Origin of the sequence: Pseudoalteromonas sp. Isolate6 (assembly GCF_022398435.1) — a bacterium.
In the GTDB taxonomy this organism is placed as follows: Bacteria; Pseudomonadota; Gammaproteobacteria; order Enterobacterales; family Alteromonadaceae; genus Pseudoalteromonas; species Pseudoalteromonas galatheae.
On record NZ_JAKEVK010000016.1, the window covers coordinates 1 to 48,139 of the forward strand.

Sequence of the window (48,139 nt, forward strand, 5' to 3'; positions counted from 1 at the left end):
AAACAAATAGACTGTTCTCAACGCATAAATCGCTAACACCAATGGAGGTAACACACCATGCAGTTAGATCACTTTTTGTTTAGGGCACATGACATGGCAAAGATGGCAACCTTTTTTGAGCAGGTGCTTAGGCTTAAAGAAGGCTTACGTCCACCTTTTCCATTTCCAGGAAAATGGTTCTATGGCGACCAACAGCAACCTTTCATTCATCTGGTTGAACAATCACCACATACCCAAGCACAGGCTGAATACCTTGGCTCTGTGCAAAACACAAGCGTGGGTACTAGCAACATAGATCATATTGCATTTCGTGGTGACGATTACCCTGGGTTAATCACCCGATTAGAGCGTTTTGGCGTTCGCTACGTGGAACGAGATGTCCCCGTTAGCAATGAGCACCAAGTTTTTATCTTTGCACCTGAATCTCTAAAAATTGAAGTGCTATTTCCACGCCACATCAACTCACTTGTCCAATAATTAGGAGAATACTATGTCTGATCCATTATTATTTACGCAGAAAAAACTCGGTAATTTAATCTTACCAAACCGCATTTTGATGGCACCAATGACCCGCTCTCGAACAACACAACCGGGAGATATTCCAAACCAGTTGATGGCAAAGTACTACGCCCAACGCGCTTCGGCAGGGCTTATCATTAGTGAAGCCACACAAATCTCTTGTCAGGGCAAAGGATATTCATTTACTCCCGGAATTTATACTGCTTCGCAGGTTGCTGGATGGAAAGAAATCACCCATGCAGTCCAGCAAAAAGGTGGCCGTATCTTCTGTCAGCTTTGGCATGTCGGTCGTATGTCTCACTCCACTTTTCATGAAGATGGCCAACCCGTCGCCCCCTCAGCACTCGCGCCCGACGCGCAAGTGTGGGTGGTCAATGAGAAAGGAGTGGGTGAAATGGTCGATTGCCCAACACCACGCGCACTGGCAACCCAAGAAGTACAGAGCATAGTCGAAGATTATGTCCATGCGGCTGAGAATGCCATGATCGCAGGGTTTAATGGCGTCGAGATCCACGCTGGTAATGGCTACTTAATTGACCAATTTTTACGCCGCAGTTCTAATCTACGTCATGATCAATATGGTGGCTCGAAGGAAAACCGAATTCGCTTTGCGGTTGAAGTTATCACCGCGATTAGCCAAGCAATTGGGGCTGAAAAAGTAGGGATCCGATTAGCACCTTTTATTACTCAACGTGGCATGCAAGACGAAGAGGCCATTGATACTATCTTGCTCGCCGCGGAGCACTTTAACCGCTTAGGCATTGCCTATGTGCACTTAGCCGAAGCGGACTGGGATGATGCGCCAGTCGTGACGGAGAGCTTTAGGCAAGCACTAAGAAGAAAATTCCACGGCGCCATTATTGTGGCGGGAAATTACGAGCCAGAGCAAGCCGAAGCCCTTATTGAACAAGGCCTAGTCGACTTTGTGGCTTTTGGTCGCAAATTTATCTCCAACCCAGATCTCGTATACCGTCTGACTCATCAATTACCTTTGAGTCCAATCAACCCTGATGCGCCTTTGTTTGGTGGTAGCGAGCAGGGCTACACCGACTATGCAGATTTTCAACAATTAAGAGCAAAAGGTGCAATATGAAGCCATTATTACTGAATTTTTCCCTAGCCTCCATGGCATTACTTGGTGCAACCAATGCAATTTCAGCACCTGAGTTTACATTAGAAAGCCCAGATCTTGTTGCCGAAAAATCTATTCGGCCATTTCAATACTGGGATCAATTTGGCTGCGAGGGTAACAGCACACGGCCAACCTTAGTTTGGTCAAATGCACCTAAACAAACCAAGAGCTTTGCGGTGACGTTTTACGATCAAGACGCGCCAACCGGCAGTGGATTTTGGCACTGGCAAGTCTATAACCTGCCCAAAGACACAACTAGGCTTGCAGAAACTTTACCAAGCCAAGCCGTTGAAGGTAATACGGATTTAGGAAAGCCTGGGTACTTTGGCCCGTGCCCGCCTATTGGTCGCAAACATAAATACACCTTTACCGTGCATGCACTAGATGTAGACACACTCCCCGTGCCAACTGGTGCAACGGCACCACTTACTGGATTTTTTATCCACCAGCATAGCTTAGCGCAGGCAACACTTTCTGTGTATGCCGGCCCAAGAGCCGCTGGAGAATAACCATGTGTACTACATTGACCACAAGTGTTCGAGCACTACTAACAGCAATCGCCCTGCTTACAGGCACAGCCCACGGCGTCGAAGTAGAATCTGGTCATTACTGGCCTGATGATGCTCAATTGGTGATCTCTATCTCCATGCAGTTTGAAGCAACCGCGCAAGACCCAAGCGATCCAGGGCCATTTCCTCAGCAAGAAGCGGGCTACCCCGACACCATCGCTCCTACTTGGTATCAGTACGGTATGAATGAAGGGATCCCAAGATTGCTCAAGCTTTGGGACAAGCATAACATCAAAGTGACGTCCCACATGGTAGGAAAAGCTGCTGAGCTTAACCCTAAACTTGCCAAAATGGTGGCAGAAAAAGGGCATGAAATTTCAGGCCATGGACAAAGCTGGACACCACAATATTCAATGACCCCCGAAGAAGAACGGGCGTCTTATATTCACAGTGCAAACGTGCTTGAAAAGATCACGGGACAAAGACCAAAAGGCTTTAATGCATTTTGGATGCGCCACTCTGAGCAAACATTAACTATTTTGCAGTCCCTTGGCTTTGTCTACCATATTGATGATTTATCTCGGGATGAGCCTTCGTTTACTCCCGTGAATGGCAAGCCTTTCGTAGTTGTCCCCTACACCTTTAGAAACAACGATATAGTGCGCTACGGTGGCAGCTCTGCAATGACAGCAAAAGCCTATTTACAAGAGTTAAAGGACGAGTTTGATGTGCTTTATGAAGAAGGAAAATCCCAGCGCCGGATGATGTCTATTAGTGCACACGACAGGCTCGCAGGCAGCCCTGCTCGCGTAAAAGCACTTGACGACTTTATTCGTTACGCTAAATCGCATCCAAAGGTTAAGTTTATGCGCAAAATAGACATAGCGAAATGGACCCTAAAGCAGCAAGACGTACCAATCAACCCAAAACGTGTGTTTTAACAAATAATAACGCTGCAATTCATAGGCTCTTTTGACGAGCCTATTTTCTTCTGCACACTTACAAATACAATCGTGCTTCCCAAAACCACAATTTTTATTTTCGAAAACGCAAAAAGCACTCCTTCCCTGCAAACAGATAAGAGCAAAAACTCAATAATTTCAATAAATTAAAATTTGGCATGCGACTTGTTATCTACTGAGTATTACAATCTTCATTCCACTAGAGATATCAACATGGATATACAAGTCGAACATAAAAAGCGCAACAAGATTAACTGGTTGTGGGCTATTGGCGGAACTGTTTTCGCCGTAGTTATTATATGGCTGCTAATACAACCCTCAGCGCAGGCATCTTTGCCTATGGCAAAAACATGGATTGCGGAGGTCCAGCAAGGGGATTTAGAGGTCAGTGTATCTGGATATGGTCAGCTTAAATCGAGAACGCCGCGTTTGATAAGTGCCGCAAGCGATGCCACGGTTGAAGAAATTTTGCTGCGCCCAGGTGCACAAGTTAACCCCGACAGCATCATCATGAGGTTACAAGATGCAAATTTGGCCCAATCTCTAAAAGATGCCAAACGCAGTTTGGCGCAATCACAAGACCAATATCTACAGCTCGATATCAATCAACAACGAGAATTGCTGTCTCATCAAGCGGATTTAGAAATTCTGAGATCTGAGTTAGAAAGTGCCGAGCTGGAGGTTACCGCTCAAGGAGAATTGGTTGAAGATGGAGTTGTTTCTAAACTCGACTACCAACGCGCGGTACTTACCCATCGTCAGTTGAAACGCCGCATTAATATAGAGCAGCAGCGAATAGCGCAATTACAGACCTTACACAAAGCCAATCTACAGCTTGCGCAGTCGAATATTGATGCCAGTAATGAAGCATTTTTATTGGTACAAGATAGGGTAAATAAGCTCACGGTACGGGCTGGGATCAAAGGGGTCTTGCAGCAACTTCATGTGGAGCTTGGACAAAGCGTGTCTCTTGGCACTCAATTGGTGTTGGTTGGCAGCACTACCGATTTATATGCGCAACTGCAGATCCCACAAGCCTATGCTCAGCAAATAAAGTTGGCTCAGCAGGTGAGCATCAATACTCGTAACGACTTAATTGAAGGCCAAGTGTCGCGCATTAATCCAATGGTACAAAATGGCAATATTGAAGTTGAGGTGACACTGCCTAAAAGCCTGCCCGCGAGTGCTCGTCCCAAACTAAATATTGAGGGGAAAGTCTCTATCGACAAATTGAGTTCCGCACTGTTCATCGACAAACCCGTCGGTGCAAAACCTTATAGTCAAGCAACCTTATATCTTGTTGATAAAGAAAAACAACAAGCCCGTGCAATTCAAGTACACTATGGCGCAGAAACGTCACAGCACATTCAGCTGCTCAGTGGCGCTTCGACAAATCAGCAGTTTATTTTGTCGGATATGGCATCTTATGCCAATACACCCGTAGTGACTTTGAGCAAATAACAAACCAAAGGAAGAACAATGAATAATAAACATGTTATTGAACTTAAAAACATCACTAAAAAGTTTGTCCTCGGCGGAATGGAAACACTGGCACTGCGTGGCGTGAATCTGAATGTGACTCAAGGCGAATATCTGTCAATTTCAGGTCCATCGGGCTGCGGCAAGTCAACACTTTTAAACATTCTTGGTTTATTAGACAGCCCAAGTACCGGTACCTACACAATTGCGGGTAACGATGTCAGTAACCTTGACGTCAACCAAAGAGCCACACTAAGAAATAAACATATTGGTTTTGTATTTCAGTCATTTAACCTTATCGATGAGTTGAACGTCTTTGACAATGTCGCCTTACCCATCAAGTACAGTAGCACTGCACTCTCAAATACTGCGTTAAAAGAACGGGTAATGACTTGCTTAGAGTTAGTACAAATGACCCATAGAGCAGAGCATAAGCCCAATCAACTTTCTGGCGGGCAGCAACAACGTATCGCCATTGCCAGAGCGCTCGCCAATCAGCCAGATATTTTGCTTATTGATGAACCTACAGGAAACTTGGACTCAAAAAATGGCGATGCCGTAATGAAAATGCTGAGCGACCTAAACGCCCAAGGCACAACCATGTGTATGGTTACTCACGACCCTAGGTATGCAGACATGGCAAAACGTAAACTATTCTTGTTAGATGGGGTGATGGTAGATGAAATGAATTTGGAGATGGTGGGATGATAAAAGAGGAATTTAAGCTCGCACTGTCAAACCTTAGGAAGCTTCCGGGATTTAGTCTTACCGTGCTTTTCACCCTAGCATTAACCTTAGCAGCACTGACGGTGGTGATTAATATCAATCATAGACTGATCACACAACCGCTTCCCTACCCTGATGCAGACAAGCTGTGGGTGACCGATCAAAGCGAAACCATTAATGGAGAAACCCAATATGGATTCCAACTGCTCTCTACCCAGTTTCGACTATATCAAGATAAGCAATTTATCGACAAAATGGCGATGATGCACTTGGTATCATCTCGTTTTATGGACATTAAGGATATGCCCACGGTAGACATTATTCGAGTGACTCCCGAATTCTTTGAGTTGTTGGGTACTCCATTGCACCTTGGTCGCGCGCTAAAAAAAGATGAAGGTGTCAGCGACGAACAAAAAGTCTTGGTACTGAGTTACCAGTCTTGGATAACGCATTTTAATGCCAACCCAGATGTCGTTGGTAGCTACACGAGCATCAATCGTGAGCGCTATCAAATTATCGGAGTAACGGGAGAAGCGTTTGAAGTGCCTGAAATCTTTGGTGGCTTCCCCGTTAGCGGTTTTAGTAGCTTTCCGGAGCCTGTCACCACTACATCGCATTGGAATAGTATCAGTAGTGAATTTAACGGCATCGCTCGGCTTAAAGCGGGTGTAAACATAGAGCAGATGAATCATGCGCTGGGCGAGCAAATTAACACGCTTTACCAATCCCGTGAGAACGTAGCGCCCGACACGCGAATTGGCGCTAAGTTTACACCACTGCGCGACAAAATCGTTGCACGAAGTGATGAACTAGCAATTACCTTATTATTTTCAGCTGCAGTTTTGGTGCTCATTGCCCTGACTAATGTGGTTAATTTATTTCTCTCAAGAGCTGCGCAAAAACAGCGCACCATAGCAATTCAAGCGGCACTGGGGGCAAAGCCTACTCACATTTTTGTCAGTATGTTTTGTGAAAGCGTGCTGTTAGTGGGCGCAGCCACTATACTCGGATTATTGCTTGCCGAGTGGTTGAATGTTTGGTTAGCAAACGACTTGAGCTATTTATTTAGTCGCATGCAGAGCTTAACTCTGGACTGGCCGACCATCGTGGTTGCTTGTGCACTGAGTCTGATAATATCGCTTCTCATCGCCTGGTTTACCAGTAAACAAGTAAACTATCATGCACTGACAGATGCGCTACACAGCAGCGGTAAAGGCACTGGCGCGCAAATTTCCAAGCGTACTCGTCAAGTGTTGGTGGCATTACAAGTGTGCTTTGCCAGTATTTTACTCTTTCTTGCAGCCAACAAATTAATTCCCGCATACGCGCAAATGACTCATCCCACAGGGTTTAATACTGAGCATTTGTACTATGTCCGTATTGATGGCAGTGCCACAGAAATAGATAGCTTTGAGCTAGGCAAACAAATCAAACAGCTTTTAGCCAATCAAGCAAGCATCGCATCGGTCTCAGCAAGTTACACTTCACCGCTACAAATGGGGTGGCAAAACTATTTGTATGATCAAAATATTGCGCTGATCGGTATCGTCAGTTTGTCCTTTTACGACGAGGACGGTTTCACTGCGCTTTCACTGCCACTTGAACAAGGAAGCCGATTTACACCGATCATGGCATCAGGCTCAGACAACAATGAAATAATTCTCTCGGCCTCACTCGCTAAGCGTTTGTACAAAGATGAAAATCCAATCGGTCAAACCCTCTATGCAGACAGAGAAGAGCCAAGAAAAGTGGTTGGGGTTGTAAGTGATATTTACGTGCCTACAGGCAACCGAGGCTATACCTTAGAGCGCTATTACTTGCCTGTCACTGAAGGCAGCACATCTTTTATTATCAAAGGGAATTCTGCACTGTCAAAAGTCCAATTAACTCATGCTCTCAAGGCCATTCATCCGAGTCTAAACTTTGCTTTCTTTGAGCCTGTAGATGACATGCTCACCCAGAGGTTAAGACAAACTTGGCTGCAAGCAATGTTGACTGTTGCCCTATTAGCCCTTACCTTAAGCCTAGCTGGTGCTGGGATCTACGGCGTGCTCAACTACAGTGTACAAATGCGTCGCTATGAGCTTGGTATTCACATGTCATTGGGTGCACATACACACAAACTGATATCACAAGTGCTCAAGCAAAGTCTAACACCTGTAATGATTGGCCTTGGAGTGAGTGCATTAGCCATTGCAATCGGGTATGGAATTTTGACAAAGATAAGCACAGATACTATTTCCGTGAGCTGGTTCGCCGTAACCGTGACAATCCCTATCATGCTGCTGATCGCGCTCATCGCAAGCTATTTACCTGTGCAAAGAGTGATAAGCCAAGATCCCATTAAAGCGCTAAGAAACGAATAAGTTAATAATAACAACAGGAATGCGTAGGCAAAGCGTGGCGTTTAATCTCACTTTGCCTACAACACACTATGCAAGGTTCAATTTTAATTGTTGATGACAAGGCCGATATCCGCCTTAGCTTACAGTTTTTACTAAAAAACCACGGTTTTACCATTTTCCAAAGTAGTAGTCTTGATTGTGCCGCTAAGCAGCTCAATGCGAACGACATTGATATTGTACTGCTAGACATGAACTATGAATTCGATACAACATCCGGCGATGAAGGCCTCTCTTTTTTGAGTCAATATGCAAGCCAAAGTAGCGCAACATTTATTGCGATGACCGCTTGGTCTAGCGTCGAACTCGCCGTCGAAGCCATGCAGTGCGGCGCCAAAGACTTTTTTGCCAAGCCTTGGGACAACCACGCCGTGGTAACGATGGTGAAAAAGCATTTAGGGCTAAAGCAAATCGCTGCAAAACAACAACCTGCTTCCTCCCAACAAACCATAGCTAAAATAGCGTCAAATGTAGAGCCAGCTGAAGCGTTACTCTGGTTAAGCCCCACGATGCAAACACTAAAAAGCCAACTTGACCGTATTGCAAAAACCAAAGCGAATATATTGCTTAGAGGGGAAAATGGGACAGGAAAATCACAGATTGCCAACTATATCCACCAGCAAAGCAACATCAAAGGCAACTTTGTGAGCACCAATATGGCTGCCATTCCAGAGTCATTGTTTGAAAGTGAAATGTTTGGCCATGTGAAAGGTGCGTTTACTGACGCTAAACAGGATAGACAAGGCCGTTTCTCAATGGCTGAGCAAGGGACTTTATTTTTAGATGAGGTAGGCACTCTCACTGAGTCTCAACAAGCGAAGCTACTACGAGTATTAGAAACAGGGGAATATGAAGCCGTTGGCTCAAGCAAAACGCAGCATGCAAGCTGTCGAATTATTAGTGCAACTAATGCAGATTTAGAATCGCAACAACAAGCAGGTCAATTTCGTAGTGATCTATATTTCAGACTAAATACAATGGAGTTTGAGATCCCACCACTGCGCTTGCGTCGCACTGAGATAATTCCGCTGGCCGACTTTTTTATTCAAAAGCACGCAACGGCCTATGAATTAGACGTAAAACCCTTGTCTCACGCAGCGCAAACAAGACTACAAAGTTACGCATTCCCAGGTAATATCCGTGAACTTAGCCATATGATGGAACGTGCGATTTTGCTGTGTGATGGCACTGAAATTGAACAAAGCGCGCTTTCTTTTAAATCTGTAGCAACCACAGAGCAGAGCGAGCCTGAAATGATGACGCTAGATCAAGCCGAGCAAAAGTTGATTAAAATGGCGCTGTGCCAATGCCATGATAATGTGGAAGATGCTGCGGTTTTACTTGGGATCAGTAAAAGTGCCCTATATCGTCGCCTTGATAAATTCGATATCAAAATGCGGTGAGCTTGCCTATGAAAAAGCCTAACTTTGAACAGACTATCGAGATTTTTTGCCTGATTATTTGGCTTCTGTTCGCCGTACTCAGCGCTTTTTTTATGGTCACCCTTGAGGTCTCAACACTCAGTGTTATCACCTACTTTTTCCTTGTCCTTTGTCCGCTCGCACTGCTGTTGTATCATTTTAAACAGCGCCTGATACAACCTTTTTATCACCTATCAACCACCATAGAGGCTATCAAAAACGAAGAGTATGGGCAGCGCTTTTACACCTCTGAAAGCTCAGGCATTCTTCACAGTTTGCAGCAAGAAACACAGCAATTATGTCAGCAGCTGCAATCATTCAAATCAGAGCGAGACCACCAAGCCATATTACTATTTAGACTCATTGAACAACTGCCCAGCCCCATCGCAATTTTCGATAACAATACTGCATTGGTGCATGCCAATGAAGCCTTCTCAAATTGGATAGGGAAACCATGGCAAAGCCAGCGTTTATTAAAAGCGCATAAGTTTAGCCTTGAGTATCATAGTGGACATTGGCGCTTTAACCACTCCACCTTAAGTGATGAGTGGCAGCTTCGCTATAGCGAGCTTACCATTGCAGGTATGCAGGCGCACTTAGTGATCCTGACCGATGTGCAAGCAGTTGTCAGTCAAGCTCAGCGCGACGCTTGGCAAAAAATGATCAGAGTGCTCAGCCACGAAATTCATAATTCCCTCTCGCCAATTAAGTCACTGGCTCAAACCTTGATAGAAATTCCTACCACGCAAGAGAATCAAGCCGATTTTGAACAGGCGCTTGGCGTAATTGTGCAGCGCAGCGATGGCCTGATGTCATTTGTTAATCGCTATGCAAGCGTTGCAAAACAGCATCAACTTGATATAGAAACGATATCCATAAATGACTTACTAACGCCGCTAGTAGGGCTTTTCGACAATCGCGTGAGATTAACCATTGAACAGGACTTTACGCTGCAAATTGATCAAAGCTTACTTGAGCAAGCGCTTGTAAACCTGATTAAAAATGCCTTAGAAGCTGGGGGGGAGAACAATGCTGTTTACGTCAAAGCGTATCACAATCATAAATTCGCAGGTATTGAAGTACTCGACGAAGGGCATGGAATAAAAAACGCTGACAACCTATTTGTACCTTTTTACACCACTAAAGCAGCGGGTAAAGGGATTGGGCTCATCTTAGCTAAAAACATTGTTGAACAACATAACGGAAAACTGAGCTTAACCAATCGTAAAGATGCGCAAGGTGCAATTGCTCATATTCAGCTTCCACTGATGGCAGTAAGTACGTGAGTGTTCACTGCCACCTCTAGGCGACATTTATTGAGACATTTTAAGCATCGCAATCAACTGACGACCAGCGGCAATGGTATTGGTTTCACCACTATAGATGTTGTCGCATTCTTTCGATTCAAACACTTCTTTAATCCAAACAAACAAATCTTTATTAAACATTACCAGCATTTCGACAGGAATATCTTTATCATGCAAATGTGCCGTTAAACATTCTGCAACCTCATCAATTAATAACGCGCCATCGTTAAACTCAACACAAAAATATAAGCTATTGGCCAGTTCTTTATACAATTTAACGATAAGTTCAATACGTTGCTGCGAATAGCCATTTGCTTGGACAAGCCCAACTTCAGCATCCACTTCATCCATCGCTTCGAGTAGACAAGCTACATCATCGAGCTCTATTGGACACTCAAGCCAAAACTCGCTTGCGGATTCAGGCTCTTTTTGCAATTTACTTGAAAACGCTCCGAGGTCGTCTGGACCCATATCAAAAAAAGCATCATCAAATAAGTCATTCGCTTCTTCTGAGCGCAAATTGCCATTAAGTATTTTTTCATTTTTCTTAAGCTCTTCGAGGGTTTCATCGAACAATTCTATTGCTTCTGACGATGCTTTTCTTTTGTCTCTTTGACGGCGGGCCTCCGGTCCTACAAATTCCTGATTATGCGAGATTTTAAAGTAAAACTTCTTAAAAACCTCCGTTGACTCTTGGATTTGCTCAGCGAGTCGGCGCAGATTAGTTAAGTCTTTTTGCATGGAAATATAATGTGTCACCTCCCCTTGCTCATTTCGAATAGCCGATATATTCCACTCTACCGGATACATACTGCCATCTTTACGATAGTTGATTGAGGAGCCGTAGAAAAAGCCGTCGCGTTCAAGGGCATCACTTAATTTAGCAATGACGTTTTTATTGCTTTTAGGACCTTGTAAAATCGCAGGAGAACTACCTATAAGTTCCGCGAGATCATAACCGGTATGTTTGCAAAAATTTTTATTAGCGTAGACGATGCGGTAGCCATTTTTCCTATCTGCATCGGTGACAACCACCGCATGGTGAGAATGCATAAGTACTTGTTTTAATAATTCTATTGCTGAGGTTTGCTTTAGTAACTGGCTGAAAAACAAGGTTTCTTCTATGTTGTTTTGCTGGATAGACATTTTGCTTCCCTAAGCCTTGCGAGGCTTATTAACACGTATTTAAACAGTAGCTCAATTATTATTACCTGCTACTTTTTTAGCACCAAAACATAGTAATAATACGTGTTAACTGATCAACTTTGATCCCTCATAAAAGTGCTGCCGATGCTCAAGGTAGCGCATCCACACTCTATCCATTTGCGACTGATATAATTTTGCGCCATGTTTGTAATCCGTACCGTGCAACAGCAGCATATCCGCAAGTTGCATGCTGCTGGTCATGGCATGCAACATACCTTGCGAAGAGAGCGGATCGAAGCTCATGCTCGCATCACCCACCGCATACCAGCCTTTTGCTGCGCAACTATCCAAACGGGCCGAATTTGCACTTACCATTGGGTGCAGGTGTGCTGTTTCTATATTCACCAAGTCCACTAAGGTGTTAAATCCCCTCACCTGCTTTACTTTGGCTAAAAAATCTCGAGCGTTGGTGATGTTGTACTTTTTGATCGCATCAGCGCAAGCCTGCCAAGAAAACACCCGAGGCTGCATATTAGGATCGAGTGAAGAGCATGCCGCGCTCGGCGCACTATACCACCAGCCATTTTCTTCATCGCTTATCACCGCAAACTGTTTCGTCGTGGCAACCTCTGCGGTAAGCCACAGTGCCATTTGCTTATCAAACTGTTGTAGTTTTGCACCGAGTCGCCTCGCCAGATGACAGGCGCGACCGGTGGCATCAATAAGCAGTGTTGTCGTGATAGACATGTCAGTGTCGCGGCCTTCAACCCTAACTTGCCAACTTGATTGTGTTTGCACCACATCAGTGAGCTTTGTAGAAGATAACAAAGGGATACCACGAAGCACTAATTGATCACGAAGCTGCTGTTCAAAATGCTGCCGATGAATGTGCCACCCCAAACCATCGGGGTTTTTAACGTTATCCACTATAGTAGGCGATTCACTACCCCAAAACGAAATCATACCGTGACAAGTGAGATGCTCCGGGCTTTGTAGTAAGTGCAACAAGTTAAGCTTTTTGAGAATTCTAGACGCCGCTGGCGGTAAACACTCGCCTACTTTGTCTTTGGCTGCGGCGAGCTTATCGACTACTATCACCTGGTAGTGAGGGTGCAAAGCAAGTGCAGCAATGCATCCTGCAATGCCTGCACCTACAATGACAATATCCGATTTCCTTTCAGCCATATTAGCCCTTATTATTTGCGATTCCGACGATGTGCTTTGTCGGTTTGTGACAAATCAGGACGACAATCTCGCATGCTTTCGTTATTATCCGCAGCCAGCAGTTTTTCCGCTTTGACTGGTGTTAACCCTACTTGCATGGTGGTTGGAAAACCAGTTACGCCTTTTTCTGTCTTCGGTAATACCACCGCCAATTGACCAAACCCAGTGATCATACTGTTGATCTGCTCGATATAGTTGGTTGAAGGGCCTATCGGCAAATCGTTTAGCCACAGCTCCCGGTCATTAAATGCTGCTTGTCGCTCTGCAAATGGCTTTGTTTCATCGACTACTCGGTGATAATTTTGCTCGCTAAGCATATTATTTGGCACTCGTGCAGGCCAAAAGGTCGGTAAATAAGGGTCGTACGCTTCATTGTAGCCATCACGACAACTCGCGGTGTCTGTTTGCCAAGGAATGGCCATCCAACGTGTAATGCCACCAGCAACCTGCCCCGTTTTTAACGGCCCGCTCGAATGCAGCGCGATTTCTGATGTCATTTCCACGCCATAATTGGTGCCGTGGGTCGGTGCAGTATCCTCTGAATGCTTAAGACGGAAAGCCTCGCTATACATGCCTGCTGTACGCATTGGCCAAGTCATTTCACATCCAGGGTGGAAAGCATCCGCTAAACAGAACTCCATCGCCGCCTTGGTTAACATATCAGGCTGCTCAGCAACTGGTATTTCATCAATGCTGGCTGGGGGGCGATAACAAGGGTCGTAATCAGAATCAAATTCGCCATTCGACCACTGCTGTAACATATTCAACTGAATTTCTGTCAGGGTGACAAACTGCCTTGGCGAGTCATCGGCATCTACACTCATCGCATCGCCGTACAACCAAGGCCACAACTGCGGAGCGGTAGCGGCAAATTTAGGGTTCCAACTATGTTTTTCATCCGCTGTGGTGACTTTTTCTATCTGTCTAAAGTTATTAAAGAGATTACGTCTTACTTCTTGCCATGTGCGTGAGTTGTCATTTAAACGGCTGATCCAAGTCTCTGAAGTAAAATCAAAGGGGCTATTCCAGCCAAATCCTGCGGCAAATCCCGCATTAACCCATTGTAAATCGGTTAACCTTTGGAAAATCGGCAGAATGTCTTTACTAAAGGAAGGCTTACCCTTAGGTGCAGGTAGCATCTTGGCGTCAACTGCAACCTGACGCATTAAATCCCACATGGTTCGCGGAGATTTTTGCATTGGTGCGTAATCTGGTGGCGCACAAATAACCCATGCAGGTTTCACATCAAGTGCTTTGCCTTGATATTTCACCTCAGCAGTTACCGGGCCGTCCGAAGTATCGTCGTACCAGCCTTCATTATTACCGAACGTGATCGCTTCGTGGCCTTGAGGATTTTCTGACACCCCGTGCCCACCAAGCATCAGTAAGCGGCCCTTATCATCGGTACGCATTTCGCCTAAGTACACTTTTTTACCGGCAAAACATCCTTCAAAGCGACTACAACCGCACCCAGAAGCAATACCACTGATCTGCTGCGCCCCACCATCAATGAGCAAGCTGTTACGGTCGTTTACATTGAGGTTGCGTAGTAAACTCGGCTCGGCTTCAGCCGCCTCTGGAATATCCAACGCTAATTGAAACTCATACCAAGATGCTTTTTGATTAGCCAAGCGAGCATGCCAAATGATAGAAGCACCGTCGTCGCAAGTGAGCTCTTTAACGATGTTGCCCTCGGCGTCCAATCCATAAATACGAAAACGCGCAGCTTGGCGCTTCAACGCCCCCGTGCTATCGCGATAGTAATTCATATCTCTTGGAATGGCGGTATCGACCTCAGGACCAATAAAAAATTCATCTGGGCTATTACCAACCCGCATTACTCCAATGGGTGGGTATATCGCAGCTGAAACAATGGGATTTTGATTGCAGTGATGTGACATGTTGTAATCCTTTTTGCAGTGGTTCAATTCATGAAGCATTACTGCAGTGTAGAAGCTATTTCTGACTTACACCATTACATCAAATTACAGGTAGGAAAGAGGCCAGAGCCTCAAAATGAGGATGGCCCACATGGAGAAAGGGTATATCTCACCTATGATGGATGAGATAGAAGTACACCCTGTGCGGGACACAGGGAGAAAGGAAAAAATTAAGGAAGGAAGCGCTCAACGCGATAATCGCTGACGCCTAATATAAAAAGTGTGGGATTTAACTTAACCTAATGCTTCGCATACTAAATAGCTTTTAAAGCCGGCGTGATTAATTACATGTTTGACCTCACAGACAAACCAGTCGCCGTTGAGGTTATCATCAACCTCTTCGATAGTTATCACGCCACCTGCTAATAAATTAGGGTCGCCAACCACACAAAGCTGCACACTGGTATGCGCTCGATTTAAACGCTGTAACATGGCCGTCGCCGCGGTTTGTGCTTCGGCTTCATTAGGATAAACGTAAGAGAGTGTAGTATTAGGTGAACCGCCACCGACACTTACCAATGTTTTTTGCGCTAACGCTTTATCGTAAAAATACGCCTGCACCCCTTTAACTAACTTGTTGTGGTTAGCATTAAGCTGCCATGAAACCAGCTGCTTTTTACTTACCGTCACGCTAGGTAAAGCTTTGCCAGTTAACGACTTTCCGGTGCCTTTAGCCATAAAGATAAGCTTGTCATCCGCAATCTTCATGATTGCGTCAAACTGTACAGCAAGCTTGCTTAGCAATTGCATATCGCTTTCACTTTGCTCAATGTGCGGTATTTCTCGGCCCTGAAAAGCATCGCCTATTTTTGCCTGTAGCCCATACTCACCAGCAATGTCTTGAATAAGTTTGTCCAGCATCAGCGGCTCATCCTTCCCCTGCTCTGGCCATGAGCGTATTTTTAACGCTTTAAAATCTTGATCCCACAGCACTTTATTACCATAAAATGTCAATGAGCGATTGGGGCCAGTCAACTCATAAGCGCCCACTTCGAAAATACCTAATTTGGTTGAAGGAGCACTCTGATCTTTGGTGCCTTCTTTATATCCCATCGCAATTTCTAGTTGATCCGTTGGTGCGGGTAAGGCAATGGGCGCGTCAGCCAAATTGTCAAATCGTACATAGCAGGTATCACTCGCCAGTCCGGTGCGTGTTGTAACACTGAGCTCAGCCAAGCGGTTCTTCAGTGTTTTTGATACCTCATTGCCATTTGCTTTAATAGAATAATGCGGTTGTAAGTCCATATTAATCCCAAATATTGATCACTTTAGACACAGTAGGTTTTGCGATTTCGGGAAGAAAAATACTGATCTGCTCCGAATAAATTGGACCAAGCTCTGCCAAGCCATGATTGGCTTCTAGCACCTTTTCTACCATGCCACTACTGCGGCCATAGTGCTTAAAACAGATGAGATCGAGACAATCACCATCTCGCGTAATATAAGTTACCCCTTTGCTCATAACGACTCCTTAGCATCCAGCGCGCTTAATAGCGGCTGAGCTCCATTGAAAATTGGATTTCTCGTGGGATCCCATCATTAAAAAATAAGGTCCGCGTTTCACTTATCCGTTTGATGACCCACTTACCCATCACGCGCCCTACGCTTGGACTAGATTTCCCACTTTCTTCAACATAGCCCAGCGTCATCGGCTCCCCTTTGGCGGCTTCATCTCTCATCATGTCTAACTGCTTCAAGCCGTTATCCACAATTTGCGGGAAGATCACCCCTTCAATGTTTAAGGTTTGCTCTCCTACACCAATAAATTGCATCGGCGGAGAGTCCTTATCAGTCTGAGATTTGTGGGCTTCCCAGCGATATTGAGAATCGTACTGGAGCTTATTAAACGCTGCGGTGCTTACTGAAAACTTGTAGTCTCCCAGTTGCATCATATGTTTAGCATGATTAACTTTGCTCATTTAGTCCTCTATCGTTATGCCACTTGATTGTAATATCGCGCACTAAGCTCTTGCTCTGCTTGTTGCTGCTGCTGATCCAACATTTGCTTCACTTGCTGCGCAACCTCATAAGCCTGTTGGCCATCTTTTGCATTGACTGTGATATTGGCGTTCACTGTTACCGATGCTGCGCCCGGTTGTGGTGCCGATGAATATTCAGATGCTTTATTCGCACTCACATTCAGTTGATTTAAACTATTTAGATCCGGTGCTTTAGACTCATTGGTAGCTGATGTTTTGTCCTCGCTAAACCAGCTTTTAATGGCATCACCAACCATGTTGTTGGTAAGGTAACCCGCCATAGGGGCCGCCATTCTCACATAGGGATTTTTGCTTTTTGAAAGTGCACCTGATACCGCATCAGCAGAAAACATACCGCCCAGCGTGCTACCAATGCCAGCCGCTTTTTCTTTAACAGAAAGCCCATCATTATTGAGCGTTTCCCATACTGTGTGTGCGTTTAGCGCTCTACCAGCCAAATCACCCGCCTTGCTGACGCCGTGTATTTTGCCGGTTGTCATCCCTTGATTAGCAGCAAACGCAGCAGCCGTGCCGGTGGCCAAATTCAGCTCATTAATGACATTATTTTTAACAAAGTCGAGCGCATTGTTTTTAGTTGCTTCACCACTTTGAGGCGTACTAATCGCAGCCGTTTTGTTGTCCGTTTGCGCAACGTTTTCATCGCCTTTTGATAACCAACCGCCGAGGGTGTCGCTAATTAAGCCCAGTGGTCCCATGGTGGCAAAACTCGTTGCGCTATCGAGCAAGCGCTCTGTCACCGAAGGGCTCGAGGTACCTGAAGCTGAGTCCTGAGCATCGTCAGAGAACCAACCACCAAGTTTGTCACCAAACCAACCACCGATTGACTCACCGCCCATCGCGCCGAGTGCACCACCGACTAAGCCGCCAATTGCAGTGCCAACCACAGGAACAACCGAGCCAATTGCCGCGCCTGCTGCGGCGCCCGCGAGTGCGCCGCCAGCGCCACCCGCAGCCGCTCCAACCTGAGTGGTTTTTTCTTTCGTCGTTAACGTGTCATCAGTTAATGCCGTGAATGCATCGAATGCACCTAACGCCACGCTAAGCGGTGCAGCCGCACGCCCAAGTAACTTTTTAGACCCCTTGAATAACTGACCAAGTTTGCCACCTTTAGCTGGAGAGAAACTACCAAGCTTTTGATAACTAGCATCATTTGCGGCAGCCATCATTTTGACTTTTTTGGCTTTTGCTTTGGACATTGGTTGCGATGCTTGATTATCTAACTGTGTTTTTACGCTAGGGGCTTTCCCGCCGTCTAACAGTTTCAAAGCGGGTTTATTGGCGCTTCGTTTGTTGACTTTGCGCGGCTTGTTGCGCGGCTTGTGCTCGCGATCCGCCGACGTTTCTTGTTTATCCGCTAGATTGGAAGACTTAGCTCGCTTGTTGCGCTTTCTGCCTCGCTTCTTGCGTCCTTTTTTACGCGTAGATTTCTTCTCTTCAACATCACCTTCTAACTCAGCAAACGACTCGGATAAATCATCGCTAATACCGTCTAATCCAAACTCACCAAATAAATCTGGTAAGCTGTTGGTAAGAGAAGATAGATCTCCCTTGAGAACGCCTTTTAAATCAATATTGGAGAGTAGATCAGCGTGTTGCTCTAGTACACTTGCCGCATCGTTTAGCCCAAATGCACTTAACAGTTCAGGCCCTGCACTTACAAGGGACTTGATGTCGCCCCCCAAAATCGCGTCGACATCCAGTTTTTCTAATGCCGGTAATGCGCCTTCGAGTACGCCAGCTGCACCGTCTAATTCAAATGCCTTTAGTAATGAAGGACCTGCCGCCATAAGGCTCGATACGTCACCGCTGGCAATTTGCTTGAGATTCAGTTGTTTTAAGCCAGGAATCGCAGCTTGTAGCTTATCCGCTGCATCGCCAAGTTCAAATGCTCTAAGCACTTCAGGTGCGGCATCCACTAAGCTGCTTAGCTCACCATCCATTAAGCCCTTAAAATCGAGTTTTTCAGCGATAGGAAGAACTGAACCAAAAGCCTGCGACGCACCCTGCATATCCAATGCATCTAATAATGCCGGAGCACTTTGTAGCAACGACTGGATATCACCATCCGCAATTGCTCCTAAGTCCAATTGTTGTAGTGCTGGCAAAGCCGCAGATACTGAGTTTGCAGCACCATCAAGTCCAGCCGCCTCAAGTAAGTTTGGTAATGTTGCGGCCAACGACCCCAGCTCACCATTAGCAAGCCCGGCTAAATCAAGTTGTGCAAGCGCCGGAATTTCTTGTGCGAGAGTTTGGTTCAATGCCTTAAGATCAACGGCTTCTAGCAAGCTTGGCAAAGCCTGCTGCAAACTTTGTAAATCGCCTTGAAAAAGTCCTGGAATATCCAATTGGTTCACAGCTGGCGCAAACTGCGTTACCACGTTTGCCGCATCGTCAAAGCCAAATTGAGTCAATAACGCAGGAGCAGCTTCTGTTAGTGAACCAAGCTCTCCTTTGAGTACCTCTGCAAACTCAATATTGCTCAACAAATTGCCTGTTTCGAGCAGTTGCTTTGGCAAATCAGCCAAATCTAAACTCAATGCAAAGTCCGGCAAAGCTTGACCCAATGACGCTGCATCTAGGCAAAATTGCTGCTGAGCATCGATTACAGATTGGCTTTGTTTGGATGCATTTGTCGCGGCAGTCACGGCTGGTGCAACGGAAATTGCGTTAAAAAGTGAAGGAACGTGTTCGGCTAATGCCGCCAATTCAACTTGTACGGTTTGGCTTGCGGCGCTGAAATCCAGTTCTGCAACCCGTTCAGACAAGCCGCTTATCGCATGCTGTAAAGAATCGGGCAACGCCAACATGACCTGCTCAGCCTGCTGAACCAGCTGGCTACTAGGCACAGCTTTTTCACCAGTTGCAGGTGCCTGAAACTCAGGTACTGAGAACGAAGCCTGTGGACTTAACACCGCGCTGGCATTAAGTTGAGTCATGATGGAGATTAATTGCTGGATCTGCGCACTAGTCGCTGAATTGGCATTGAGCTTTGCAACTAGACTACCTAAATGTGCAACTTGGTTAGCAAGCGAAGTTACCTGTGGCAACTTATTTTTGACTTTGTTCGCCTCTCGTGAACGAACCTGTTTACCTTGTTTTGTCATGGCGTTACCTGAGGAAAATAGAGAAAAGTGAAACGCTTTAGCTTAAGCTGAGGCCTAAGCTAAAGCGTCTAAAAGTATGGAAATGCGCCCCCTAAAGGATTAAGGGGCGGTTGCGGTCATCGGTTTAGCCCGCTTCTGTCGCTTGTTTGTAATCAAGCGCTGCTTCAAACCACTCGATGAGTTCGTCTTCGGTCAGCGCGTTGAGTTCGGCCAAGCCCCAGCCAGTATATTTGGCCAGAGCGATAACCATGGCTTTTAAGCGCTTTGGCGGGACACGAGAAAAGCTTGTAGCGTTTCTCGCAGCTTCACAAAATCACTCCAATCAAGCTCTTCGATGATATCTGGAGAAACTTCGCATAAGTGCGAGAAATAACGAATTTCGCTTTCTGACTCGCTGATATCCGCTCTATCCACCATTAACCGATCGCGTACTTTTGGTCGTCTCATTGTCAGTTCTGCATACTCATGCCCATCGACCGTAATTGGGAATGCTAAGGTAATGATTTCTTTCATGGATTAAGCTCCGATTGCTGCGCGAAGTGCTGCCATTTGGTCCTTACCATTAACGGTACGAACGTCGTTGTATAGGTCAATTTCGTAAATTACATCTTGACCGATCTGTAGTTTGTACTTCTGAATTGCATATTGCAGCGTTAGCTTAGCTTCCTCGCCGTCTTTCCAGCTGCCCATATCCACTTCTTTGAAGAAGCCTTCAAGCGTTACCACTACGGGCACTGGCGCTTCGCCTTGCGCTTGGATAGCACCACGAGCCGTTAATGGCGTTGTTGCACCGCTCCAATCGCCAAGTAGCTTCATCATGTCAGCGTTGTATTCAAGTAACGTGATTGTGCCTTCTAGCTTTTCAAGTTGGCCAACATCAAGCTCAACCGGCGCTTGGAAACCCGACGTCACTTCGCGAGTTTTTACGGTTACTTTTGGTAGCTGGATTTCATCAGCAATACCTAGATAGCCTTTACCGTCTACAAACAGCTTGAATTTTTTAAGAATTTTTGGAGAGATTGCCATTATACGATTTCCTCTAGGTAGTTGTTAGTTAGAATACTCTTGAAGGTGATGTGCTCAGCCGGTGTTGGCGGCGTGAAGTCAAAGCTAAAATACACTTTACCCGCTTGAATATTGGCCGGTGTGTTTAACTCTTCGTCAGCCCAAATTTGACCGCCAAGAATTGCACCTTGTGCTTTTAAGCTATCTAGGTATGACTGAACACTTTGCGTAACATCTTCGATGTAAGTTTTGGTGATATTGCGGTCAACCGCCCACATGTGCGCACGCAGTAGTGAGTCGTTGATCATATCTGCGGTACGTACCACTGACAGGAATGCCCATTTAGGGTCGTCAGAACAAGTACGGTTACCCCACAACTTAAAGCCGTTTTGACGAATGATGGTCGACACTTCTTTTTCGTTCAGCATATTCGCACGCGCGTTGGCATCGCCCAGCTGGAAGTCGATTGGACGTGCAGTTGCCACAATACCGTTCATATTGGTATTACTTGGGCTCCACCAAAAGCCTCGGTCGTTGTCCGACTTAGCAATCATGCCCGCAACACGTGCACTTGCAGGTTCAACTTCTGCTTTACCATCGCGGAATACTTTGACATGAGGGTCAACAACGAACACACGGCGCGAACCAAAGTCAGCACGATATGTTTTTGCATCCTCATCGTTTGTATTTGGACCATCTGCAATGATCACCGCACGAAGACGCTCAGCCACGTTCACAAGTTCTGTGATAACTGGGTTACGATTACCTTCAGGGCGTTGATGCGCATAACCTGGCGCCACAAGAATACGTGGTGTTACGCCAAGTACAGACTCAGCACCAAGGAAAGCTTGTACACCTTCATAAGAACCGTCTGCTGCCACACCGCCAACCATGTTTGACATGATTGCCGCTTCATCAGCACCATCGACACGAACCACAACGACTACCGCACCAGCTTGGTCAAAAATACCGTCCATTGCCGCAGGCAGTGTTCCTTCTGTACCCAACGGTGCAGCTTCAGCACGTTTACCAGCAACCAATACAGGTGTGTTAAGTGGAAACTTTTCTGGATCTGCACTAGGTGCAGTACCAATCACACCAATTACTGAGCTTTTTACTGTTTTGATTGGACGCGTGCCGGATTGCGCCTCAATGACTTCTACACCGTGTAGAAATTTTGACATAGTTATCTCCTTTAAAGACATGTCAGTTAGAGAATAAAAAAGGCCATACAAGCTGCCTTGTATGGCCCTAATAACTTCATATAAATTAGAGTTTGTTGACCTTATACCTAACGGGTAAGGTGAATAAAAAATGACTTAGATTTGGATACCCTCGATGGTGACAGGCTCCCCGTTGATTAAATACAATCCTTTTATTTCGATAGACAACTTGCCCTCTCCTGCTGGGTGTACTGCAACACCATCAAGTTGAAAACGTGGCTCCCACTTCTCAAGTGCATTGGCGATGGTCATAGTGATATCCCCTACCAAAGAGTGAGAAAAAGGCCTATCTACAAGCTCATATAAGCCGCAGCCATAATCGCGCCGCATCACTCGACTCCCAAGTGGTGTGGTCACAATATCGCGAATACTCTGTTTTAGATGCTCAACACCACCTAGCGGCTTGCCCGTTTTGGCATTCATTCCTATCATGCTGAGTTACCCTCCTACACTAAATGACGCGACGCCCGCAACTGCAAGCTTGCCACCACAACTGACTGCATCACTGATCCTCGCGACCGCTTTCCCTGCAATGGTGAAGCTACCAGCACCAGCAGCTATCGTGACGCCAACGTGTTTTACTTTTGGATCGGGTGAAAATACATGGTCACTGATGGGATCTCCAACCCTAAGTACCGGCTTACCTGCGACGGTAAAACTCGACTGTGTGGCACTAGCCGTCCCTGGTACAAATTGCGCGTGAACATTTGTCATATCGCCATCCACTGCTATCACTGGCATACCCAATCACTCCTGTGCACTGATGTTTGCGCCGTTTAATTTCAACGTCGCGCTGGCCGCTATTTCAATATTCCCTGAGGTTGAGCTCATGGTTATGCTGCTGCCCTCAAGCGATAGCTCATTCGCTGCTGCCACACTGATATTGTTATCAGCACTTACCACCGCATCATTACCAATTTGCGCAGTTAGATTGTTCGCAACTTGCACGTTAGCATCATTGCCAACGATCACAGTGGCATCGTTACCACACTCAATGTGGATATCGCGCGCCGAGTGCACTTTAATTTGTGCTACCTCATTGCCACTGGTGTTAGGCACATACAAATGGTAAATGTGTTGCTCTCGGTCGTATTCCACCATCGCACCATCCTTATACTTAGTGCGACTCACCGCTTCCCTGTCTGACACCTGCTCATATGCCTCACCAGCACCAAGAACATGATCTTGATGATGGTGTGGTTGCGAGTTGGAATACAAACTGCCAAGTACGACTCCCTGGGAAGTATCTCCACAGGGAGATAACACCATCACTTGCTCACCAACTTCAGGGGCTTGCCAAGTCATATCATGAGCAGCTTGCGCCGTTAGCCAAGGTAACTTTGCCGTGATCCAATCACCCATTTTGACCTTGACGGTCGCCGTTTCGTAGTCCACTTCATGCACCGTTCCTAGGCTAATTAACTTAGTAAGACGCTGCTGTAAGTCGGACATGGCTAAGTCTGAAAAATGTTGATTGGCTATCACGCTATCGGTCCTTCTTCTGGGGTTTTGTAAATTAAGCGATGCTCGCCACCATGAGGTCCAAGATACACTTCTGTCACCTCAACACCGGCCTCCTCGGGATACTCAACTTGGTAATAAAATTGCCAAGTCAGCGTCGCCTTAGCGAGCATTGAATTGACTTGGTTGCTATAACTAAAACTGCTTTTTTCGCAAATAAAGTGTTGCCAAGGGGCGGGCGTTTCGTCCTTTATAATTGAAGCCTCAGCGGCACTGACCAAGTTATCCAACCGCGCTATCAACGCCGAGGGTTCAGCCTCTTCAAGCGCCAGTTCAAGCTGCAACGTCATCACTCGTCTGTCGAGTGCATTTGGGCTCAGGTTTTTATTGTACGCAGGCCCATAAGTCACGCCTTTGTCGGCGCCTTTCGCTTGCAGTTCACTGGCTTGTCGCTCAGCGATTGGGATTAGGGTAAGCTGTGCACGCTCTGTTAAATCCGGTTGTGGCTGGCTTGCTTTTAGTAAATCAACTTGAGCAAGCTCAGACAGACCGGCACTCAGGCACGCCAACACCTTAGCTATCAAGGTTTGTCGATGCATAGTTGTGCTCTCAAATTATAAATTGGCTAGATTAAAAAGCCGAAGATGGACGAAACGCCCGAAAGAAGGTTAGGGATTTTAGAGTTCAGGTTTTGCCGGCCAAACCACTTGCTCCGGAGATTCAAAACTTTGAGGCAAATCTCGCAAAGCCTGACGATAGTCTTTTAAAGACTGAGGTACTTGACCATCCATTTCTTGATACTTTAATGCCATCCAATCCGTAGCTCTGAGGTAGGCATCACGCAAGGCTCGTGTTGTTTCCCATTCATCACATTCCGAAAAATCCGTATCTAGGCTTAATGTATTTACGTCCATTTTACTGCTCCCATGAAGGTTGTGTATGAGTTAAGCGTTCTACGCAAGGTTGACCCTTATCTGAGCTGTATTTTGCACTGACAGCAATAGCTCTCGATGCCCCACAGTGATACCTTGTATCAATTTTTAAGGAGATCCTTGCTACTCCCTTTCCATATCCTTGATTGATTCTCCTAAAAAATATAGGAATAGTTGAACCTTCAAGCTCTTTATCTATTGCAATCTCTTGATCTTCAAAATCAGGTTCTGAAATATATAGCTTTATCGCGCCATTCTGAGATACCTTCTTGATTTCCAGTAAACCGGAAACACAATCATTGCTCGTCGTGCCTGTAAATATAAAGTGATTACCATACCCAGCAGAAGCTATCATCCCTCTATGTGAAATCACACAGTCGATAGAAAACCAGTCACCTATCTCGCCAAAGGTCTGATTAGTACCAGAAGCGTCAAACTCCAACATATTTACGTAATATGGAGGCTTAGGTGTACCACATCTTGGAAAGTCAGAGTCAGGACCTGTTGCGTCTGAAGAATAACTACCAGCACTTAAGTAACCTCGAAAAAAGAAGCTCTTTTCATTACCATTCACAGTAACTGGCAAACCGTTAATTTCTTGAGTATATTGACCTTTCCATTGATTAAACTGTTCTTCGGCTTGCTCTAATTGATTATTAATACTCGTAATTTCACCAGCTACCTCATTTTTCGTATGTGTAACTGTTTCTGATAAAGTACTTTGAATAATCCCAACCTGATCTTCAACGGTTTGGCACAGTGCATTGGCACGTGTGGCAACCTGGCTCAGGCGCTCCGTCATGGTTAAATTGTCATTTGACATAGTGTTTCCTTATTGATACTCAAGATTGGTTAATCTAATTTCTTGATTGGTTTGGCGGTTCATGGTGTCTAGCTGTACCGTTGTTACGTTGGCAAGTTCTGCGTTAAATAAGCCATGGAATGCTGATACGCGATTATCTAGTCGAGCGGCATGTGTTGTATCTAATCGTGTCACTTCACTGGTGAGCAATTGTTGCAGCTCACTTAGCGCGGTTTCCTGTTGTTGCAAACGAAACTCCTGTTTGATTTGCCGATGCATCGTATCTAGCTGCGTTAGCGTCATTTCGGCCAGCTCTTTGTCAACAATCAGATTAAGATTGTCGACCCCTAGCTTTACCTCAATACTCTCACTAGGCAGTTGAGCCAAACTTAACGTTAACCACTGTAGTACTTTAACGTCAGGTGTACGGTAGCCAAGTGTGGTGTTGGCTTTTGAGTAAACCCCCAGCAAAATCAGCTCCGGCTCACCATTTGCATCTACTTCGCCGCTATCTAAATAAACACCAATTTCTCTGATGGCATATTCAAGTGGTGCGTCGAATTTGCCTGCAATTTTAAGGCTCGTACTTTCACCGTCTTGATAGTCGCTGTCGGCAATAGCTACACGCTCTTTTAGGCTGCGTAGCTCAGTTTGATTTTGTGATGGCGTATAAGCGGCATCGCCAAACGCCATATGGCTGATTTGCCCCTTAAAGCCTCGCGCTTGAGCGCTGAGTAGGGCATCAAGTCCCGCATGGGTAAACTGCAGCGTTAGTGCAGACATTAAGTCGCTCCTTGTAAATGATAATGTTGATATTGAAGTCGGTGCATACCACTGGCGAGTACCACTCCTTGCATTAACTCATCAGGGTGAACGCCCAATCCTTGGCCGGTATGCATTTGTGCATTCAGCTGTTTTGCAACCGCAAGCACACCTAAACTTACCTGCGTTTCATTTGGTAAAACGCCTGTACCTTCGGTATTTAGCATTTGATAGCCATAGTGATTTATATGGCCACATGCCCCTAATGCGGCTTTGCCTTGCTCAGGTTTTACCCCTAACCCCAACACTTGAGTATTGCTCAAACCCAAAGGCGCTTTACCAAGACCTGCAGCACCAATTTGCTCTTTAAGCGCAATCCCCAATTGTAAATCAACATGGATAGCACCGCGCTTCACTGCGTTTACCACACGGCGAATACGTTTGAGCATCTGGGAGGTCAACAATCCTTGTTGTCGGTCGTCCAAATTCTGATTAATAAGCGCCCAGATCTGCACAGTGCCAGGCAAACCATCTGTCTGCTGCCACCATTCCTTGATCTCGGTTTCAATATTGAGGCTATCGAGCGCTTTTTGCAGCGCAAATGGGGTTCCCTTGCACTGATGAACCGTGAATGCATCAGTAATGACTTGGCGTTTAATCGCCACAGGCCAATGTTCATCCCACTCATCCACTGAGTAGTTCCACGCCAAAAAAGGCAATAAAGGCTCAGGGCAAAGCTCGGGTTGCCAAAGACTCGTTAAGAGCAGCCGTGTGTCGCTCAGTACACAGGCATCACGCAATTGGGTTCGTGCTTCATCATCCTTGAGGGAGAGCCCACTTAGTCGGACATTTATCGCTAGCCGCTCAAGTGCATCTCTTGGGAAAAACACTTGAGAGTTAATAATTGGCAGCAGCTTATTACTTGATAAGCGTTTAAGTGCGCTGCGTAAATCAAGACAATCGGCCTCCGTCAACGAGAGATAACGCGCAATTTCCACTAGCTCATCATCGCTGCGCTGATCAATTTTTAAGGCCGCTAATAAGCCTGCTCGGATAGTTCGAGGCTTGGCTTGCAGCTCTGCTAACCACTGCTCCAACGTTGACGCATTATGAGGTAAAAGCTTAGTCATCCTGCCCCCTCACCTTTACCCGCAAATCCATTTGCTGACAATACGCCACCTCAATATCTAGAGGTATAATGTCTTCACTTGGCGACTCCAACCTAATGTTTTCAACACCGGATAAAAACAAAGCGTTGCTAATACCCGCTCGCGTGATCTGCCGACCAAGCTGACGCCTTTCTGTTAAGTAAGCGTCGAGCGCGGCTGAGGCACTGTCCACAATCACCTCAGGCGACGGGCCAGGTAAAATCTCAAGTTCCGCTGCAATGTTAAACGTCAATATCTGTGGCTGCTTGATTGTGACTCTATCGCCAAGCGGTCTCACTTTAGAGACTTCAGGCTGAGTTGACGATTCAGGGGTAAAGGCGACGTGTAATTTATTCAGCAGCTCCGCGCTTAGTGTACCTTTCCCTATTCGACTCAAGGCGGTTAGTTCTATTTCACATGGCCTCGGACTATGAACTTGCACATCGCAAATCTCATTACTCACCGACAATGCATGAAAGCGATAAGAGGCCGCGCTCCCTGCGGTATTCAGTCCATCAAACGCCAGTTGCGTTCTCGCTCTTAAGCGCTCATCATCCTCATTCCCAAGCCTTGCAACATTAAACCGCGCTGCGATTGCGTCTAAATCACTCCCTGAAGCACTCGCGAGCAAGTTCGCTTCTATTGCATCATTTAGCATACTTTGCTGAGTCAGCCCTTGATATGCCATGACTTCTAACAGTTTAGTCAGAGGTTCACTTTCCAAGTTTACTACCTCTTGGAGTGCGCTATCCTTTTGCAGCAATGCTTGCTTTAATGCTTCTAGACGCTGCTCAAAGTTTAAGGGTTTTAACACTTTAGGAATGGGCAACTGCGATAAGTCCAATCGCTCAAATGCCATCATCACCTCCTCGCTTTGCGCCATAAAAAAACCCACAGCAAACACTTGCTTGTGGGCCTTGGAGATTGGAAACCTGTGTGCTTGTTAACTTTCTCAAGCATAGGTCTATCTTACTGGTTTTTAGGGAGTAAAACAGGTCAATCCTGACCGGTTTGCCATAAGCTGACTTACCTAAGAATTAACTTAACTTGACACATAAGTACGAATTTGGTTCATCTGGTTTTTGCATAATACTCGCTGAACAACCAGTCGGGATCTCTTTCATTCCAAATACCCTGCCTTGAGCCAACTTCAAAGTCGTTGTACCTGACATATTTCGAATAATGAGAGGTTTATTTTTACTCCATCTAGGACTCGCAGGCAATTTTACTTCCTTTTCAGCCACACCTGAGTATGTGAAGATATATTCACTTCCATCTCCTTTAGTAAAGTCTGTCTTTCCATCCGATGACATAATAATAAAGTTTGGATGATTAGACTGGATCACGTTCCTCGTTTCGTTGTCACCTGTATCGAGCGCTACAGCCTTGGAGTAATTAGGTGAGTTTATCAAGTTGGACTTATCAAACTGAACATTGGCTCCACCTAAGTTACTATAACGTCCATTTAGTAAACCAAAAACTGGGATTTTACTACTTGCTCCTGAGAATGAGTTTCCGACAAAAGTCGCAGAACAGTAGTTGTCTGGATTAAAAGACAAAGTAACCAAGTGACTTTGATTACCATTATGGTCTCGCTGAGAACCATTTCCGCCAAAGAACGAACAACCAACAATGTTATACTCTGAATGAGGTGCACCAAAGTTAATTCTCATTCTCGCGTTTTTCATATTCTCAAAGTACTCGTTCGCCACCCTGACATTTGAGCCACCGCTAAAGTAAACAAACTCAGCTGCCGCACCTCCATAGTAATGGTTACCATCAAACCGAGAACCTGACGGTATGAACATCTTGATAGCGGAGTCAATTTCACCCGCACGAAAGAAAACGTTATTTAAAACATATTGATCTGTCGCTTTAAATGTTCTTTGGATGTAGTCACCACTTGCGTTCTTCTCAAGAAATGAATCTATACCTCGACCGCAATGGATAAAATAATTGTTGATAATATAGTTCTCAACTTGATAGCCGCCATCATAAAACTTAATTGCGGACTTAGCGCAAGAGAAGCGACAAGAATCCCAAGTCCATTGATAGGGCGTCACGTGAAAGCAATGAGAATGTTCAGACTCAACCTTGAGGTGGCGAATAACAACATCTCTAGAGTTATTATTCTGATTCGGGGTTTTACCTACTGTGTTGTCAATAATCGTCGGTGCCGTAGGGTGTTTCCCCCTAATGCTACATGTTGACCTTGATTGGCCAGAAATACGATGTCCAGATCTCACCTTTGCACTGCCATATATTTCGATATCGCCAGTTATTTCAATTTCTCCACATTGCGAGACATTCATTCAGGAACTTCAGGTTATTTTCCTGATCTGCCCTGCTCATATCTATCCCATATTTAACACCAAATGTTTCAGGGTTAGCTTTAGCTTTGCTCTCAGCTATAAAGGTTTTGTCTTCTTTCATACTCACTCCTTAAATTAACTTTTGCATTACTTGTGTATTATTTAGAAATTCCTAATTGACTAGAACTCAGGCTAAGAGCTTTTACCTTGACAGTAATAACCCTCACCAACAAAAAAAGCCCACAGCAAACACTTGCTTGTGGGCCTTGGAGATTGGAAACCTGTGTGCTTGTTAACTTTCTCAAGCATAGGTCTATCTTACTGATTTTTAGGGAGTAAAACAGGTCAATCCTGACCTGCTGCGAAGTTATTAGAACGCAACCTCAAACTGTAGTAATTCAGCTTGAGTGGTAAGGCTAAGCACCTCGGCTTCTAACTCACCGCTTTTTTCACGCACCACTTCTCTTTGCTGTAAAATGGCTAGTAGGTTTGCACGCTCTGTTGCCGCACCTTCCTCATTACCGTTCAACTGCTCACTCAACTCGCGCTCTTTTGCGCGCTCTACTCGCCACTGCTCCGATTGCAATTTGCCATAGGCGAGTTGCTTTATGCGCGAAATGACTTGCTGTTTTAAATACTCAACTTCAGAGTTTTCTTCAGTCTCTAACTGAGCTTCAGCTATAAATTGTGCTACGGACTCTTTACTCCATTGCTCGCCTGTTTGCGGGTGTACCAGCCAAAAGTTACCCGCAATAGACATCCCTTTGTTATTGTCGTAGTAAGTATTCATTTTCACTCCTTAAATCGCGCGACAGGTTCTAGCAAGGCCGTACTGGTTATATAGATAGTGCTCATTAATAACGCCTATATGTGAGTATGGATTCATCGCTTGAATGGCTGTGGCTATTATCCCTCCATCGTATCCTAAGCTATCGGCCTTAGAGCGATAGCAGTATGAACTCAGTAACTCGCCATCTAGTGTTTCCATTACCACATTCACTTCACCTTCACTATTCTCAGTACCATTTGAACTTTGTGTACGATACGGTTCACTATTACTGGTAAAAATATAATTGATAGGCTGAAGCTTCAGCTCTTCAGTGAAGAGATAATGTGCGTTGAATTTATCACCTGCCATTTTGAGCTCATTTCCGAGTAAGCCAAAATAACCGTAATAGTTAGATGAATAACTAGAAATTTCCGATTCGCTGTGGTTATAGCGATTTATTCCGTGCGGCTGTGCGAGGGTATTTGTGATAAATACCATCGTTGTAAAATCACCGCTATCCACATAATTCTGATATTCAGCTTCATTCGCAATGGCGATGTTAGTAATGTGATTGCCATCACGATATTTTTCCACAACCAAGTTAGTACCCGAGTCGATAATCACCAAGCAGTGCTTTTGGTTATTGTACAACACAGCTACCTCATTATGGTTGTAACTAGACCTAGTTGGAATACCAAATTTATCTCGGGCATTGAGATCTTGCTTAGGCAAAGTTCGCGATGTAAACCCCTGTCCTGAAACAAAAATACCACCATACTCTGTTGCATTTGTGGACTGAGACTCTTGAGTGCTATAAACGATTTCAAAACTAATGTCATTAGGTTGTGCTTTTAAACCCAGTGGTACGATAGTACTTGAACCATATTGATACACCTTAGTTGCTGGGTTTTGCTCAAAGGCATTGTTGTACACAAAACTCGACTTTAAAATCGTCGTAAATGTGCCATCTTGGCTAATTTTTAAATGATCCAAACGGCATGTTTCTGTTGCTGCATTTGCGTTGACACTTGGCCGAGTGAGGTAGGAAGTACCATCACTATTATAGATAGCCAAAACCGATGTGGAGCGGCGAAAATTAGCATGATTATTCGCCGTATCAATATTTTTTATCGCGAATAAGGTTTTTGGCGTAGCTGCCGTGTTGTTCGCGACCACTTTATTAATTTGTTGCGTCAAAGGACCTATTTGATCCAGAAGCGCTAGTTTTGCAGCTCTGGTAACCAGCTCTGCGGTCGACGCGGTTAAGTCAGCTTTGGCAGAATCAATACTATTAATCGCAGAGGTTGCAACCTGCTGTAATAGCTGGGTTGAGTCATCCAAATGTTCCTGTGCAACGGCCACTACGGCTTGCTCAAGCTTGGCGTTATCTGCAAGCCGCGCAATTGCATTCGTGACTAAGGTTTGCTCCTCTGCACTCAGCGGAGTGCTGCCGTTCATATCGGCGACCAGTTTGTCGACCATTACTTGAACGGCTTGTTGAATTGTTGCCATAATTTCCTCTTATAAATCCTTTAAATTGGTAGCAGGGTTTCACCCAACACTTGATTTAGCCGAAGCCGTCTGAAGCGCTTGTCGATATCTACTTGAGCTTGTTGATGTACCAATTGCTGCTGGTGGATATCTGCATCAATTGCCTTAAGCGCATTGATCAATCGCTGTACGTCTTGTTCAAGTAGATTATCTGGGTGAGGGAGTGGATATTGCTGAAATGGAGTAAATTGGTTGATGTCCACAATTTCTCCTACAAGGTAAATGTGCGTAGATTTCGTACTCTAGGGCGCTGTGCCGGAGTCCCCTTCAGTACTAATTTTACGCGTGTCGTGGCGGTATCAACACCGTTAAAGGTGTAGTTGAACTGCTGCCAACCATCGTTCAGCACTGAACTGCTATCTAGTGCAAGCGGTAGCCAAACATCCCCTTTTTGCATCAAAGCTTGTACTTCTGAGTGGCTTTGAATATTCGCTTCAAAGCTCACCGTTAAATCACCGCCTAAACGGCAGCGCAGCTCGCGAGAAATATAGTCTCCAGTTTGCGCGACTTGCCCATGAACGCACTGGCTGCCCGCAAAAAGTACTGGCGTTAAGCTTTGTGTTCCCGTCAATACAGCAGCGACCTTAACCTTGCCAGTTATGGTTTCTCCAAGCGTACTTGGTTGCCACTCTTGAACGCTTAGTACTTTTTCTTTATTGCCAGTAGGGTAAGTGAGTTCAAAGGTAACTTGAGTATCTGCACTTGGGCGCTGGACTACAGCTAAGAGCATTAAATCCGTTACTTGTTCAACCTCTACCTCGCCGAGTTCAATCCGTCTACTTTGCTCTGTGAATTTGGCAGCCTTTAATCTAAATGTCAGATCTTTATCCTGATGTGGCGTCCAGGTGCTAGCGTTGCTTGATGATAACAACACTCCTACTTGATACGGCTGAGAGGTAACCCAGTTGTGCGCCTGATCAAGCTTACCGAGCTCTGCAATAGCAACACTGTGCTCGGCCCCATCAGTTAACACAACCAACGCATATTCCTGATCGGCATTTAAAAAGGTTGGAGTAAAGGTAAACAGTGTCGATTGGTCATTTAGCTTTATCTCATCGCTGCTTATTTTGCTACTTGCCAGCACAGTTTGCGTAGGAATACCTTGTACAACTTCTCGAATTTGTACTTCAACCGCCTCCTGTCCTTTGGCGGTAAACCATAATTCAACACCGGCAATAAATCGCGATTGCTCCAAAATAAAGGTTTGTGCGAGTGGATCAAAACGCTGAGTAATAATGTTATTTACACGCCTCAATGTTTCCACTTCAATCACGCCACTACCTGTATAACTAGCGCTTCCTGCCGAACCTTGCTTACCAATAAATCGCACCAGTTTAGTTCCAGCGGGAACATTATTTGGCACTTTAAATCGACCTGCTAATTCACCGCGTGTATTTGCTTGGATCATGCTTGCACCTCTGAAATAATTTCAATGCCATCGAATAATAGTGAGTCCAGTTGCTCACCTGAATCAAACCCAGAAATAGCAAAGTTGACCCAACGAGTGCGCAAGAACTCGTCTTGCTGACGGCGCACACCAACTCGTTCTGTCGTGGTATGTTCAACAACACGACGCACGCGCCCACCACCACGGGTTAAGCGGCGTGTAATAGGGCTTGTCCACTGAGTCTGGGTTTGTGTCCAATGGTCAACACTTGGGGTTAACGTGACATCCGCAGGCAGTGGTTCAAATGCCATATAAGGATTAATTTTCATCTCCCCAGTACGGCTTTCTTGTACTAAGACATCCTCGAGTTCGTAAGGTAATGTTTGGACTTGTGGTTGTGACAACTGAGTTATTTCTGCGGCCATTGGCAGCATGAGTTCGCCATCCACAATAGCTGCGCTTTGTCCAAGTCCAATATCGCGCATATCGTCATCTAAAAACGGGTCAACAAACACGCCGTATTTGCTAGCAGGTGACTGAGCATTGGTATCGTTACGTAGGCGTTCAATAGCCAACAATTGGTATAAATCTGAGATCTGCTGTTGCATCAACGCAAGATCTGTCATTTGTACCGCTTCAATCGCAATATTTTGGATATGCGGCGGCGCGCTCCCCCAGTGTTGCTGCACTTGGGCAAGCCCCAGGTGTTGATGAGGCACTAAAGGTGCTTGCGGGTTGATTCTGTCGGGTGCACCTTTGATCCGCTCAACATGACCATTGGGGGTAAGCACAAGCAGGTCGATACGTGGCATAAACCAATGATAATCGACGACCACAAGGCCATTTTCGAGCATTTCTTCAGCCTCGTTTAACTGTTGCTCGAGCCAAAATCCGGTTTCGTCGGCATCAACTTCAATAAGTCGGCGATAAGTATAAACCACGTCATACGACGTGCCTGATGCCGGCTTATTGCCACCATCACGCCAGCTAATATGATTACGGGTAAAGATAAAGTCGATACCTTGCTGATATTCAATGCCACCTTGCGAGATCTGCAAAATTTCAATGACAGAGTCATCATCAAAGGGATCGGTATTTTGGCCGGTTTGCGCGTGGCCTCGAGTCAGAGAGGTACGCTTTTTCACCTCAGCAGTCACCTGATCAATGCGCTGCACCGGTGCAAAGTCTAAATCAATTCGCATAGCGCCTTGAGTATTGGCGCTAAATCGGCTCGGCTCATTGATCACCTCACGTACATCAGGGTCGTTTGGCAGCGTAACAGGCAGTGCGGTGTTAAACGCTATTTCATAGCCATTGATATGCGCTTTTCCCTCTTGCACATTAAAGTGCTGGTGGCTTGCCGTGCTCTCTCGATAGCTAACATTGAGCCCGCTCACCACATAACTCCCACCGTTTGACTCGCGGTCGTAACGCGCAAGTGCGCTGGTAATTGAGTCTAGTTGTGGTGGCGGCTGCTTAACGATAAGCGTGCCATGATCGATTTGGTAAACGGGAAAAAAGTCGCTATTGGGATAGTCAAGGCTGTCGCTCAGCCCCCAACGGCCCGAGATTTTCAGTCGCGCGGCACCCGCTTCGTCAAAATTGTGTGCGCCAATGGCTGGATCTCTAAGTGTTGAATCTTCAAGCTCTGTCACCACTTCCTTTGCTAACCACACTCCGACAATTTCGAGTTTATTTAGCGCAATCGCTAACTGTTTGGTGTCGACATCATGTACCGCACCTTGCAGATATACTGAGGATGCGCCAATGGTTGCAACGGCATGAGCTTGGTCAATAACCACCTCACCCCCCTTAACCACATCCCCATCTTTCAACAATACATCAGCGATGCCTTTTACATGGTGCTGAGACTGCAGTTGCAGGTCGTTAAGTTCACGACTTTGCAACCCTTTACTCGCTCGAAACAATAGCTGACTGTATTGCTTTGCAGGATCAAACTGCTGGTAATAATCTTTTATCATTGCTTTCTTCTTAAAAACTGATCACAAACTCAAACGTTTCGCGTACCCCTTGATCACGAAATAGTGCCGTGCGATGCTCAAGCAAAATAAGCTCACCAGCCTCTGCAACCTCGTCTGGTAAGAGGTAATATTTTCCAGCTGGAATGCCCGTTTTTGGTGTCGTACCAAGCATTAAACCAAGCTCGCGAATATGCTCACCTAAGCCATCTTCGAAGTCGTAGGTGAATTGGCAATATAGATGTTGGCTGGCGGTATCGCTTAAGCGGAACTTTCCGGTTGGTACCTGAATTTCGCCTTGTTCATCCGGCTCACAAAAGCTAATTTGCTTTGCCTTGCGATAACCAATGAGATTAGTGAGTTGTGTGGTATTGGTAGGGGTTGGCGGCAAAGTATTATCCCAACTTGATGCGCCGTTACCCCATGCTAAATAAATAGCCTGCTGCTGCATTAGCCGTGCAAGCGCCTTTCGGCCTTGAAGTGTTAAAGTGGCCAAGGACTGCTCCTTTTAATTTGATTGTTTTATCTTCTGTAAATAATAGAAACTTTAAAGCTTCCAGCCGCTTGAAGGATCGTATTTACCGGTAAAGTTACTTGGCTATGTTTCAAGCTGACTCTACACGGCATTCCTCCAGCTACATCAAGTATCCCCCAGCTTTGTTGCCACTCGCCCTGCCACGAGCGTGTTGACCACACGCGATGCTTCGAAAGCAGCCTAATTCGGGCTGAGCTCACCGGCAGTTGTGAAGGCTCTTTGTCGCTGAGCTTGTATTCACTCAAGCGTTTTGTGGTGAGGTAATGACTGCGCTGACTATGTGTTCTACTGAGGTGTACGGAGGCATTCGTCATATCATGACTCACACCTTGCTGGTGGCTGCGACCAAAGCTGACTTTGCATAGCGTGTTATCGCCGTCATGAAATGGCACGCCAGATACATCTGATAAAAGCGCCCCAAAACCACTTTGAGATAACTTCAGTTCACGCACATCATAACCATGATAAATACGTGAGAGTTTGGCTCTTACTGGGGCAGATAGTCCAAGCAGCTGATGGATATCTTTAAGCGCCTTGTTCCCTGGAATTTTGCCAGATGCCAATTGATAGCGATAAAAGTGACGCCCGGGTTTATCAAGCTCAAGCTCAGCCTCGTCAAAGTTGAGCCAATTGAGCGCGATGTCTACACTTTTTGGTGTACCACGAAGTCGCTGCCAAACCAGACCTTCTTTGAGGGTTTCGCGAAGGTCTTGGCTGTAGGGCAAAATAGCCTCTAAGCCATACTCCCAAACGAGCCACATCAGCAAGTTGTCGTGCGGCTCGGCCTTGAACCCAGATAACCTTGAGATACCCGCATGAATATCGTCACTCACGGCAACACTTTGCTGCAATCGCCGTTGCAGCAAAGTGTGATTAGGAGGTAATAACGTCATCTTAGCCTCGCTTTAATGTCAGCGAGATTGACTTGGGCATAACGTACTGATGGGCCGCCACATCAATTAACTGTGTTGGAGCAAGCAGTTCGATATGCCTAATTCCCGTACTGTGTAATTGTGCATGCAGCCAGCTTGGCGTTAAGTCCCAACCAAGTGTCGTGATGTTGAGCCAATCGTCTTGCAACGTTTGCTTCAGCTTATTGACAATAAGTTCAGAAGCATGAGTATTGAGATAAAGCTCAGCTTCAACATCTACCCAAACGGGCTGTGCAAGCTTGACCTCTAACGTGTCCGTTAGCATTTTCACTGAGTCGTCAAATAGCCTTTCTTTCACTTGTGCTAAGACCTGTTCTGCATCAGTGTCAAACTTTGCGAGTACCGTTACCACCACCAGCCCATCCCCTGGGCTTTGCACCGACACATCCTTGATTAATCCCGGTGCAGCTTCAATGGCTTGATGACGATAATGCGCCGCACTACCTGCCGTACTAGACGCTATGGTGCTGTTGCGAATACGCATTCGTAAGGTTTCGTCATGTTCATCTGGCAACCGAGCCACCCCATAAAAAGCGCCAAGATGTTCAAGATCAGCGCCTTGGCTGGTAGCTAACAAATTAGCCGCCGCGGCTTCATTGACGCGCTGTCGTAATAACAGCTCGCGATAGCTTTCGACTTGCAAACAAATCGCAAGCGGCGAGCTTTCAAGTGCTAGTGCTTCGGCATATTCAGGTGCAAGTTCAATAAAACGTTGTTTACGTGCTTGGAACAGGCTTTCGAAATCAAGTGGTTCAAGGATGTTTGGCGCTGGCAAAGTGGAAAGATCAATTGATTGATTTGCCATAGAGCGCCTTATTCTGAGGAAGTTAAAATGCTTGCAACACCAGTGGCGCGAGATTCAATTTCTTGGTAAACACTTTCAGCGCCTTTACCTTGATAGGGAAACTGAATCTCATTATTCAGCACTTTTGTGGTTAATGTACCTAAGCTGTCACGCCCCTGTGATGCCGCTGCACGCATCTCGGCAAGTGTTGTTGCTTTGCTGAGACCATCAAGCAGCTTAATAAACTCAACTAATACCAGGTGACCTGTATCTGCAGTAGTACCAATAATAGATTCTACATCCGCCACTTCTCGGCTTATTTGCCCGCGCTTTACTTGCTTGTCTAGATACGCGAGTAAAGCTAAATGATCTTGTTGTGAAGGAATTTGTTCTTGCATAATTACACCTCGATTCTTGGATAGTTAATAACACGGTCAACAGCAAAAGTGGCGTTACCACCAAATTCAACGATGTTTTGTGGTGTTTTGTCACTGCCAACGGGCGATGGGAGCATATTAACAAAGCGAACAAATAGCATTGAATAAGGGTGCAGACCATGAAGCTTAATTGTGTCAATAGTCTGGGTGGTTGCACATGCATTCCATCCACCAGTAATTTTTGGCTGAAGGCCTAAACGCTCAACCTCAGCGTTAATCTGATCACTTGTTGCTTCATAATTCGCTAATACAAATTGAGGAAAGCTTCTAGACCAATCATGACTATATTGATCTTCTTCACTGTGACCAGGTGCATAGCTATAACTACGAGTCAGATGTATTTTGGTCAGCGCCTGAGGAGCTGGATAAGTGTAGTAACCCTGCGTAGCGATAGGTACTTTTACCCATTTTGAAATATGTGGAGCTTCAGGTTCAGCTTCTATATTTAACGAGCTCTTAGAATGATCTGCCCTATCATAATAATTAATTCGCAAATCAGAGTGGCTATCTGCAAAATTAAGGATCGCTTGATCTGTTTTTGACCCCGCCAAAGTAATCGCTTCGCTAATATCTTGCTGCGCATCACTCAGCGCATGATTAATTTCTCCCATTTTGCCGATCACGGTTTGTGTGAGGGCATTATTTGAATCGATTAATCTGCCGTTCTCGGCTTGCAGTGCGGCGATGCGCTGCTCTAATGTCATTGGCTGATAATCCGCCATATTACACTCCTAGCTGTAGTAGTCTGTTGTTGAATTGAATCTGTCGGTGATTCGCTTGAATTTGCGCACTCAGTTGTTGGGTTTGTGCCACCAGCATGTCGAGAAATTCACCGGCATAAAAAAGCGTTAAATCGCCTGTGGTATTAATCGTGATAGCGTCTACCGGTGCAGCACTTAACAGCAGATCAAACCCTTGTACGATTTGTGCAATGGGTGTTTGATAAAAAAGTACATTTTGCGGGTGAGACCAAACAGCAAACAAAGTGCCATCGGCAAGATAAAAACCCACTTCGCGCACCGCGTACTCAGCATCGTCAATAAAATGTCCGGTAATATGAAATTGCCCGTCACCAACAACTTGCCCGCCGGCAATCGCCACTCGATTTTTTTCGCCTCGCAGCCTGGTTTGGCTACGAGAAGGCGTATAGCCAGAAGTGCCTACCGCAATCGCACTAATATCAATCGTAAAACCATTGGCTTTGGCATTAACGGCCGCGTTTAATCCCGCCTGCGTAATAAGCGGCGTAAATTGTTCCATGAGTCATTCCTTTAGAGTCTGTTAATCTTCAAGTTTGTTTTTGCAGCAGCTTTGTTTAGGTATTAATAGCAATAAAACGACTGTCGCTGGATTTGGATAGCAAAGGGCGCTGCGTGAACATAAAGGCTAGAAGCACTTTTGAGATCAGAGCGCACTTCACCAGATATTTTGCCCACCCCTTGCAAAACAGAAGTACCAGCAAGATACGACTGGCTTACATTTGCAACATTATCTGTGTGTTGAGGCATCCACGTTCGCTGGAGACTCGCAGACTGACTGACGGTATTGAGCGATAAGCCTGTACTTTGCTGTACACCTACACGCAAATTAATTTGGCTGCGGCATGGTTTTGTCATCACCACAGCTTGCCAAAGTTGTGCCTGCAACTTAGGAGTCAGTAGCGTGCTGCCTGCTGGATCTAGGTTCTGAGCGGCCAACGCAATGATCTGTGCAGAATGCGGCGTAAACGCGTGAGGATTTTCTTGTTGCCACCACTCTTTAAGCTCAACTTTTGCAGCTAGAGTGGAGAGCGCGCTTTTTATCGCACTAACCGTCCCTTTTATTCGATGATCGGGCACGCTATTCGCTATAATCTTGCGCTTCACTTCAATTGGCCAAGCGCTATCCCAAAAGTCCACACTGAGTGCATCCGCAAGCCAAGGTAAAAAATGCTCGGGACATCGCCAGGGATCCCAAAGACTACCAAGTGGAACAGGAGTCGTGGAAACTTTGCTTAGCGCCTTTGCCAGCGCATGCTCAAGCTTAGTGCTTGCGTGCGGTAATAGTGTATTAAATATCTCTTCCTGCAATGTTTATCTCCACTTGTGTACAAAACGCAGCCTGCCAAGGGGTATTGATAATGTCGGCGGTAGGTGAGAGCAGCTCAACACGTTGCACACCTGCTTGGTGTAGCGCACTGTAAAGCCCAGATAAACGAATATCATGATTGAGTTTATGATGTGTTTTTAACCATTGCTGCACGCTTTGCTCTACCGTAGATTTCACTTTTTCTTCATCAGGGCCTGGATATAAATAAAGCGTGGCGCGGAGGGTAAATTCTTTTACCTCAGCTGAGAGTACTCGTGGTCTATCCGTCAGAGGCCTAATGTCTTCTTGAAACAAATGCTCTGTAATTGCTGTTATTTCGTCTTGATTTGGTATGCCATTGCCTCTATCTGTCAGCACCGTTATCGCTACATCCCCCGGTGCGGCATCTTGAAGCCTAGCGGCATGGCTACAATGCAGCAATTTCGTATACTCTGGTACTAAGTCTGATAATGGTGGCTCGACCTGAAGCTGCTCAAATTCGGGAGACTCAACAAAAACATCCTTAACTTGAGGTAAGGCTTTAAGCGTGTGAAAACAATAAGCACCAATTGGCCCTGCTGTACTAAACCCTTCTAGTGCCAATTGAATACGCGCTCGAAAGCGCTCGTCACTCTCCTCAGCTTCTCGTATCACCGCAAAACGATTCCCCAAATAATCGAGTTCACTGCTCGTGGCTTTTGCCAGCAACACCTGCTGCGCGCCTTCATTAATCTGTTGACGTAATAGCAGCTCTCTATAAGCAAAGACTTCCATCAGCTTGACGATGGGATCGCTAGGTAGTAGCTCAGAAAGTTCTGGGCAGGCGTGTTCTACGGCTTGCTTTAGTTCGTTATAAAGCGATTTAAATTCAACGGGTTCAAGTAAATCGGATGCGGGTAATTGACTAAGACTGACCGCACTGAAGTTAGTTAAAGACATAATGGGGCCTGTTGTAAGGCACCCAATCAAAAATGACTGGGTGCTTGTGGTAGGTATGTTTAAGCGTTGCTTTGCAGTGCTTGGCTGACACCATTTGCACGCTCGGCGATTTCGTGCATCACCTGTGCTTCGCCTTTCACTTGGTACGGAAAAGTTAAGCTTCCCGACTGCACATCAGCGTGGATATGGCCAATCTTATCTTTAAGTCCACTCACAGAAGCTCTAACGTCATCCAGTGATTGCGCGGTGCTAAGTGAAGTAACCAAACTGCTCAGCTCTTTCAACAGTAATTGTGCCGTATCTGCCGTTGTACCGAGCAATGTGTCTGTGTCTGCAACTTGTTGAGCAATTTGTTCACGCGCAGACTGCTTGCTCTGCAGTGCTGTCTCAACTGCGCTTAGCTCTAGTGTGAATGTTGTTCCCACTCCAAATGTATCTTCAACAAACTCTTGCGTTACAAAATGTGGGGTATTGGCGTCGTAGAACTTGTCAACAATTTGGTTATTTACTATTAGTTTTGCCATTTTTATTCTCCTTAGTCGTAAGCATTTTGTGTAGCGTCACCTAAATAGGCGAATTGTCCCCAGTCATCCAAAGGTACTTCTCCTGTCACAACTGCAGGAAGGGCAATTTGAATCACGCCAGTTTCATCCTCTGGTTTACCTTCACCAGGAACGTAAGGATGACAATGACCATATCTATTTCGGCCAAAACTCATGACCTTACCACAAAGCTTTGCGTCTTGATTTGCTTCTAAGCCTTCACACCACCAATTGTTTGGTACTGTACCTCGAATATGTTTCACAACCGCAGCTGCTGTTACAACGGTAGGCGCTCTAAAGTACTGGTACATTAAATACGCAAATAGATGTGCACTCTCGCCTCGACGATTTGGGTAATATTCCAGTTCCCAAATATTAAAGCTTCTAGCGAAATGCTGAGTATCAGAATTTATCGCTCTTAAAAATTCCCTTGCAAGTGGTGTTCTTTGATTAGGCTCCACACCTGAGGTAACAGTTTCAAGTAATCTAGCTTCTTTTACATAACCACCACTCCAAGAGTGTGGAAAAGTGCCTGCCTCATTGGGAATTAATGCTTGGTTTTTAGTTACGCGAAAATGCGACTGCTTTTTGCGGGCAGAATCAAACCTTTGATCTATTTTGCCTAACTCCGCGTTGACTTTATTTTTTACATCAACAACGCTGCTAGTTAAAGTCGCCGTAATATCTTGAATTTTATTATCGACGGTTGCGGTAAGGTCGTTTGATGCCTCAATCAATTTGGCAATATCTTGTTCTAATGCCATATTTTTTCTCCATATGGTTAATACGATTTGTAAAAGGAATACTGAGTGTTATCTCAGCGGTAAATCAGGCACAAAAAAGCCCACCGAATGGTGGGCTTAATAGCCTAAAGTCGTTGTAGATTGGTGTTATTGCGGTTTTGGATAACGATTTTTAATGGTGCTTCGCGCTTGCAGCCACGCAGTTTTTGCCGCTTGTGCGGCTTCACTCGCTTCACCAAATTCGGCCATCGCCGCTAAGTAATCGAAGGCAAGACCATCTGACTCGCACTGGTAAGCAAAACTTCTAGCATGCATACATTGAGCTGCAAGTTGAGCCTGCTTTGCCTCAGCTAGAATGCCTGGAATATCAGCATTGGCGACGCCCAAATCTGCCAATGTTTTTTCATCTGCCGGAACATTAATCAGTTCATCATCACCGATTTTTAAGGTTTTAATTTCCATTGTGACTCCTTTAAGTTGTTGGTGGTGTATATGGATGGTTTGCGTATGGAATAGAGCTTAGTGTTGGGGCTAAGCGCTCGGCAAATGGAATTGGCTCTGCGTACCAACGAACAGACCATGTGTCACTGGTTGTTTCGTAAATATTTCTTCTATTCATATCAGCACCATCATGGAAATTAACATCACCCTTCCAGTTTTTTATAATCCGATATGTAAGCCCACCGCCTCTGAGGTAGACTCCGCTACGAGTGGCACAGAATGCACCAAAGGCACCTTCTTCACCACCACCATATAGATCTAAACTTGAGTCTGCTTTTTCGCGTTTACAGTACATTGCAAAACTTGTATGGCTTACAGTTGGGTTATAGCGCTCATGAAAGCGTTTAACCTGTAAAAAATTCGCATTTCCGCTCCATGGAGTTGCATTTCCTTCTAACTCAAGAAGTAAAGCCGCTTGATGACCGCTAGTTGAGTTAAGCGGTCTAGTGTCACCATTCCATGAATAATGACGAGCGACAGTAACCTTACTCACTCCCGCAGCATTCCCATTCATAGCCCACCACACCGGATAAAAATAATCCTTTGAACCACCGATAAAAATATCCTGAACATAGCGTGTTTCTGGCATCGCCTCTTGAATAAATTTGTCGACATCTTGCTCTTTTTTCGCAATACGCGTGTCAAACGCAGCCATTTGGTTATCGAGCTGCTGCGCCTTGTTATCCACCACCGCCGTTAAAGCATCCGTAGACTGAATGAGATTAGCAATATCTTGTTCTAATGCCATGAGTTGCTCCTATAAAATTCCTTTGTCCATCAACTCAAACTTCTGTTTAAGATGACGAGTCATATTGTTAATTTGCGCAGCGCCTAGCTTGGCAAGTTCTGGGGCGATAAGAATATTTAGATTAACGCCGTTATCGACGATGGTAACGGCGTCGGCAGGCACGCCCGTTAACACCAAATCAAAAGCAAGAAGTAAATCGACTTCCGCCGATTTGTAAGCGATAGGTCTATCTGGTGAAGAATACACCGCAAATAGCACCTCTTGTGTTTGGCCATTTGCTTCGCTTTCGATATAAAAGCCCACTTCATTGACCCAAAAGTTGTGATCGGTATCATCAATCACACTCATATGGATTTGGGCATTCCCCTTATCTTCGCCACTTGCCACCATAATGCGGTGGACTTCTTGTTGTAGCTGGCGGCGGCCTTGATCTGGCGTATAATTGCCAGTACCAAGCCCTACCTTGCTGATCTTCGCTTGAAAGCCATTTTTTTGGGCGTTAAATACTGCTTCCAAACCCGCGGTGGTGATGGTCGGCCGTAAAATCGTGCTCACAGCACCTGTCTCCTTTTGTTGAGTGATATCAACCCGCATCAATACACAACTCATTTAATAAGTTGGTTTATGAAGCACATTGATATGAAATGACAGCAATGGGTTTTATACCAATAGGTACTACCGCTGGGTAAACGCTGATGACATCAATTGAAGTGTTTGTTCGCTATTCCAATAGCGGTTGTAGGCTAAATTGCTGCGATGATTAATACCCATTTGCTTAATTAAGTGAGCTATTTTGAGGCGAGAAAACCTTTTCGATAACCAGACGAAAATTTTGCTATTTAGTTGTTCTAAATGAGAAATTTTTAACGCCGTTAGCGTCAGATTTACTCCTTCAAATTGAGCAAGTATTAAGACAAATTGGTATAAGTGTGGCAGTAGAATCTAGCCACTTGAAAACGACGATTAGTAAAGTGCAAAGTGCTCGCAAGTTCCGTCGTAAAGTCAAACTTGGCGGCAGGCAGTCTTTGCTCATTGGTTAAATAAATTCGGCTTACTACATGACGGCGATTATTTAAGTGAAGCCCTACTCGCGCAGAGCTTTGTAAATACGCATTCACATGCTGGCTTTTCATATACCGGCCTGTCGCTGCGATTTGTTTATTGCTTGCCAATGCAAATGCCGCTGATACGGTGGCAGCGGGTGCTTTTACGGCCTCAGTTTGCGCTGACTTTCTCGCAACTTGCAAGCCACTGGCAATAGAGGCTGTTTGCAGTTTTAGGCTCATTTTGGCACCGACTAAAAAGTCGAAATGGGCACGTTTTGGTTTAGTACTATCGGTAACATCTTTAACAGCTTGGTAAAGCTCCGGACTTAAGATCACAGCGTCACTGGTATACGGAATTTCATTCGCCCACGCGATAAACATAAAGGTATGCGGCTGCTTTGATTGATAAGGCGCCAGTGCTATATCATCAATTTCTTGAAACCATTCAAAAAACTCAACACTTACCCCCAGCGCTGCCAATGCTCGCTTTACTGAGCCAACCGTGCCTTTGTGCTTATGCACTTTGACCGAATTGGCGATAAATGCCCGTTTGGTATCTACCGGCCAGCTTTCATCCCACTCATCTACTGATAAAGACCATGCAAGCCAAGGTAATAAAGCCTCAGGGCAGGTCTCTGGGTGCCATTGCTTGCCCACATATTCTGGGATTGTTGGTGTTACCTCAAGCTTACTCGGTAAGTCTTCGACTAGCTCGGCAACGGTGCGAACCAGCGGTGATGTGCCAGGTGGCAGTAATTTATGATAACTTGTCATAGATCACCTTACTCCGTTGGAAAATGTAATTGCACATCACGACAGTAAGCTGCATTTTTAGCACTTGGTGAGAGGTCGTCATGCATCGAGCGAAGCTTCACTTTTCTTACTCCTCCTTGATGCAAAGCATCAATAAGCCCCGAGCTAGGTACTTCTTTCCCGAGCAAGTAATGCGATTGAATAAAGTTTTCAATTGCACGATGGATGGACACTTTAACCTGCTCCGTATTAATACCTGCATTAAAGTAAATATCGGCTTCAATCCTGTAGGCCGTTGGCTCTACCAAATGCACGCGTACAAGGTCCGTAAGCGGTCTAACATCTTCGTCATTGAGGTAACGTAACACCTCTGTTCTCAGTGCTTCTTTATCTTCCAAAGTCACCACATCAGCAACTGGTAACACATGGACTTCAACAATACCCGGCAACGTTGATTCAACAAATACGTCTTTCACTTTTGCAGAAGCGGTAAACGCGTGGTACTGATAAGCACCAGACGTGCCTCCCATTGAATGACTTTCAAGAGAAAGTGGGATCCGTAAACGATAGCGTTCATCCGATTCCGCTCCTTCTCGCGCCACACCGAACAAAACACCCAAATGATCCAAGTCACTGCCCGTGGCATATGCCACCATCACAGATTGTGCGGCGTCATTCACACGCTGTCTCAGTAATACCTCGCGATAAGCAAAAAGCTCCATCAGCTTTATTGCTGGATCAGAGGGAAGAAATGGATAATCTGGAAACTGCTGTTGCAATTGCGCTTCTAATTCCCGATAAATAGCTTCATAGCTGACTGTCTCCAACACATCAGGTGCAGATAGGCGCGTCAAATCGATAGCATTATTCATGCTACTCTCCTTTTAAATGGGGTTGGATAAAGAAAGCCAATACGGCCGATAATAGCGGCGCTACGAACCCACTCTGCGGGCACCGAGCAACGTATCTAATTTTTTATCTATAGAATCTAAGCGCTTTTCGATGCGCTTTTGGTCTTCTTGGCGAATTTGCTTGAGGTGGTCAAGCGCTTGGGAGTTAGTGGTGATCCTTTTATCTAAGTCGCCAAGGTAAATAACACCAGACACCAACAGCGCAATGGTGGTGAGAATGTGGGCCAAATTAAACTCTTTTTTCATTTGCCATTGTTCAGGATGATTCACTTGCTGACCCCTTTTACTTTCTCAACGGTTCTAAGCCCTGCAAGCCCTAACATGGCAAGCGTAAGCTCTAACATCACATCAAGCGGCAACTCAGGCGTACCATGTTCAGGCATTAACCATTGTAGAATTGGATTAACCACGAACGAAAACAAAAAGCCAAAACCACACACCCACATCAAAAAAGGCCTCGCCCCCGCAACAAACACACTGCGATGCGCTGCTTGAACTTGATTGATCTGCGCTTGTACTAATGCATGCTTTGCTATCAGTCTCGCCTTTAAATGCTCTTGCTTAAGTACTTCTTCTTCACTGGTAAACAATTCATCAAGAATATTGCCAATTGCTTCTATCGGAGCCACTGTTTTTGCAGAAAATAGGCTTCCTAATAGACTCATGATTGCCATTCCCCTGAAATCATCTGTTGAGCAAGCTCTTGGGCGCGATTAGGCACTTGTCTTGCCCATCGGCTATCTAACATTTCTAGCGCGGCGGTATCAAAATCACCTTTCTCGACCGCTTGTAACATTCGACCAAAGTTAAGTAACCCTGTGATCCCTAAGTTAAATGCCATATTTACCAGCACCGCCATCCGTGCATCGTTGCAGTGTTGGGTTGCAATTCTGCGCGCCACGGCCGCTTTGGCATTTTCCACATCGCTAGCAAGTAGTGATTCTGCTTCTTCTTCATCAATTCCCTTATCATCGAGATTTCGACCATAGCCAATAGTCAGTTTTCCCGCGGTACACAGGTAAGGAAATTGGCGAAACCCCTCATGTTTTTTGAGTTGCTCTACTGTATTCATTACGGACATACAATTCCCCTTTATTGTTGCTAATGTGTCGACATATTAACCATCAAGCTTTGCTCAGCTTTCAATAACCAAAACTCCATTGAACGCTTGCTGTCAAAACCCAATGTTTTTGCTGCATCGACCACCTTGTTATGCATCATGTATTTAGCTCGGATTGCACGCTTACATTCTGGTCTAAGTAACTCAATTGATGCAGTAAGTTGAGCGATTTCATCTGGCACATGCATCTGCTCTGCACTGACGTATTGGCTTGATGAACTACCAATAGCTTCAGTTGCAGCTTGACGGCTAAAGCCCTTACCTAGCTCTTTACTACACCAAAACTTCCCCCAGCGCTTAAGGGCAGTACGTACCTGTTTAATCGTCACTTGCTTGTTGGTCATGGATTTTTCCTATCACTTCTAAAATATCGAGTAAGTACACATCTTCAACTAGGCCAATAACATCATTCCAGCGTGGGCTATATTCCCTATTTTCCCATCGCCTTAACGTACGCTCCTCAATACCATAATGAGCAGCTGATTCGGCTTGCGTGTAACCTCGAAGCTTTCGCGCAACACGAAGAATTTCGGCTCCGGTTGGAGCTGGTTTGCTTTGACCCACCAGTCTGGATGTGGCTGTGTTTATAAGTGTCATTGTTCTCCTTACCTTAAAAAATAAACACGACTAGTGAAAATTTGTTCTGCTTAGCTGAATGGAGATCGCAGAAAAGCGAAAACGACGTTGTCGTTCATCCTTGCCATCAAGTTTTTAGTTCCGGTAAAAACCCACCGCCTATCATTAACATTTTCATCTGATAACTTTCTTCAGCGTAGTGATATAATAGCGATTTCTCGGATTAGAAACAGGTCAAAAATGACCTATTAATAATACACTTACAATTAACCACTGGATGAATAAACAGGTTAATTATTTAAC

Annotated in this window: 56 protein-coding genes; 9 read left to right on the top strand and 47 right to left on the bottom strand. The window is 45.4% G+C overall.

Annotated elements, in window-relative coordinates:
• The first annotated feature begins 57 nt into the window (after positions 1 to 57).
• From L1D50_RS03770 to L1D50_RS03810, 9 genes are all read left to right on the top strand, one after another.
• The gene (locus L1D50_RS03770) at positions 58 to 477 is read left to right on the top strand and encodes a lactoylglutathione lyase (RefSeq protein ID WP_239965553.1); all 420 of its coding nucleotides are present in this window, start codon (positions 58 to 60) and stop codon (positions 475 to 477) included.
• A gap of 13 nt (positions 478 to 490) precedes the next feature.
• Complete coding sequence (locus tag L1D50_RS03775; RefSeq protein ID WP_128727992.1) at positions 491 to 1,612, top strand: alkene reductase; 1,122 nt, start codon at positions 491 to 493, stop codon at positions 1,610 to 1,612.
• On the top strand, positions 1,609 to 2,160 hold the full coding sequence (locus L1D50_RS03780; RefSeq protein ID WP_239965554.1) for a YbhB/YbcL family Raf kinase inhibitor-like protein: 552 nt from the start codon (positions 1,609 to 1,611) through the stop codon (positions 2,158 to 2,160). Before L1D50_RS03775 ends, L1D50_RS03780 begins: the two co-directional genes overlap by 4 nt.
• A 2-nt stretch (positions 2,161 to 2,162) precedes the next feature.
• Positions 2,163 to 3,101, top strand: coding sequence for a polysaccharide deacetylase family protein (locus L1D50_RS03785; protein ID WP_239965555.1), 939 nt, complete (start codon positions 2,163 to 2,165; stop codon positions 3,099 to 3,101).
• A 234-nt stretch (positions 3,102 to 3,335) separates the two neighbouring features.
• Positions 3,336 to 4,583, top strand: a complete 1,248-nt coding sequence (locus L1D50_RS03790) for an HlyD family efflux transporter periplasmic adaptor subunit (protein ID WP_239965556.1) — start codon at positions 3,336 to 3,338, stop codon at positions 4,581 to 4,583.
• Positions 4,584 to 4,601: 18 nt separating this feature from the next.
• Complete coding sequence (locus L1D50_RS03795) at positions 4,602 to 5,309, top strand: ABC transporter ATP-binding protein (protein WP_239965557.1); 708 nt, start codon at positions 4,602 to 4,604, stop codon at positions 5,307 to 5,309.
• Positions 5,306 to 7,693 carry an FtsX-like permease family protein gene (locus L1D50_RS03800; RefSeq protein WP_239965558.1) on the top strand — a complete coding sequence of 796 codons (2,388 nt, stop codon included), beginning with the start codon at positions 5,306 to 5,308 and terminating at the stop codon, positions 7,691 to 7,693. Before L1D50_RS03795 ends, L1D50_RS03800 begins: the two co-directional genes overlap by 4 nt.
• Positions 7,694 to 7,761: 68 nt before the next feature.
• Positions 7,762 to 9,132, top strand: a complete 1,371-nt coding sequence (locus L1D50_RS03805) for a sigma-54 dependent transcriptional regulator (protein ID WP_239965559.1) — start codon at positions 7,762 to 7,764, stop codon at positions 9,130 to 9,132.
• Positions 9,133 to 9,140: 8 nt separating this feature from the next.
• Positions 9,141 to 10,436, top strand: coding sequence for an ATP-binding protein (locus L1D50_RS03810; protein ID WP_239965560.1), 1,296 nt, complete (start codon positions 9,141 to 9,143; stop codon positions 10,434 to 10,436).
• A 27-nt stretch (positions 10,437 to 10,463) separates the two neighbouring features.
• Here L1D50_RS03810 and L1D50_RS03815 read toward each other — a convergent pair whose 3' ends face one another.
• The 47 genes from L1D50_RS03815 to L1D50_RS04040 all read right to left on the bottom strand — a co-directional run bounded on the left by L1D50_RS03815 (position 10,464) and on the right by L1D50_RS04040 (position 47,857).
• Positions 10,464 to 11,603: a PAS domain S-box protein gene (locus L1D50_RS03815; RefSeq protein ID WP_239965561.1), complete on the bottom strand. Its 1,140-nt coding sequence runs from the start codon at positions 11,601 to 11,603 to the stop codon at positions 10,464 to 10,466.
• Positions 11,604 to 11,708: 105 nt separating this feature from the next.
• Positions 11,709 to 12,788: a tryptophan 7-halogenase gene (locus tag L1D50_RS03820; protein WP_128728000.1), complete on the bottom strand. Its 1,080-nt coding sequence runs from the start codon at positions 12,786 to 12,788 to the stop codon at positions 11,709 to 11,711.
• Positions 12,789 to 12,799: 11 nt separating this feature from the next.
• Complete coding sequence (locus tag L1D50_RS03825) at positions 12,800 to 14,728, bottom strand: LodA/GoxA family CTQ-dependent oxidase (protein ID WP_128728001.1); 1,929 nt, start codon at positions 14,726 to 14,728, stop codon at positions 12,800 to 12,802.
• A gap of 273 nt (positions 14,729 to 15,001) precedes the next feature.
• Positions 15,002 to 16,012 (bottom strand): contractile injection system protein, VgrG/Pvc8 family, encoded by a 1,011-nt coding sequence (locus L1D50_RS03830; RefSeq protein ID WP_128728002.1) that lies wholly within the window; start codon positions 16,010 to 16,012, stop codon positions 15,002 to 15,004.
• Between the two features lies 1 nt (position 16,013).
• The gene (locus L1D50_RS03835; RefSeq protein WP_010378405.1) at positions 16,014 to 16,229 is read right to left on the bottom strand and encodes a tail protein X; all 216 of its coding nucleotides are present in this window, start codon (positions 16,227 to 16,229) and stop codon (positions 16,014 to 16,016) included.
• A gap of 25 nt (positions 16,230 to 16,254) precedes the next feature.
• The gene (locus tag L1D50_RS03840; RefSeq protein WP_010378403.1) at positions 16,255 to 16,686 is read right to left on the bottom strand and encodes a phage tail protein; all 432 of its coding nucleotides are present in this window, start codon (positions 16,684 to 16,686) and stop codon (positions 16,255 to 16,257) included.
• Positions 16,687 to 16,700: 14 nt separating this feature from the next.
• Positions 16,701 to 19,871, bottom strand: a complete 3,171-nt coding sequence (locus tag L1D50_RS03845; protein ID WP_239965562.1) for a phage tail protein — start codon at positions 19,869 to 19,871, stop codon at positions 16,701 to 16,703.
• 124 nt (positions 19,872 to 19,995) lie between these two features.
• On the bottom strand, positions 19,996 to 20,121 hold the full coding sequence (locus L1D50_RS23385; RefSeq protein ID WP_017218950.1) for a hypothetical protein: 126 nt from the start codon (positions 20,119 to 20,121) through the stop codon (positions 19,996 to 19,998).
• A gap of 5 nt (positions 20,122 to 20,126) precedes the next feature.
• Positions 20,127 to 20,384, bottom strand: coding sequence for a phage tail assembly protein (locus L1D50_RS03850; RefSeq protein WP_010378399.1), 258 nt, complete (start codon positions 20,382 to 20,384; stop codon positions 20,127 to 20,129).
• A gap of 3 nt (positions 20,385 to 20,387) precedes the next feature.
• Positions 20,388 to 20,897 carry a phage major tail tube protein gene (locus L1D50_RS03855; protein WP_010378397.1) on the bottom strand — a complete coding sequence of 170 codons (510 nt, stop codon included), beginning with the start codon at positions 20,895 to 20,897 and terminating at the stop codon, positions 20,388 to 20,390.
• Complete coding sequence (locus L1D50_RS03860) at positions 20,897 to 22,060, bottom strand: phage tail sheath subtilisin-like domain-containing protein (RefSeq protein WP_128728006.1); 1,164 nt, start codon at positions 22,058 to 22,060, stop codon at positions 20,897 to 20,899. The genes L1D50_RS03855 and L1D50_RS03860 overlap by 1 nt, the downstream gene beginning before the upstream one ends.
• 135 nt (positions 22,061 to 22,195) lie before the next feature.
• Complete coding sequence (locus tag L1D50_RS03865) at positions 22,196 to 22,531, bottom strand: GPW/gp25 family protein (RefSeq protein ID WP_017218947.1); 336 nt, start codon at positions 22,529 to 22,531, stop codon at positions 22,196 to 22,198.
• A gap of 6 nt (positions 22,532 to 22,537) precedes the next feature.
• Positions 22,538 to 22,840, bottom strand: a complete 303-nt coding sequence (locus L1D50_RS03870; RefSeq protein WP_239965563.1) for a PAAR domain-containing protein — start codon at positions 22,838 to 22,840, stop codon at positions 22,538 to 22,540.
• Between the two features lie 6 nt (positions 22,841 to 22,846).
• Positions 22,847 to 23,584, bottom strand: a complete 738-nt coding sequence (locus L1D50_RS03875; RefSeq protein ID WP_239965564.1) for a phage baseplate assembly protein V — start codon at positions 23,582 to 23,584, stop codon at positions 22,847 to 22,849.
• The gene (locus L1D50_RS03880; protein WP_239965565.1) at positions 23,581 to 24,159 is read right to left on the bottom strand and encodes a hypothetical protein; all 579 of its coding nucleotides are present in this window, start codon (positions 24,157 to 24,159) and stop codon (positions 23,581 to 23,583) included. The genes L1D50_RS03875 and L1D50_RS03880 overlap by 4 nt, the downstream gene beginning before the upstream one ends.
• A 78-nt stretch (positions 24,160 to 24,237) precedes the next feature.
• Entirely contained in the window at positions 24,238 to 24,474 is a 237-nt protein-coding gene (locus L1D50_RS03885) for a phage tail assembly chaperone (RefSeq protein WP_239965566.1), read from the bottom strand.
• 1 nt (position 24,475) lies between these two features.
• A complete protein-coding gene (locus tag L1D50_RS03890; RefSeq protein ID WP_239965567.1) occupies positions 24,476 to 25,315 on the bottom strand; it encodes a hypothetical protein in 840 nt (279 codons plus the stop codon).
• 9 nt (positions 25,316 to 25,324) lie between these two features.
• Positions 25,325 to 26,077 (bottom strand): phage tail protein, encoded by a 753-nt coding sequence (locus tag L1D50_RS03895; RefSeq protein WP_239965568.1) that lies wholly within the window; start codon positions 26,075 to 26,077, stop codon positions 25,325 to 25,327.
• Entirely contained in the window at positions 26,077 to 27,186 is a 1,110-nt protein-coding gene (locus tag L1D50_RS03900) for a phage tail protein I (protein ID WP_239965569.1), read from the bottom strand. The genes L1D50_RS03895 and L1D50_RS03900 overlap by 1 nt, the downstream gene beginning before the upstream one ends.
• Positions 27,179 to 28,087, bottom strand: a complete 909-nt coding sequence (locus L1D50_RS03905; protein ID WP_239965570.1) for a baseplate J/gp47 family protein — start codon at positions 28,085 to 28,087, stop codon at positions 27,179 to 27,181. The genes L1D50_RS03900 and L1D50_RS03905 overlap by 8 nt, the downstream gene beginning before the upstream one ends.
• 154 nt (positions 28,088 to 28,241) lie before the next feature.
• A complete protein-coding gene (locus L1D50_RS03910; protein WP_239965571.1) occupies positions 28,242 to 29,516 on the bottom strand; it encodes a hypothetical protein in 1,275 nt (424 codons plus the stop codon).
• Positions 29,488 to 29,637, bottom strand: coding sequence for a hypothetical protein (locus L1D50_RS03915; protein ID WP_239965572.1), 150 nt, complete (start codon positions 29,635 to 29,637; stop codon positions 29,488 to 29,490). The genes L1D50_RS03910 and L1D50_RS03915 overlap by 29 nt, the downstream gene beginning before the upstream one ends.
• 249 nt (positions 29,638 to 29,886) lie before the next feature.
• Positions 29,887 to 30,306 (bottom strand): hypothetical protein, encoded by a 420-nt coding sequence (locus L1D50_RS03920; protein ID WP_138521726.1) that lies wholly within the window; start codon positions 30,304 to 30,306, stop codon positions 29,887 to 29,889.
• 9 nt (positions 30,307 to 30,315) lie between these two features.
• Complete coding sequence (locus L1D50_RS03925; protein ID WP_128728015.1) at positions 30,316 to 31,797, bottom strand: hypothetical protein; 1,482 nt, start codon at positions 31,795 to 31,797, stop codon at positions 30,316 to 30,318.
• Between the two features lie 20 nt (positions 31,798 to 31,817).
• Positions 31,818 to 32,039, bottom strand: coding sequence for a hypothetical protein (locus L1D50_RS03930; protein ID WP_138521728.1), 222 nt, complete (start codon positions 32,037 to 32,039; stop codon positions 31,818 to 31,820).
• Between the two features lie 8 nt (positions 32,040 to 32,047).
• Positions 32,048 to 33,244, bottom strand: a complete 1,197-nt coding sequence (locus tag L1D50_RS03935) for a hypothetical protein (RefSeq protein WP_239965573.1) — start codon at positions 33,242 to 33,244, stop codon at positions 32,048 to 32,050.
• Entirely contained in the window at positions 33,241 to 35,205 is a 1,965-nt protein-coding gene (locus L1D50_RS03940) for a DUF4815 domain-containing protein (protein WP_239965574.1), read from the bottom strand. The genes L1D50_RS03935 and L1D50_RS03940 overlap by 4 nt, the downstream gene beginning before the upstream one ends.
• A gap of 10 nt (positions 35,206 to 35,215) precedes the next feature.
• Positions 35,216 to 35,698 carry a hypothetical protein gene (locus L1D50_RS03945; protein ID WP_239965575.1) on the bottom strand — a complete coding sequence of 161 codons (483 nt, stop codon included), beginning with the start codon at positions 35,696 to 35,698 and terminating at the stop codon, positions 35,216 to 35,218.
• A gap of 26 nt (positions 35,699 to 35,724) precedes the next feature.
• Positions 35,725 to 36,630: a phage tail protein gene (locus tag L1D50_RS03950; RefSeq protein WP_239965576.1), complete on the bottom strand. Its 906-nt coding sequence runs from the start codon at positions 36,628 to 36,630 to the stop codon at positions 35,725 to 35,727.
• A 1-nt stretch (position 36,631) separates the two neighbouring features.
• Positions 36,632 to 37,474 (bottom strand): baseplate J/gp47 family protein, encoded by an 843-nt coding sequence (locus L1D50_RS03955; protein WP_239965577.1) that lies wholly within the window; start codon positions 37,472 to 37,474, stop codon positions 36,632 to 36,634.
• 8 nt (positions 37,475 to 37,482) lie between these two features.
• Positions 37,483 to 37,851 carry a hypothetical protein gene (locus tag L1D50_RS03960; protein ID WP_128728025.1) on the bottom strand — a complete coding sequence of 123 codons (369 nt, stop codon included), beginning with the start codon at positions 37,849 to 37,851 and terminating at the stop codon, positions 37,483 to 37,485.
• Positions 37,852 to 37,853: 2 nt separating this feature from the next.
• Positions 37,854 to 38,612, bottom strand: a complete 759-nt coding sequence (locus L1D50_RS03965) for a hypothetical protein (protein WP_239965578.1) — start codon at positions 38,610 to 38,612, stop codon at positions 37,854 to 37,856.
• A 1-nt stretch (position 38,613) separates the two neighbouring features.
• Positions 38,614 to 39,150, bottom strand: coding sequence for a phage tail protein (locus L1D50_RS03970; protein WP_069020287.1), 537 nt, complete (start codon positions 39,148 to 39,150; stop codon positions 38,614 to 38,616).
• 62 nt (positions 39,151 to 39,212) lie between these two features.
• Positions 39,213 to 39,959, bottom strand: coding sequence for a phage tail protein I (locus L1D50_RS03975; RefSeq protein ID WP_239965579.1), 747 nt, complete (start codon positions 39,957 to 39,959; stop codon positions 39,213 to 39,215).
• Positions 39,940 to 40,896 carry a baseplate J/gp47 family protein gene (locus tag L1D50_RS03980; RefSeq protein ID WP_239965580.1) on the bottom strand — a complete coding sequence of 319 codons (957 nt, stop codon included), beginning with the start codon at positions 40,894 to 40,896 and terminating at the stop codon, positions 39,940 to 39,942. The genes L1D50_RS03975 and L1D50_RS03980 overlap by 20 nt, the downstream gene beginning before the upstream one ends.
• A gap of 59 nt (positions 40,897 to 40,955) precedes the next feature.
• Positions 40,956 to 41,420 carry a hypothetical protein gene (locus tag L1D50_RS03985; protein WP_239965581.1) on the bottom strand — a complete coding sequence of 155 codons (465 nt, stop codon included), beginning with the start codon at positions 41,418 to 41,420 and terminating at the stop codon, positions 40,956 to 40,958.
• 11 nt (positions 41,421 to 41,431) lie between these two features.
• Positions 41,432 to 42,202: a hypothetical protein gene (locus L1D50_RS03990; RefSeq protein WP_239965582.1), complete on the bottom strand. Its 771-nt coding sequence runs from the start codon at positions 42,200 to 42,202 to the stop codon at positions 41,432 to 41,434.
• Between the two features lie 126 nt (positions 42,203 to 42,328).
• On the bottom strand, positions 42,329 to 42,643 hold the full coding sequence (locus L1D50_RS03995; protein WP_239965583.1) for a hypothetical protein: 315 nt from the start codon (positions 42,641 to 42,643) through the stop codon (positions 42,329 to 42,331).
• A gap of 10 nt (positions 42,644 to 42,653) precedes the next feature.
• Positions 42,654 to 43,430 carry a phage tail protein gene (locus L1D50_RS04000; RefSeq protein ID WP_239965584.1) on the bottom strand — a complete coding sequence of 259 codons (777 nt, stop codon included), beginning with the start codon at positions 43,428 to 43,430 and terminating at the stop codon, positions 42,654 to 42,656.
• A gap of 9 nt (positions 43,431 to 43,439) precedes the next feature.
• A complete protein-coding gene (locus L1D50_RS04005) occupies positions 43,440 to 43,985 on the bottom strand; it encodes a phage tail protein (protein WP_019647288.1) in 546 nt (181 codons plus the stop codon).
• 353 nt (positions 43,986 to 44,338) lie between these two features.
• On the bottom strand, positions 44,339 to 45,250 hold the full coding sequence (locus tag L1D50_RS04010) for a phage tail protein I (protein WP_239965585.1): 912 nt from the start codon (positions 45,248 to 45,250) through the stop codon (positions 44,339 to 44,341).
• An 8-nt stretch (positions 45,251 to 45,258) separates the two neighbouring features.
• Positions 45,259 to 46,101, bottom strand: coding sequence for a baseplate J/gp47 family protein (locus tag L1D50_RS04015; RefSeq protein ID WP_239965586.1), 843 nt, complete (start codon positions 46,099 to 46,101; stop codon positions 45,259 to 45,261).
• A gap of 60 nt (positions 46,102 to 46,161) precedes the next feature.
• The gene (locus L1D50_RS04020) at positions 46,162 to 46,410 is read right to left on the bottom strand and encodes a hypothetical protein (RefSeq protein ID WP_099031760.1); all 249 of its coding nucleotides are present in this window, start codon (positions 46,408 to 46,410) and stop codon (positions 46,162 to 46,164) included.
• Positions 46,407 to 46,814, bottom strand: a complete 408-nt coding sequence (locus tag L1D50_RS04025; RefSeq protein ID WP_128728036.1) for a 3TM-type holin — start codon at positions 46,812 to 46,814, stop codon at positions 46,407 to 46,409. The genes L1D50_RS04020 and L1D50_RS04025 overlap by 4 nt, the downstream gene beginning before the upstream one ends.
• Positions 46,802 to 47,221, bottom strand: a complete 420-nt coding sequence (locus L1D50_RS04030; RefSeq protein ID WP_138523490.1) for a glycoside hydrolase family protein — start codon at positions 47,219 to 47,221, stop codon at positions 46,802 to 46,804. The genes L1D50_RS04025 and L1D50_RS04030 overlap by 13 nt, the downstream gene beginning before the upstream one ends.
• Positions 47,222 to 47,241: 20 nt before the next feature.
• Positions 47,242 to 47,604 carry a hypothetical protein gene (locus L1D50_RS04035; RefSeq protein WP_010378324.1) on the bottom strand — a complete coding sequence of 121 codons (363 nt, stop codon included), beginning with the start codon at positions 47,602 to 47,604 and terminating at the stop codon, positions 47,242 to 47,244.
• Positions 47,579 to 47,857, bottom strand: coding sequence for a helix-turn-helix transcriptional regulator (locus tag L1D50_RS04040; RefSeq protein ID WP_128728037.1), 279 nt, complete (start codon positions 47,855 to 47,857; stop codon positions 47,579 to 47,581). The genes L1D50_RS04035 and L1D50_RS04040 overlap by 26 nt, the downstream gene beginning before the upstream one ends.
• Positions 47,858 to 48,139 lie beyond the last annotated feature (282 nt).

Excerpts from the sequence above, each read along its gene's own strand:
- L1D50_RS03890 (WP_239965567.1), bottom strand. The coding sequence starts at position 25,315 with ATGTCAAATGACAATTTAACCATGACGGAGCGCCTGAGCCAGGTTGCC.
- L1D50_RS03900 (WP_239965569.1), bottom strand. The coding sequence starts at position 27,186 with ATGACTAAGCTTTTACCTCATAATGCGTCAACGTTGGAGCAGTGGTTA.
- L1D50_RS03820 (WP_128728000.1), bottom strand. The coding sequence starts at position 12,788 with ATGGCTGAAAGGAAATCGGATATTGTCATTGTAGGTGCAGGCATTGCA.
- L1D50_RS03905 (WP_239965570.1), bottom strand. The coding sequence starts at position 28,087 with ATGGCGCAAAGCGAGGAGGTGATGATGGCATTTGAGCGATTGGACTTA.
- L1D50_RS03840 (WP_010378403.1), bottom strand. The coding sequence starts at position 16,686 with ATGAGCAAAGTTAATCATGCTAAACATATGATGCAACTGGGAGACTAC.
- L1D50_RS03960 (WP_128728025.1), bottom strand. The coding sequence starts at position 37,851 with ATGCAAGAACAAATTCCTTCACAACAAGATCATTTAGCTTTACTCGCG.
- L1D50_RS03775 (WP_128727992.1), top strand. The coding sequence starts at position 491 with ATGTCTGATCCATTATTATTTACGCAGAAAAAACTCGGTAATTTAATC.
- L1D50_RS03895 (WP_239965568.1), bottom strand. The coding sequence starts at position 26,077 with ATGTCTGCACTAACGCTGCAGTTTACCCATGCGGGACTTGATGCCCTA.
- L1D50_RS03795 (WP_239965557.1), top strand. The coding sequence starts at position 4,602 with ATGAATAATAAACATGTTATTGAACTTAAAAACATCACTAAAAAGTTT.
- L1D50_RS03865 (WP_017218947.1), bottom strand. The coding sequence starts at position 22,531 with ATGATAGGAATGAATGCCAAAACGGGCAAGCCGCTAGGTGGTGTTGAG.
- L1D50_RS03835 (WP_010378405.1), bottom strand. The coding sequence starts at position 16,229 with ATGAGCAAAGGGGTAACTTATATTACGCGAGATGGTGATTGTCTCGAT.
- L1D50_RS03995 (WP_239965583.1), bottom strand. The coding sequence starts at position 42,643 with ATGGAAATTAAAACCTTAAAAATCGGTGATGATGAACTGATTAATGTT.
- L1D50_RS03825 (WP_128728001.1), bottom strand. The coding sequence starts at position 14,728 with ATGTCACATCACTGCAATCAAAATCCCATTGTTTCAGCTGCGATATAC.
- L1D50_RS03990 (WP_239965582.1), bottom strand. The coding sequence starts at position 42,202 with ATGGCATTAGAACAAGATATTGCCAAATTGATTGAGGCATCAAACGAC.
- L1D50_RS04030 (WP_138523490.1), bottom strand. The coding sequence starts at position 47,221 with ATGTCCGTAATGAATACAGTAGAGCAACTCAAAAAACATGAGGGGTTT.
- L1D50_RS03780 (WP_239965554.1), top strand. The coding sequence starts at position 1,609 with ATGAAGCCATTATTACTGAATTTTTCCCTAGCCTCCATGGCATTACTT.
- L1D50_RS03790 (WP_239965556.1), top strand. The coding sequence starts at position 3,336 with ATGGATATACAAGTCGAACATAAAAAGCGCAACAAGATTAACTGGTTG.
- L1D50_RS04000 (WP_239965584.1), bottom strand. The coding sequence starts at position 43,430 with ATGGCATTAGAACAAGATATTGCTAATCTCATTCAGTCTACGGATGCT.
- L1D50_RS04010 (WP_239965585.1), bottom strand. The coding sequence starts at position 45,250 with ATGACAAGTTATCATAAATTACTGCCACCTGGCACATCACCGCTGGTT.
- L1D50_RS03815 (WP_239965561.1), bottom strand. The coding sequence starts at position 11,603 with ATGTCTATCCAGCAAAACAACATAGAAGAAACCTTGTTTTTCAGCCAG.
- L1D50_RS04035 (WP_010378324.1), bottom strand. The coding sequence starts at position 47,604 with ATGACCAACAAGCAAGTGACGATTAAACAGGTACGTACTGCCCTTAAG.
- L1D50_RS03915 (WP_239965572.1), bottom strand. The coding sequence starts at position 29,637 with ATGAAAGAAGACAAAACCTTTATAGCTGAGAGCAAAGCTAAAGCTAAC.
- L1D50_RS03955 (WP_239965577.1), bottom strand. The coding sequence starts at position 37,474 with ATGGCAAATCAATCAATTGATCTTTCCACTTTGCCAGCGCCAAACATC.
- L1D50_RS03810 (WP_239965560.1), top strand. The coding sequence starts at position 9,141 with ATGAAAAAGCCTAACTTTGAACAGACTATCGAGATTTTTTGCCTGATT.
- L1D50_RS03785 (WP_239965555.1), top strand. The coding sequence starts at position 2,163 with ATGTGTACTACATTGACCACAAGTGTTCGAGCACTACTAACAGCAATC.
- L1D50_RS03770 (WP_239965553.1), top strand. The coding sequence starts at position 58 with ATGCAGTTAGATCACTTTTTGTTTAGGGCACATGACATGGCAAAGATG.
- L1D50_RS03920 (WP_138521726.1), bottom strand. The coding sequence starts at position 30,306 with ATGAATACTTACTACGACAATAACAAAGGGATGTCTATTGCGGGTAAC.
- L1D50_RS03830 (WP_128728002.1), bottom strand. The coding sequence starts at position 16,012 with ATGGACTTACAACCGCATTATTCTATTAAAGCAAATGGCAATGAGGTA.
- L1D50_RS03880 (WP_239965565.1), bottom strand. The coding sequence starts at position 24,159 with ATGCATCGACAAACCTTGATAGCTAAGGTGTTGGCGTGCCTGAGTGCC.
- L1D50_RS03985 (WP_239965581.1), bottom strand. The coding sequence starts at position 41,420 with ATGGCAAAACTAATAGTAAATAACCAAATTGTTGACAAGTTCTACGAC.
- L1D50_RS03935 (WP_239965573.1), bottom strand. The coding sequence starts at position 33,244 with ATGATCCAAGCAAATACACGCGGTGAATTAGCAGGTCGATTTAAAGTG.
- L1D50_RS03870 (WP_239965563.1), bottom strand. The coding sequence starts at position 22,840 with ATGCCAGTGATAGCAGTGGATGGCGATATGACAAATGTTCACGCGCAA.
- L1D50_RS03970 (WP_069020287.1), bottom strand. The coding sequence starts at position 39,150 with ATGGAACAATTTACGCCGCTTATTACGCAGGCGGGATTAAACGCGGCC.
- L1D50_RS03800 (WP_239965558.1), top strand. The coding sequence starts at position 5,306 with ATGATAAAAGAGGAATTTAAGCTCGCACTGTCAAACCTTAGGAAGCTT.
- L1D50_RS03910 (WP_239965571.1), bottom strand. The coding sequence starts at position 29,516 with ATGAATGTCTCGCAATGTGGAGAAATTGAAATAACTGGCGATATCGAA.
- L1D50_RS03855 (WP_010378397.1), bottom strand. The coding sequence starts at position 20,897 with ATGGCAATCTCTCCAAAAATTCTTAAAAAATTCAAGCTGTTTGTAGAC.
- L1D50_RS04025 (WP_128728036.1), bottom strand. The coding sequence starts at position 46,814 with ATGGCAATCATGAGTCTATTAGGAAGCCTATTTTCTGCAAAAACAGTG.
- L1D50_RS03845 (WP_239965562.1), bottom strand. The coding sequence starts at position 19,871 with ATGACAAAACAAGGTAAACAGGTTCGTTCACGAGAGGCGAACAAAGTC.
- L1D50_RS04040 (WP_128728037.1), bottom strand. The coding sequence starts at position 47,857 with ATGACACTTATAAACACAGCCACATCCAGACTGGTGGGTCAAAGCAAA.
- L1D50_RS03925 (WP_128728015.1), bottom strand. The coding sequence starts at position 31,797 with ATGGCAACAATTCAACAAGCCGTTCAAGTAATGGTCGACAAACTGGTC.
- L1D50_RS23385 (WP_017218950.1), bottom strand. The coding sequence starts at position 20,121 with ATGGTTATCGCTCTGGCCAAATATACTGGCTGGGGCTTGGCCGAACTC.
- L1D50_RS03950 (WP_239965576.1), bottom strand. The coding sequence starts at position 36,630 with ATGACGTTATTACCTCCTAATCACACTTTGCTGCAACGGCGATTGCAG.
- L1D50_RS03850 (WP_010378399.1), bottom strand. The coding sequence starts at position 20,384 with ATGAAAGAAATCATTACCTTAGCATTCCCAATTACGGTCGATGGGCAT.
- L1D50_RS03980 (WP_239965580.1), bottom strand. The coding sequence starts at position 40,896 with ATGTCTTTAACTAACTTCAGTGCGGTCAGTCTTAGTCAATTACCCGCA.
- L1D50_RS03860 (WP_128728006.1), bottom strand. The coding sequence starts at position 22,060 with ATGTCAAAATTTCTACACGGTGTAGAAGTCATTGAGGCGCAATCCGGC.
- L1D50_RS03805 (WP_239965559.1), top strand. The coding sequence starts at position 7,762 with ATGCAAGGTTCAATTTTAATTGTTGATGACAAGGCCGATATCCGCCTT.
- L1D50_RS04015 (WP_239965586.1), bottom strand. The coding sequence starts at position 46,101 with ATGAATAATGCTATCGATTTGACGCGCCTATCTGCACCTGATGTGTTG.
- L1D50_RS03885 (WP_239965566.1), bottom strand. The coding sequence starts at position 24,474 with ATGGACGTAAATACATTAAGCCTAGATACGGATTTTTCGGAATGTGAT.
- L1D50_RS03965 (WP_239965578.1), bottom strand. The coding sequence starts at position 38,612 with ATGGCGGATTATCAGCCAATGACATTAGAGCAGCGCATCGCCGCACTG.
- L1D50_RS03940 (WP_239965574.1), bottom strand. The coding sequence starts at position 35,205 with ATGATAAAAGATTATTACCAGCAGTTTGATCCTGCAAAGCAATACAGT.